Source organism: Rhodoferax sp., from assembly GCF_034520025.1.
Taxonomy (GTDB): Bacteria; Pseudomonadota; Gammaproteobacteria; order Burkholderiales; family Burkholderiaceae_C; genus Allorhodoferax.
The window spans coordinates 1,765,480-1,821,803 of record NZ_JAXHNZ010000002.1; the positions used below are offsets into that span (position 1 = coordinate 1,765,480).

Genomic DNA, 56,324 nt, shown 5'->3' on the forward strand with positions numbered 1-56,324 from the left:
ATCGATGAAGAGAACGTCGTTCTTTTCCAGGTTGGTCAGCAGCGCGGCCAAATCTTTTGGCTTTTCGAGCACCGGGCCAGAGGTCTGGCGCAGGTTCACGCCGAGCTCGTGGGCAATGATGTGGCTCAGCGTGGTTTTGCCCAAACCGGGCGGGCCGAACAGCAGCACGTGATCCAACGCTTCGTCCCGCTTTTTGGCAGCGCCGATGAAAATTTCCAGCTGCTCGCGCACCTTTGCCTGGCCCACATACTCATCGAGCAGCTTGGGGCGCAGGGCGCGTTCGATGGCCTCTTCGCTGTTAGACACAGGCGCGGCCGACACTACGCGGGGCGCAGGCGGCGGGGGAACAGCAAAATCGTCGGTCTGAATGCTCACAGCAGCGGCCTATCCAAGCAGAAAAAACAAGATACCCAAACGGGGTGCCCACTATAGCGCGCGCCATGCCGGACTTAAGAGAACCGGACCGACTGCCGATACCCATCACAACACCACTGTGTCAGCTGAGGCCAGGCGCCGCCGCCAACTCCTGCCAGTGTTTGAAAGGCCCACCGTTGATACCCCGCTCCCTTGAACTCTACCGGCCACGCTTGCGACCACTGCGCTTGGGCACACCGTGGGCTGCACTATTGGCTGTCAGCCTGTGTATAGCGCCGGTGTGGGCCAACGATGCGAAGCCTGCCAAAAAGCCCGTGGTGGGTGAGATATCGGCCACCAGCGCCTCCAACCCCAAAGAGGTCGGCGACCAGCTGCGTGAAGCCTTGGGCAAAGACGTGATGGGCAAAAAGAAACTGCTGATCAACGTCTCCAAAGTGCCCGGAGCCGGCGGTTCACCCACCGCCCCGGCGCGCAACAAAGCGCCCAGCAAAAACAGCGACGCCAGCGGCTCAGGCGGCCAAAGCAGCCGCCAGTACATCGAGGCGCGCGCCGCTGCGATGGCGGGCACCAGCATTGGGCCCGCCTTGCCGGTGCTGACCGCGCCTGCTGGCATGCCGGCTATGCCGCCCATTTGGTCTTACGAGGGGGATAGCGGTCCGCAAGCCTGGGGGCAACTCCGCCCCGACTACCAGTTGTGTGCCAACGGCCAGCGCCAATCGCCCATCAACATTGAAGAGGGCAGCACTTTGCAGGGGCCCGCAGAGCCCATCGAGTTCAGCTACCTTCCCAGCCAAGGCGTCGTCATCAACACCGGACGCACCATCCGGGTCGATGTCGATGGGGTCAACTCGATTTTTGTGCGCGGCTCGCGCTACCGCTTGGTCCATGTGGACTTCCACAGCCCGTCCGAGATGGCGATCAACTACCGCCGCTTCTCGATGGTGGCCCACTTGCACCACCAGAATGAGCAGGGCCAGCTCGCCATAGTCGCCGTCTCTTTGGACCCGGGCGAACCGAACCCCCTGATTGAAAAAGTGTGGACCTACATGCCACTCGATGTAGGCGACCGTGTGGAAATGCCGCGATCCACCTTGAATCTGAGCGAGCTGCTCCCGTCAGACACCCGGTATTTTCAGTACATGGGCTCGTTGACGACACCGCCTTGCACCGAAGGGGTGCTGTGGCTCGTTTTAAAGCAGCCCGCAGCCCTCAGCGCGCAGCAACTGCGCCTATTCACCCAGCTCTATCCGCAAAATGCCCGCCCTGTGCAGCGAACGAATGGCCGGCCTGTGCGTGAAGCGCAATAAGGCGGCACGAAGCGAATTGCTATCAAAAATATAGCTGCGGGCGCAATCAAAACCTGCGCTAGAGGCCTATTTGGCCAATGACTTCAGCGCCATCTTGATGCCTTCGCTGACACCCACATCTTTGGGCAGGGCCTTGAGTGCGGCGGCCGCTTCCTTGTCACTGTAGCCCAGAGCCAGCAGCGCCTGCAGGATGTCAGACTGCGCATCGCCCACGGCGCCCAGAGGCGCCCCAAGGTCTGCACCCAACTTGCCCTTGAGCTCCAGCAGCAAGCGCTCAGCCGTTTTCTTGCCAATGCCCGGCACCTTGATCAAGCGGCCCGCCTCCTGCAAGGTGACCGCCTGTGCCAAGTCGCCCACGTCCATGCCTGACAGCACGGACAAGGCGGTACGCGGCCCCACACCAGAGATCTTGATCAATTCCCGGAACGCCTCGCGCTCGGTGCTGGTGGCAAAACCGTACAGAATTTGTGCGTCTTCCCGCACCACAAAGTGGGTAAGCAGCGTGACCTTGTTGCCGTCGGCGGGCAGGTTGTAGAAGGTGCTCATGGGCACCTGCACCTCGTAGCCCACGCCGCCGCAGTCGATGATGACTTGCGGTGGGTTTTTGTCGCTGACGATGCCTGTGAGTTTGCCGATCATGGTGCGGAGTCCGGGGTTCTTGGAGTGGTGGATGGCCAGCGAGGCCACGGTTCGGATCAAATTGGGGACAATGCAGGGGTAGCGCTCGTGTGGCGCCCCTTCGCAGTCCCCTGCTTTGCCGGATTATCAGCTTGATTCTCAAACACATCTTCACCCCGCTGAACAACACGCGTCTCTCGCACCTGTGCGGGCCGACCGACGAACACCTGCGCACCATCGAGCGCGAGCTGGAAGTCAAAATCGCCCACCGCCACGAGCAGTTCAAGGTGGAAGGCGCTAAGGCCAAAGCTCAGCGCGCCATGGAGATGCTGCAAGCCCTGTACGAGATTGCCGGCCGGCCGATTGCCGCCTCTACCGTGCAGCTCATGCTCAGCGGCGATGGCGAGTTGGGTGCTGACGGACCGACTTTGTCCACCCGCCGTGCGGATCTCAAACCCCGCAGCCAGAACCAGGCACTGTACCTGGACAACATTGCCGAGTTCGACATTACCTTCGGCATTGGCCCCGCCGGCACCGGAAAGACCTATCTGGCAGTCGCCGCTGCAGTGGACGCGCTGCAGCGCAGCTCGGTGCAGCGGATTGTGCTGACCCGCCCCGCTGTGGAAGCGGGCGAGCGCTTGGGCTTTCTGCCCGGCGACCTGAACCAGAAGGTGGACCCGTATCTGCGTCCCCTGTACGACGCGCTCTACGACCTGATGGGCTACGACCAGGTGCACAAGGCCTTTGAGCGCCAGCAACTTGAAATTGCACCCCTGGCCTTCATGCGCGGGCGCACACTGAACAACGCCTTTGTGATTCTGGACGAGGCACAAAACACCACGCCCGAACAGATGAAGATGTTTTTGACGCGCGTGGGCTTCGGCACCAAAACGGTGATCACGGGCGACCTCACCCAGATCGACCTGCCCAAGGCGCAGATGAGCGGCTTGGTGGAAGCCGAGCGCGTGCTGCGCCGCACGCCGGGTATTGCCATCACCCGCCTTACCAGTTCTGACATCGTGCGCCATCCGCTGGTGGCCCGCATCGTGGACGCCTATGAGGCGGCGCGGCTGGAAGACCTGCCGCAAATTACGATTCCCGAGCCGGAGCCCGAACTCCCCCGCGTGGGCCTGCCCAAGACCCGCAGTGCATCACGAACCGTGCGCCGTAGCTAAACCTTTTTTGCAATGATGAAACCCATGCTCCCAGAACTCAGTCTCTCCCTGCAATTCGGCAAGATCCAAGACATAGACGAGCACCGCGAGGCGCTCAAGCGCCACAAAGTCATCCGCTGGATCCGCAACACCCTGGAGGTGGACGGCGAAATCACCGTGCGCATCGTGGACGCCGAAGAGGGCCAGACGCTGAACCGCGAATACCGCCAGAAGGACTACGCCACCAACGTGCTGACCTTCGACTACACGCAAGAGCCTGTCACCGCAGACTTGGTGCTGTGCGCGCCGGTGATTGCCAAAGAAGCCAAAGAGCAAAAGAAAACGCTGGAAGCCCATTACGCCCACATGATCGTGCACGGCACCCTGCACGCGCAGGGCTGGGACCACGAGCTGGACGAAGACGCGGAAGTGATGGAGCTGCGCGAGAGCGAGATCATGGCGCGGTTGGGGTTCAAGAACCCCTATTGATCCTTGTTGGTGGTGCGCTCCGGAGCAGCCGCCTTGGGCGCTTTGCTCTGTGTCCCCCGCGCTTCGCGCTCCTCCTTGACCTGCGCAAAGCGCCCAAGGCGGCTTTTCCTACGGATTATTCCTTGCGAGGGATGACCTGCGCCCCTCTATCAATCCGCGTAACGCGTCCTAGCGATGTTCGTACGTTTGCGCATGCGGCCGATCAGCAGCAAGCCCACCGCAGCCAGCACCACCAAGCCCACCATGCCGAAAGCCCAGATCACCCACAAGAGCGGGGCCACCCAGTCCAGCAGCGGCGTGATCCACGGCATGACAGCGGCGAGCACTTCCACGGACCACACGATGGTCGCGCGCACTGCTTCTGCGGTGCCTGCGTCTGTCCAGAGCGCAATCCATGGTGGCAGCGGCCATTGGGCGATGGTCTGAAGCCCGCCCTGCAAATCCACGCCTTGACCTGCCACCCAACTGGCCAAGGCCGCCGAGAGGCCGATAAAGCCGGTCCACAACAAGGCGAGAAATACGGTGGCAATAGCAAGTGCGATTTTCATGGCCGGATTATCGAGACGATGCGCGATGGGGTCCTTGAATCCATGCGCAAGAGCCCGCACGCGCAGGGGCCTTCGCCATGAATGAACCGGCGTGCCTGCGCCACCAAGGCGACTGCTCCCGGACCCATGAGCCATCACAATGGAGCGATGGAATTTACCGAACTCATCCAAGCACGCAAAAGCATCCGTGGCTACCTGCAAAAGCCCGTGCCGCGTCACCTCATTCGCGAAATTATTGAAGTCGCCAAGTGGGCGCCTTCGTCCATGAACACCCAGCCATGGCATGTCCATGTCGTCACCGGTGCGCCGCTAGACCGTATTCGTGAAGGAAATACGCACAACATGTTGGCGGGGGTGCCCCCCAAGCGCGATTTCCCGATGAAAGAAGCGTACGAAGGCGTTCACCGCAGGCGTCAAATCGACATTGCGGTACAGCTGTTCGACGCGATGGGCATCGAACGCGACGACAAGGCCCGACGCACTGACTGGGTGATGCGCGGCTTCCGGCAATTCGATGCACCCGTGTCCTTGGTGCTGACCTATGACAAATACCTGGAACCTGCGGCCATCAGCCAATTCGACCTGGGTGCCCTGTCTCATGCCATCGTGCTCGCCGCGTGGGAGCGCGGTTTGGGTTGCGTGATCAACGGTCAAGGCATCATGCAGTCCGCTGTAGTGCGCGAGCATGCGGGCATTCCCGACGACCAGAACATCATGATCTGCATCGCCACGGGTTACCCGGATGAAAGCTTTGTGGCAAACGACGTGAAATCAGTGCGCGAAGCCCACGACACCTTTGTGCGCTATGTCGGGTTTGAGGAGACCGGCGGCTGCTAAAGGTAGTCAAGCGAACGTGATGCGGCCTCGATAGGCGCCACCCGCATGGGAATCGTCACTGGCCCGTCATTGACAAGCTCCACCTGCATGTCCGCGGCGAATATGCCGGTCTGCACAATGGAGTGCGCGGTGCGGGCCTGGGCCACAAAGTAGTCATACAAACGCCGCCCCTCATCGGGCGCAGCAGCCGCCTTAAAGCTGGGCCGGTTGCCGCCGGAGGTATCCGCAGCCAGCGTGAACTGGCTCACAAGGAGCAAGCCACCGTGCTGGCCTGCGCCGTCCAGATCTTGCACGCTGCGGTTCATCTTGCCGTTTGCATCGCTAAAGATGCGCAGCTTGAGCAACTTGGACAAGAGCTTGTCGGCCTGCGCTTCGGTATCACCCTGCTCGGCGCAGACCAATACCAGCAGGCCTTGCACAATCTTGCCCACCGTTGCGCCGCCCACCACCACCTGTGCGCGGCGAACGCGCTGCACGACCGAGATCATGGTGTTTTTGGCCTCCAGCCCTTATAAAACATGCGCAAGCAGCTATGAAAATAGGAGCAATTACGCCAGCGTCACGCGGGCAAATTTGCGCTTGCCCACTTGAAGAACATAGGTGCCCGCGCCTAGCTTCAAGCCCTTGTCGCTGACCACATTGCTGTCTACACGCACGCCACCACCGTCAATCAAGCGGTTACCTTCGCCGCTGGAGGCGGCCAGGTTTGCAGACTTCAGCAGCGCGCCGATGCCTACCGCCGCACCCCCTTCGCCCAAAGACAAGGTGATTTCGTCGATCTGGTCCGGGATGCCACCCTTGCTGCGGTTAATGAAGTCTTGCTCTGCCGCATCGGCCGCAGCAGCGCTGTGAAAGCGGGCCGTGATCTCCTTGGCCAGCGCCACCTTGGCATCTTTGGGGTTGCGCCCGCCTTCGACTTCGGCCTTGAGCGCGGCGATTTCTGCCTCGCTCTTGAAGCTTAGCAGCGTGTACCACTTCCACATCAGCACATCAGAGATGCTCAGCACCTTGGCGAACATGGTGTTGGGCTCTTCCGAGATGCCAATGTAATTGTTTTTGCTCTTGGACATCTTCTCGACGCCGTCCAGCCCTTCGAGCAGCGGCATGGTCAAGATGCACTGGGGCTCCTGGCCGTATTCGGCCTGCAGGGTGCGGCCCATGAGCAGGTTGAACTTCTGGTCAGTACCGCCTAGCTCAAGGTCGCTTTCCAGCGCCACCGAGTCGTAGCCCTGCATCAAAGGGTAGAGGAATTCATGCACCGCAATGGGGGTACCAGCCTTGAAGCGGTCGTGGAAATCATTACGCTCCATCATGCGGGCCACGGTATAGCGGCTCGCCAGCTGGATCATGCCGCGCGCACCCAGTGGATCGCTCCACTCGCTGTTGTAGCGAATTTCGGTTTTGGCAGGGTCCAGCACCAGGCTGGCTTGGCGGTAGTAGGTCTCGGCGTTGACCTTGATCTGCTCGGCCGTCAGTGGCGGGCGCGTACTGTTGCGGCCGGACGGGTCGCCGATCATGCTGGTGAAGTCACCAATCAAAAAGATGACCGTGTGGCCCAAGTCTTGCAACTGGCGCATCTTGTTGAGCACCACGGTGTGGCCGATGTGGATGTCAGGCGCGGTCGGGTCCAGCCCCAGCTTGATGCGCAGCGGTTTGCCGGTGGCTTCTGACTTGGCGAGCTTTTTCACCCACTCGTCTTGCGGAAGCAATTCTTCTACGCCGCGCAGGGTGACCGCAAGGGCCTCACGCACACGATCGCTTACAACTAATTGGGGGCTTAAGGCTTGATTCATAAGGGTTTTTCTTGTGGCCGAAACAGGCGCGGCGGCTATACTACCCGCTCCTTTACGCAACGCTTCCGTTGCCAGCGGCTGGATTTTAGTCGGGCCGCATCCCCCACACCGGAGTCTTTGATTTGAAGCATGGACTGAACCAGGCTGTTGAGTTGTGCGTGGCGCGTGCCACGGCCTTCATCCAGCTGTACCCCAAACAAATTACTGCCGCCATTGCTGCCCTGTTGATCGGCGGCACGGGCGCCACCTTCGCGGTAGCCACATTGGCGCCTGATGCCTCGGATTTGCCGGTGCGCACCGTGGTTGAAGTGGTGCAAAGTGAATCGCTTGCAGCCTATGGAAACGACATCAGCGATCAGGCCATGCGCTTGTATCGCACCGAAACAACCCGCTCAAGCGACACTGCCGACACCCTGCTCAAGCGCTTGGGCGTAGTCGATCCGCAAGTCGCTGCATTTTTGCGGGCAGACAGCCAAAGCCAGTCTGCACTGTTGGGCCGCGGTGGCCGCAACGTCACTGCTGAAGTCAACGCGGAACAAGGCCTGGAAAAGCTCAGCGCACGCTGGAGCCCGAATGACGACGGCACGTTTAAGCGCCTGACCATCGAAAAAACTGCTGGCGGCTTCAGAGCCCGCACAGAAACACTGCCCCTGGTGGCCAACACACGGCTCGCCAGCGGCATCATTAACAGCTCCTTGTTTGCAGCGACAGACGACGCGCGCCTGCCCGATTCGGTGGCTACGCAAGTCGCTGAAATTTTCGCCGGCGACATCGACTTTCACCGGGCGCTGCGCAAGGGCGACCGCTTCTCGGTGATTTACGAAGCGCTGGAGGGCGACGGCGAACCTTTGCGCGCAGGCCGGGTGCTGAGTGCCGAGTTTGTGAACGCAGGCAAACCCTTCCAAGCCATGTGGTTCGCGGACCCCGTGGCAGCTGGAAAAGGTGCGTATTACACCTTAGGGGGCGAGAGCTTGCGCCGTGCTTTTTTGGCTTCGCCCTTGGAGTTCTCGCGGGTGACCAGTGGCTTCAAAATGCGCTTTCACCCCATTTTGCAAACATGGCGCGCGCACTTGGGTGTGGACTACGCCGCGGCAACCGGCACCCCCGTACGGACGGTGGGCGATGGCGTGGTCGATTTTGCAGGTGTGCAAGGTGGCTTTGGCAATGTAGTGATGGTCAAACACCGCAACAACCAAACCACGGTATATGCGCACCTGAGTCGCATCAACGTCAAGAAAGGCCAGGCAGTGAGCCAGGGGCAGAACATCGGTGCGGTGGGTGCGACAGGCTGGGCTACGGGCCCGCATTTGCACTTTGAATTCCGGGTCAATGGCGCCCACCAGGATCCACTGTCGATTGCACGCCAGAGTGAGTCCGTCCCGGTATCGCCTGCCGCGAAGCCGGTCTTCGAGCAAGCCGCAGCGCAGGTACGTAGCCAGCTCGCCAGCGCAGCACAGATGCTACCCGGCTCGGCTGAGTAAGCGCCTGCCCCTGTGTCGGAGTTATTCATCGGCCTGATGTCCGGCACGTCTTTGGACGGCGTGGACGGCGTTTTGGTGGATTTCGGGGGCGATGCCCCCAAAGTGTTGGCACATGAGACGCTTGGCTTCCCTGACACATTGCGAGCAAATTTTCTGGCGCTGAACACCAGCGGCCCGGATGAAATTCACCGTGGTGCACTCGCTGCCAATGGCCTCGCCCGCCTCTATGCCAAGGTGGTTGACGGCCTGCTGCACAGCACCGGACTGACAGCAAATGCAGTGCAAGCGATCGGAGCGCACGGGCAGACGGTAAGACACCGCCCCGGCGAATTTGACGGCGTGGGCTATACCACCCAGCTCAATCAGCCTGCACTTCTCGCTGAACTCTGTGGCATCAACGTAGTGGCGGATTTCCGTAGCCGTGACGTCGCCGCGGGCGGGCAAGGGGCACCGCTGGTGCCACCGTTTCACCAGGCCTTTTTCAGCCCACGCGGCGAGCGATTGGCAGTGCTGAACATCGGCGGCATCTCCAATGTCACCCTGTTAAATGCCACTCCAGAGGCCCCAGTGCTGGGCTTTGACTGTGGCCCGGGCAACGCGCTGATGGACGCGTGGTGCCATCGCCATATAGGGCAGCACTTTGACGTGGATGGCGCGTGGTCCGCATCAGGCACCGTGCTGCCGGAACTGTTGAATCGTTTGTTGCAGGAGCCCTTCCTGCAAAAGAGCCCCCCCAAGAGTACCGGACGCGATCTTTTCAACATCGCTTGGCTGGAGGGCCATTTGAGTGCGTGGCGCGCCACGGGCAAAGACTTCACCCCCGCCGATATTCAAGCAACCCTGACGGAGTTCACAGCGCGCACCTGTGCTGATGCGTTACAGCGAAATATGGCGGCGTGCCCAGTGGTCGCTGTGTGTGGCGGCGGGGCCTATAACGGCTCACTCATGCGACGTTTGCAAGCGCTGTTGCCGGGATGCGGGGTACAAAGCTCCGCGTCTCTAAGCCTGCCACCACTGCAAGTGGAGGCGACTGCTTTCGCTTGGCTGGCGCGGCAAACCTCACTTCACCGACCATCCAGTTTGCCAAAAGTAACGGGCGCCCAAGGCGCCCGCATACTCGGTGCAATCTATCCGGCCTGAAGGTCAGGTCGAGAAAGACGAACCGCAGCCACAGGTAGTCGTGGCATTGGGGTTCTTGATGACGAACTGCGCGCCCTGCAAATCTTCTTTGTAGTCGATTTCTGCGCCTACCAAGTATTGGTAGCTCATGGCATCGATCAACAAAGACACACCGTTTTTGGTCATGGTGGTGTCGTCTTCGTTCGTGATTTCGTCGAACGTGAATCCGTACTGGAAGCCGGAGCAACCGCCACCTTGCACGAATACGCGCAATTTCAAATCAGGATTGCCTTCTTCGGCAATCAAGTCAGCCACTTTCGCCGCGGCGCTGTCGGTGAACAGAATCGGGGAAGGCATGTCAGTTTGGATGTTTTCAGCAACGGCGCTCATGGCGACTCCATTCAGATACGAGAATAAGACAAATAGTACAGGAATCCGCTCGGGAATTCTCTTATTGGTTGTTTGCCGCTAGTTTCAATGTGGGTTTTTCTTCGCCATGCAACATCGGACGCAGCTGGCCAGCGATCAAGGCGCCCTGGTGCATTTCCAGCGCCGCGTATTCAATGTCACCCTCGATCCGGGCCTTGGGTTGCAGCTCCAACATGCGACGCGCATGGATGGGGCCTTTCACCGCGCCGTTGATGATGATGTGATCGGCCGTGATCGAACCGGTAACGCTCGCAGAATCCGAGATCACGAGGATGCTCATAGCCGCCTCAGCAGCATGTACGTTACCAACGACAGTGCCATCTACCCGCAGGCCATCAGAAAAGGACAGGTTCCCTTGGATCTCAGTTCCGTCCGCGATCAGGCTCTTGATGGGTGGCTGCTTATTTTTATTGAACATGGCATAGCTTTCAAAGACTTAAAGCTTGAGCGTCTGCGTTGCTCGAACCACAGACCCGTCAAGAACACGCGCTGACACGCTTTTCACCACCGCTTGCGGCGGGAGGGGAAACTCCCCCTCCATGCGCCCATATTGCTTGACCTTGAGGGCGATGGCCCCTTCGGGTAACGAAGCCGTCCAGGGCTTGCCGTTTGCCGTTCCCACCAGAGTTATTTCCAAACGACCTACAAACTCTTGGCTGTTACGGCCGGCCTGCATGACCAACGCTTGCCATTTTAAAGTGCCCGGAGCGATGAGCTCCGCTTGAAGACCCCTTATCGCAATGCCCTCAACCCCGCCCGCAGGAATCAGCTTCTCGAAAAAACCCAGATCGTCGCGCAAGGCTCGGTTGTCGGCCTCGAGTTGTTTCACTTGCGAGATGAGCTTTTCTTGAGACGCCTTTTCGGCGGTCACCAATGTATCGGCGGTATTTGCGACTGATTGCGCTTGATCCCGCTCCGCTTTCAGCGTCAGCATTTCGGCTTGTAGCGCAGCGGCGGTTGCGCGGAGCTGCACCAGTTCGTCCTTAGACCCTTTTTCGAGACCGGCAATATCCTTGCCAAACTCAAATGCCCACAGGCCAATGGCCGCACAAAAGCCCAACACAATCGCGAGTAATGCCCAGCGGAAGGGCCACGGCATGGCACTGCGCACGGCCATCCGGGGCGCACTGATGGTGAGGCGGCGTCGAAGGAGTCGAAATCTCATGAGGGGCGAAGTCTAGCAGTCCACAGAAAAACAGCCGCCAGAGCTTGCACTCGGGCGGCTGTCGATGTGCAACCAGAGGTTGCAGCGTGATTAACGCTTGGAGAACTGCTTACGACGACGAGCGCCGTGGAAGCCGACCTTCTTACGTTCCACTTCACGCGCGTCACGAGTTACGAAGCCGGCTTGGCTCAGTGCGGGCTTGAGGCTCGCGTCGTAATCGATCAATGCACGTGTGATGCCGTGACGGGTAGCACCTGCCTGGCCGGACTCACCGCCGCCAGCGACGTTGACCATGATGTCAAACGTTTCAGCGTGGTTAGTCAGCATCAGAGGTTGCTTGCAGATCATGATGGAGGTTTGACGACCGAAGAAGTTTTCGATGTCTTTACCGTTCACAGTGATCTTGCCAGTGCCTTTTTTCAGGAAAACGCGGGCGACGCTGGATTTGCGACGGCCTGTTCCATTGTTCCATTCACCAATCATGAGAGCTCCTTACAGTTCCAACACTTTGGGTTGCTGGGCAGTGTGGGGATGCTCAGCACCACCGTACACCTTGAGCTTCTTGATCATGGCGTAGCCCAGGGGACCCTTGGGCAGCATGCCCTTGACGGCTTTTTCCAAAGCGCGACCGGGATGCTTGGACTGCATGTCACGGAAGTTAGTGGCTGTGATACCGCCGGGATAACCGGAGTGGCGGTAGTACACCTTGTCCAGGGACTTGGTACCAGTCACTTTGAGTTGGGCTGCGTTGATAACGACGATGAAATCACCGGTATCGACGTGAGGCGTGTAAATGGCCTTGTGTTTGCCGCGCAAACGGAGAGCAACTTCGCTGGCTACTCGTCCGAGGACCTTATCGGTCGCGTCAACCACAAACCACTCGTGCACGACCTCAGCGGGTTTTGCGCTGAATGTAGACATGAGTTTTCTCTTTAAAAAGAAGGTTTGGGAGGGCTCTTTTCCACGGTCGGCGTTCCTCTGTTGGGAATCTCTTAGGTGGGGAGTACGCTGTGCACTGCCGTGAGACGGTACCCAGAGTTGCTTCGCCGCGGAGCCGCAAAAAGCGCTGCGAAGCCCTCGATTATACAAAGCCCCCGCAAAAATCGCAAATCCGCCCTGACGGGATCAGTTGCGGGACTTGTTCTGCTCTTCCCAGTGCTTGCGGTCTGCCACGCAAACGGCCAAGTTGTAAAACTCGGGTTTCTGGCATTCCCGGTAGACGCACATAGTCCGCGAAAAGATCGATGCAGTCGCGCAGATGGCGGTGGGATCTTTCGCAGGAGAAGCGCCAGCAGACGATGTTTCGGCACCACCCTGCCCTGTGGCGGCACCAGTCGCCGGAGGGCTCGACGGCTTCTCGGCCACTGCAGGTGACGTCGCAGCTCCCCAAGACTGCTTGGGAGCAGCGTTCGGCTTGGCGCGACCATTGGCAACCGTTCCACTCGCGGATTTCGCAGGCGCAAGCGGCACAGCGGCAGGGTTTTGCGATGGCTGAACTTGTGATGTAGCTACAACCGGCGCAGCTTCTGTCACCGGGGGGCTTGGGGGCACGATACTTTCGACTGGCGGTGTTGCCGCTGTGACTGGAGGTGTCGGCCGCATGGACCACACGAGGGCGCCAACAAGCACCACGCCCCCTGCAATCCACAGCCAGGGCGACTTTGCGCCTGCCTTTCCTTGGGCGGCCTCAGCGCGGCGCTCTTTAACCGGTGACTCTCCCTTGGGAGGCACCTTCACTGTTTTGGATTGATCGAACGTAGCAGGCTGAAACACGGTCTCCGGAAAATGCGGGGCCGGCTGCGTTGTGAGCAACTCCGTGGTGACCGGTTCCGGATCATTACCGGTCTCGACCAAAGTCACCGAATCGCCCAGAGATTTGCGCCAGTCGAATCGCGCAAGATCGGGGGGCGACTTCATGCCGATTTCTTGAGTAAAGGCCTCCACACTTGCAGTTCGGTCAGCAGGCTCAATCGCCAGCGCGTGCGAGATGGCTCGGACAAAGCCGTCAGAGTATTTCTGGTTGAAATGTGTCTCGGCCGTCTGGGCCACCTGCGAAAAAGCCGGCAAGCGGTCGCGCACTGCGCGGAACGTCGCTGGCAGAGGCGGCTCATTGCAGATGCAGCCGTGCATCACAGCCGCTACCGCATAGAGATCGGTCCACGGCCCCTCTTGCATGTCCCGGGCGTCGGCGTACTGCTCGATCGGCGCGTAATTCACCTTGAGGATGGCCGTGTGCTTTTGACTGGCATCGAGAATGGCCCGTCGCGCAGCTCCCAAATCCAGCAGGACCGGAGGGCCGATGTTCTGCAGAAAAATGTTGTCTGGCGACACATCCCGGTGCAGCGTGCTGTTGTCATGCAGTACCTTGAGTCCAGCCAATACCGACCACAACACCGACTGCAGCCACTCCTGGGGCGGGGGCCCACTCATTCTGCGACGGGCCTCCTTGAGGGTTATGCCCTCATACAAGGGCATCGCCATATAGGCGGTGTTGTTGGCCTCCCAAAAGCGATACACCTTCACCAAAGACGGGTGGTCAAAGCGGGCCAACAAGCGCGCCTCTGCAATAAAAGAACTCAAACCCGACTCAAAAGCCGCCGCGTCTGCGACCGACTTCACCGTGAGAGAGGACAGGTTATCTCGCCCTACCAGGCTGGTAGGCATGTACTCTTTGATCGCGACCGCCCGGTGCAATGAATGGTCATAACCCCGGTACACCATGCCAAAACCGCCCACGCCCAGCAAGCCCTTGATCTCAAACTCGGCGAGACGGGTGCCGTTTGCGAGGGCGTCCATATGCCCGGCCTCAGTGACCCGGGCTGAAGCAGGCGGAGTGTGAATGTCAACCATGGCGTGAGATGAACTCTGTATTTTTTATGCCCGCAAAGGCCCTGTCAGGGGCCCTTTCCAAACTCGATGCACATGGCAACGCGGGTCGATAGGTATCATAGGGGATGTTTAGTTATCGACACGCCTTCCACGCCGGCAACCACGCCGACGTGTTGAAACACACCACGTTGCTGGCAGTTTTGCGCCATATGACGCAAAAAGAGACCGCGCTCAACGTCTTTGACACCCATGCGGGAGCCGGGCTGTACAAACTCGATGGAGACTTTGCCAAGACCAGTGAAGAAGCCGCCGAAGGCTTCCTGAAACTAGTTGCCAGCAAGCCTGAGACGCCGTTTGCACCTGCCCTGCAGGACTACATCGACATGGTGGAGAGCTTCAATGCCGGTAACACCTGGTCGGTTTACCCCGGCTCGCCATTCATCATCCAGAGTCTCCTCAGCGGCCGCGACAAGCTCAAGATGTTTGAGTTGCACCCGACCGACACCAAAACACTGATTGCCAACGTCGCCCAGCTCGAAGCCGGCCGGCAAGTAACCGTGTTGCGCGAAGACGGGTTTGAGGGGCTCAAGAAATTTCTGCCCCCACCGTCGCGCCGTGCTTTGGTGCTGTGCGATCCGAGCTATGAGGTCAAAAACGACTACATGCGGGTGGCAAGTATGGTGGCGGACTCCATGCTGCGGTTTGCCACCGGAACCTATGCGGTGTGGTACCCCATCATCCCGCGGCCAGAGGCCCATGACTTGCCGAAGAAACTCAAAACCATGGCCAACAAGGCCGGCAAATCATGGTTGCACGCGACGCTCACCGTCAAGTCGAGCAAGCTGACGACCGACGAGCAAGGCGAAGTGGTCCGCCCCGGATTGCCCGCAAGCGGCATGTTTTTGATCAACCCACCGCACACACTTAAGGCAGCCCTCAAGGACGCGCTGCCCCAAATGGTGAAGCTGCTCGGGCAGGACGCCAATGCGACGTCCACCCTCGACTCCGGCGGCTAAGTCGGTAGTTACCTCAGGCGCTTAGGCCGAGGTTTTGACACAAGGCCAGAGTCGGAGCACTCTGGTTCATGGTGTAGAAATGGATGGAGGGTGCACCGCCTGCGCGCAGTTGCTCGCACAAATCGGTCACTACCTCCAAGCCAAACGCCTTGATGGATGCCACGTCATCCCCATAGCTCTGCAGGCGCAAGCGAATCCAACGCGGAATTTCGGCGCCACAGGCATCCGAGAAACGCATCAACTGGGTCGAGCTGGTAATCGGCATGATGCCCGGCACCACGGGCACTGTGACGCCCAGAGCATCCACCTCTTCCAGAAACCGGAAGTAGGCATCGGAGTTGTAGAAGTATTGGGTGATTGCGGAATTGGCACCTGCTTTGACCTTGGCAGCAAATGCCTGCAGGTCGCTGGCCGGTGATTTGGCCTGCGGGTGCACTTCGGGGTAGGCCGCCACTTCAATGTGGAAATCGTCGCCGGTTTCGGCACGGATAAAGGCCACCAAATCACTGGCGTATTGAAACTCACCGCCGGCGCCATAGCCGCTCGGCAAGTCGCCGCGCAAAGCGACCAGGCGCTTCACGCCCATTGCCTTCAAGGTGGCCAATTGCACCCGCACAGTGGCTTTGGTCGCACCCACGCACGAAAAGTGGGAAGCAGCGCTCACCCCTTCGGACAAGATGTCGCGCACGGTGTTGAACGTACCCTCTTGGGTCGAACCGCCAGCACCAAAAGTCACAGAACAAAACTCGGGGATGAGGCCATACAACTGTTGGCGCACCACGCGCAGCTTTTCGGCACCCTCAGGAGTTTTGGGCGGAAAGAATTCCAGACTCAGTGGAATCCGATGGCTTGTAAACATAGTGTTCTCCGTCTCAGCCCCGCTCTGGCGAGGGCCGGATTCAACCCGCCTTGCGGGCACAAATAAAGAATTCGCGGTTTCCGTCTCCACCTTCGATGGCGGAGTCAAACCAATGGGTCACGGTGAGCCCGAGGTCTGCACACGTCTCGCGCAAGCGCTGTTCCACGATCGGGTACATGGCTGGATCTTTGACGATCCCGCCCTTGCCCACCTGGCCGGGCTGCAGCTCGAACTGGGGTTTGACCAGAGTGAGCAACATGCCACCCTCTTTGAGCAACTCCACCGCTGCAGGCAGCACCAGGGTCTGCGAAATAAAGGACAGATCAGCCACGAGCAGATCAAAGGGCGGAGCAAACTCAGGCGGCAGTTCTACCGGTTCTGGCTCGGCAGCCTCTTGCGCCGGAGCCGCGTCTTCGTCGTCGAAGTCGTCTTCATCGCCCCAGTCATCCACGCTGTCTGATTCTTCATCAAATTGGCCGCCCGCGCCGGTGCTATCTGCGTAAGCAGCTACCAAATCCATAGCAGACAGCGTGCGCGCGTTGACAGACTCGACGCACAGCACACGCGGATCGCTGCGCAGCGAGGGATGCAACTGGGCACTGCCCACATCCACGCCCACGACCGATTGCGCACCGGCTTGCAGCAAGCAATCAGTGAAGCCACCGGTGCTTTGCCCCACATCCAGACAACGCAGTCCGGTGACAGACAAGCCGACGTGCTTCAGGGCAGCTTCGAGCTTGAGGCCACCGCGGGACACGTAACGCGCTTCGGAATCATCGAGCAAACGGATCTTGGCGCCATCGGGCACTTCATCGCCATTTTTGGCCACACGTTTCCAGACTTCGCCCGCAAGCTCCATCTTCAGCCACTCCACGCCATCCGCAATCAGGCGCTGGGCCTGCGAGCGGGTGCTGGCCAGCCCGCGCTGCACCAAAAGTTGATCAATTCGCATCGTTATCCAAAGTTATCGCACACACCCTCTAGGCCAGAGATACCGCAGGTTCGGCTCTGCCGACCTGCTGGTATTGCCCCTTGAGGGGGAGGCGCCAAAGGCGCCTCGGGGGTGCTATTAATAGCGGTAAGTGTCCGCCTTGTAGGGGCCGGCTTGACTCACACCGATGTACGCGGCCTGTTCTGCGGTCAGCTCGCTCAGCATCGCGCCAACCTTCTTCAAGTGCAAACGTGCCACCTTTTCATCCAAGTGCTTGGGCAAGACATAGACCTGACCGGCCTTGTATTCCTTGGGCTTGGTGAACAGTTCGATCTGTGCGATCGTCTGGTTTGCAAAGCTGGAAGACATCACAAAGCTGGGGTGGCCGGTGCCGCAACCCAGGTTCACCAAGCGGCCCTTCGCCAACAAGATGATGCGCTTGGAAGCCTTCTTGCCCTTGGCAGGGAAGATCACGTGGTCCACTTGGGGCTTGATCTCTTCCCACTTCAGCTTTTCCAGCGAAGCGACGTCGATTTCATTGTCAAAGTGACCGATGTTGCAGACGATGGCTTGGTCCTTCATGGCTTCCATGTGCTTGAAGGTGATGACGTTTTTGTTGCCCGTGGCGGACACAAAAATATCGGCCTTGTCGGCAGCGTATTCCATGGTCACGACCTTGTAGCCTTCCATGGCGGCTTGCAAGGCGTTGATCGGGTCAATTTCTGTCACCCATACTTGGGCGGACAAAGCACGCAGCGCCTGGGCGGAGCCCTTGCCCACGTCACCGTAACCAGCGACCACAGCGACCTTGCCGGCAATCATCACATCGGTGGCGCGCTTGATCGCGTCGACCAAAGACTCGCGGCAGCCGTACAGGTTGTCGAACTTGCTCTTGGTCACCGAGTCATTCACGTTGATGGCGCGGAATGCCAATGTGCCCTTGGCAGACATTTCGTTCAAGCGCAGCACACCGGTCGTCGTTTCTTCAGTCACGCCAATGATGTTCTTCAGGCGGCGGCTGTACCAGGTGGGGTCCACCTTCAGTTTGGCCTTGATGGCATTGAACAGGCAGATTTCTTCTTCGCTACCGGGCTTGGCCAAAACCTTGATGTCCTTCTCGGCGCGGGCGCCCAGGTGCATCAACAAGGTGGCATCGCCGCCGTCATCCAGAATCATGTTCGGGCCTTCAGCCGCAGTGCCCTTCTTGCCGCCGAATTCAAAAATGCGGTGGGTGAAGTCCCAGTACTCTTCCAGGGACTCGCCCTTGTGCGCGAACACGGGGGTGCCCTTGGCCACCAGCGCAGCAGCTGCGTGATCCTGGGTGGAGAAGATGTTGCACGAGGCCCAACGAACTTCGGCGCCCAGGGACTGCAGGGTTTCGACCAGCACGCCGGTCTGAATGGTCATGTGCAGGGAACCGGTGATGCGCGCGCCCTTCAGAGGCTGGGCCTTGGCGAACTCTTCACGGATGGCCATCAGGCCGGGCATTTCGGTTTCGGCGATGGTCAGCTCTTTGCGGCCCCAATCGGCCAGGCTCAGGTCGGCGATCTTGAAGTCTTCAAATTGGGCCACGACGGCCTTTGCGGCAGTTACCGCTTTGACGGCCTTCACAGCCTTGGGGGTCTTGGCGTTCTTAACCAGTTTCAATACAGCGCTCATGGTGTGCTCCAAACGTTGATTTGCATAGCCACTGGCACACTCGGGGAGGGAATTTGACAAGCAACTCACCGCACGCGTTTCCAGTGGGTGAGCGCCGTTGTGAAGGCACGGTGCTGATTGCACCGTGTGTTCCGAGCCTCACTCGCGGTACCTACATGGGTACATGGCGGGCTGCAACGCTCCTCGGAATGTGCGCATTTTAACCATGCGCCGATGCCACACCGCGCCGCCGGGACAATGCCCCGACAAGTCGAGTGCACTCAATCGGCCGGGCCGCTACTACTCCCCACTTGCAAAGCGGGTTGGCGGAACAGCTGGTAAGGGCCGCTTTCGGGGTCACGTAGCACTTGCATCACCATCTCGGCCAAAGCGATGCCGGTGGTTTGCGGTGTAGGCTGCGTCACGGTAGTCACGTTCAGCCCGGTCAGCAAGGTGTCTTGCGGAATGTCGCCATGCACCACCACCGAGATGTCTTGCCCGACGCGCAGCCCCGCATCCATCAGCCCACGGATCAGGCCGACGCCGCCCAAGTTGTTGTCTACCAGCACCGCCGTAGGACGCGGGGACAGGGCCAAGACCTGCGCTACCGCATTCAACCCGCTACGCCGGTCGTTCACACCCCCGATGCAACAGCCGGACGGGCACTCCACACCGGCTGCCTGCAATGTGCTGACATAGCCCCGATGCCGCTGAAAAGCAAAATTCAACTCCAGTGGCGCATGCACATACGCAATACGGGTGTGGCCCAAGGCCAGCAAATGCTCCACGGCCAGTTTGCTGCCCAAGTCATTGTCAAAGTCCAGCCACGAATAGTGCGCGCACTCTGCGGTGCGGCCGTAGCCTACAAAGGGGTAGTTGTTTTCCAGCAAAAAATCTACGCGCGGGTCGTGCACACGGGTGTTAGGCACGATGACCGCATCCACCCGCCCGCCTTTGAACAGGCGCTCGTAAATTTCCAGCTCGGTTTCGTTTTTGGCCACCGCCAGTAACAAGTCTTGGTGCTCGCGCTCCAAGCGCTCGCCCAGACCATCGGCCATGTCCAAAAACTGCGGGTTACCCAGGTTTTCGACTGCCGCGGAATACACAATGCCGATCGCATCAGTATTGCCGCGCACCAGCCGGCGCGCACCCGCGTCGGGGCGGTAGCCCATGGCGTCTGCCATCTCTTTCACACGGGTGCGGGTGAGTGCGTTGACGTCGGTGTACCCGTTCAAGGCCCTACTAACCGTGGAGGTGGACAGCCCTAGTGCCTGGGCCAACTGCTTGATGCTCACGCTTGTCTCCGCGAATGCTGTGTTTGTTGTGGGGCGAGTTTAAAGCCGACCCCGCGTGCGGCTGGCGGGGCACCTCTGTAAAATACGCCCTCTTTCCCCGCGGCCCGCCTGTGATGCGCGGCCCACCCGACCCTGGATCCCCCTGTGACCTACGCACCCGAGACCAAGCGCCGCCGCACTTTTGCGATCATTTCCCACCCGGACGCCGGCAAGACCACGCTCACTGAAAAGCTCTTGCTGTTCTCGGGCGCGATCCAGATCGCCGGCTCGGTGAAGGCCCGCAAGGCCAGCCGCCACGCTACCTCTGACTGGATGGAAATCGAAAAGCAGCGTGGCATCTCGGTGGCCTCCTCGGTCATGCAGATGTCGTACCGCGACCATGTGGTCAACCTGCTCGACACCCCCGGCCACAAAGACTTCAGTGAAGACACCTACCGCGTGCTCACCGCCGTGGACTCGGCCCTTATGGTGATTGACGCGGCCAACGGTGTGGAAGCCCAGACCCGCCGCCTGATCGAGGTGTGCCGCCAGCGAGATACGCCCATCATCACCTTCGTGAACAAGATGGACCGCGAAGTCCGCGAGCCCCTGGACATCCTGGACGAAATCGAGCGCGAATTGGGCATGCCCTGCGTGCCGATGACCTGGCCTGTGGGCCAAGGCAAGCTGTTCGGCGGCATCATCAACCTGCGCACCCAGGCCATGACCGTGTTTGAGAGTGGCAGCGAGCGCCGCCCGCAAGACTTTGACGCCATCCCCCTGAGCGACCCGGCAGCGCTCAAGGCTCGCTTTGGCCACGAATGGGACACCGCTGTTGAGAGCATGGAACTCGCCACCGGCGCCTCGCCCGCATGGGACCACGAAGCCTTTTTAGCTGGCAAACAGACGCCCGTGTTCTTCGGCTCCGGGGTCAACAACTTCGGCGTGATGGAAGTGCTGGACGCGCTGGTCGACTTGGCGCCCGCACCCCAGAAACGCATCAGCACTAAGCTGGTGAATCGCCAGCCCGTGGTCAAAGAGATTCAGCCCGAAGACAGCGCCTTCAGTGGCGTGGTCTTCAAGGTGCAGGCCAACATGGACGCCAACCACCGCGACCGCATCGCCTTTGTGCGCATGGCCAGCGGCAAGTACACCCCCGGCATGAAGCTCAAAGTCATGCGCACCGCCAAAGAGCTGCGCCCCACCTCGGTGGTGACCTTCATGAGCCAGCGCCGTGAAGCGGTGGAAGAGGCCTACGCCGGCGACATCGTGGGCTTTACCACCCACGGTGGCGTGCAGTTGGGCGACACCATTACCGACGGCAGCGTCAACCTCATGTACACCGGCCTGCCCTTCTTTGCGCCCGAAATGTTCATGACCGTGGTACTCAAGAACCCCTTGCGCACCAAGCAGCTGCAGCAAGGCCTCGCCCAGCTGGGCGAGGAAGGCGCCATCCAGGTGTTCAAGCCCGAAATGGGCGGCAACATGCTGCTGGGCGCGGTGGGTCAGCTGCAGTTTGAAGTGGTGCAGCACCGTCTCAAGGGCGAGTACGACGCCGACATCCGCCTGGAAAGCAGCCAGTACACCGGTGCGCGTTGGATCACTGCCGACACGCCGAAGGAACTGCAGGAGTTTGTGAACGCCTACCCCATGCGCATGGCCAAGGACGCGGCAGACACCTTGGCCTACCTGTGCACCAGCCCCTACGACGTGCGCTTGGCGCAAGAGCGCTTTCCGAAGATCCACTTCCACCCGCTGCGCGAGCATGCGGGCTTGGCGCTGCAGACGGCAGGCTAAACAAAAGGCATTGACTTGAAGCCCCTGGCGCAATGGCCGGTGGACAGCCGCCGCGCCATCCGCGGGGTGTTCACCGATATCGACGACACCCTCACCCATGACGGTCACATCGCCCCCGAGGCGCTGCAGGCGCTGGGCGATTTGAAAGCGGCCGGGCTCACGGTGATCCCTATCACCGGGCGGCCCATTGGGTGGTGCGAGCCCTTCATGGCGGGTACCGACGGCGCAGCGTGGCCGGTGGATGCCATGGTGGCGGAGAACGGGGCTGTTGCGTTTGTGCCCGGCGCTGCCAACTCAATTACAAGCCAAATCGGCCTTCAGCGCCCGCCCACTATGCGCAATGCGCTATCAAAAAGATATCAACAAAGTACCGAGGTGCGAACTGCCAACCGCCTGCACATGGACGCGATTGCCGCGCAGGTCTGTGCCGAAGTGCAGGGTATGGAGCTCAGCCGCGACAGCACGGGCCGCGAGACCGACCTTGCGTTTGACTATGCGGAATTCGCTCAGCACGCCCCCGAGACCGTTCAACGCGTGCTGGCCCTGCTGCAAAGCCACGGCATGCAAACCACGGTGAGCAGCATCCACATTCACGGCTGCTTCGGTGAATTCAACAAATGGACCGGCGCCTGCTGGATCGTCCGCGAACTGCTAGGCCGCGACCTGAGCGCCGATCTGGATCAGTGGGTGTTTGTGGGCGACTCGGGCAACGACCAGGCCATGTTCCAGCACTTCACCCACAGCGCGGGCGTGGCCAACATTACGCGCTTCGTGCCGCAGCTCAGCCACTTGCCCACTTATGTGACCCCTTCCGCCCGTGGCGCAGGTTTTGCCGAAGTTGCGCAGGCTATCTTGGCGGCGAAAGACCATGACTAAGGCGCTCGACACCCACCACCCCGCACCCAAGGGTTCGGGCACCGGGCTGCTGGCGGTATTCGGCTCTACGCTGTTTCAGCTCTCGGGCGTTTTCATGCTGTCGCCGCTGATGCTGGTGATGCTCAAAGAGCGCGAGGTGTCCACCACTCTGGCGGGCTTATTTGCCGCTACGACGTGGCTGGGCATCTTCATCGTCACCCCATTTGCTTCGGCCATCACCCAGCGCTGGGGGCGGCGGCGCGCGATGTGGTTTGCCTCGGGGGTCCCGTTGGCTGCAGCCATCGGGTTCATGGCGACCGACCACCTGGGCCTGTGGTTTGCCCTGGAATTGCTGGCTGGTGTTGCGGGCGGCATGCGCTGGGTGCTGGCCGAGGCCTTTATCGCCGAGTTCTCACCGCCCGAGCGCCTCGGCCGCACCATGGGCATGTACGCCACCATGGTCGGGCTGACCTTTGTAATCGGCCCCACGCTACTCGCATGGACCGGTAGCAGCGGCCACGCGGCGCTGGGCCTGGTAATTGCGCTGCTCTCTATCGGCTTGCTGTGGACAGCGCTGATTCCCCCGATTGCGCCTCCTGCCGAGCCCGATACCGCCCACGCAGGCCCGCGCGGCTTGTGGCTGGCGGTGCAGCAGCACCCTATCCTGATGTTGGCAGGCTTTGTCGGTGGCTTTTTTGAGTTGGGCCTGGCCTCCATCCTGCCTCTCTACGGCCTCACGCTGGGCATGGGTGCCAGCGCAGCGGCTTTGATGATCTCAGTCAGCGGTGCCGGCAGCACACTGGTTGCCATTCCGGTGGGCATGGTGGCTGACCGCTTTGCCAACCCGGTGCAAGGCCGCCGAACGCTCATGGTGGGCGTGGCAGCGATGGCACTCGTGTGCGCTGCCGCACTGCTGGCGGTGGTGCGTTTGCCGTGGATCGTGTGGCCGGTGGTGTTTTTACTCGGTGCAGCCGGTAGCGCGCTTTACACCTTGTGCATGACCGATATCGGCGCCCGCGAAAAAGGCAACCAGCTAGTCAACAGCACGGCAGTGCTGGTGCTCAACTACACACTTGGCGGACTGGTGGCATCAGGCATCAGCGGTGCGCTCATTGAGCGCTCCGCCACCGTCATCTTCCCTCTTGTGTTGATGCTGGTGGCCGCCCTTGGGCTAGGCACGCTGCTCAAAGAGCACCGCCGCCAAGCCTGAACGGCCGCCACCCACGTGCTGGTTTTTCGGACTGGCTTTTCGCCGCCTAGTTTTTGGCGGCTTTCTTTTTGGCCGGAACCGATTTGGCTTTGGCTGCCGGCTTGGCCGTTTTCTTCACGGCTTTTTTGGTGCTTGCCTTGGCCTTGCCTTTGGCTGACGCTTTCGCTTTGGCACCTGATTTGGCTTTGGTCTTGCTGCTGGCCTTGGCTTTGGCCGACGGCGGTTTAGCCCGCTTCACCACCACCGCCTTGCCCGGTGGGGGCAGCAGGTCTTCGGTGGTCAGGCCGTAGCGCCCAGCCATGGTGGCCCAACCCGTGCCCTGCGCTTTTTGGGGCAGCACACCGTCCATGGCCTGCTCGCCTTGCGGTGTACGCAGCACGCCGCCGTGCAGAGCGGCTTGCAGCTGCCCAGCATCCGGATTGGTAACACCCTGCTGCGCCAGGGCGCCTTGCGCCAGCTTGAGGGCCAAGCGCACCTCGCCATAGCCCAAGGGCCCGGTCGCAGGCTCCTGGCTCGCAGCGCCTGCAGTAGCCGTCGGACGACCGCTGCGCAAGGTGGTGACCACCTGGTCCGCATCTTGGGGGTTGCCAATCCAGCTGCCGAACTCAGCAATCAGGCGCTCGGTGGAGGCTGCGTTATCGAGGGTGGCCGTCACCCCTTGGGCCTGCACCATTGCGGGTGCTACTACGGCGCAGGCGATAGTCAGCACCGTGGCGCGCAGGCCACGCTGCAGCCACACAGGGCTGCATAGTTGAAAAATGTTGCTCATAAATGGAAGCTTAGCCGCTCGAAGGCGGGGTTTTCGGGGGCAAATGTTACGGGCTGGTAAAGCCTTGAAGCACATTCACCGCATTCACGCCGACTGCGTCCACCGCATAGCCGCCCTCAAACACAAACACCGTTGGCAGGCCCGCCCGCGCCAAGCGCTCGCCCAAGCGCAGGTAGTCTTGGGTGGTGAGCTTGAAGCCGGAAATCGGATCGCCCTCGAAGGTGTCCATCCCCAGCGACACCACCAGTGCATCTGCGCCGAACTTGGCAATGCCAGCCAGTGCCGTCTCTAGGGCCTGGGACCAAGTGGCGTAGTCGGTGCCGCGCGGCAAAGGCAGGTTGAGGTTAGCGCCCAGACCCGCACCAGTGCCCGTTTCATCCGCATGGCCGAGGTAGAACGGGTACTCGGTGCGCGGGTCGCCGTGGATGCTGGCAAAGAACACATCGGGCCGGTCGTAAAAAATGGCCTGGGTGCCATTGCCGTGGTGGTAGTCCACATCCAGCACCGCCACTTTTTTCACGCCCGCCCCTTTGCCTTGGTCCAGCAGGTGCTGGGCGGCCAGCGCGGCATTGTTCAGGAAGCAGTAGCCGCCAAAAAAGTCGGCCCCTGCGTGGTGGCCGGGCGGGCGGCTCAAGGCAAAAGCGGCGCGGTCGCCGGCCAGCACCGCTTGCGCAGCGCTCAAGGCGCAGTGCGCCCCGGCGCGTGCAGCCACCCAGGTACCGCTGGTGAAGGGCGTGCCTGCGTCGTACGAATACAAGCCCACTTTGGCTGCAAAGTTGTCGGGCTCGATGTCGGTGCGGAAGGTGCGCGTGGGCCACACTGAGGGCAGGATGTCCTTGTCCGCATTGGCTGCGTCCAGCGCCACCCACTGGTCCCAAGCGGTCGCCAAAAACTTCAGGTAGCGTGGGCTGTGGATTGCGGTGAGCGCGGCCTCGTCAAAGGTTTGCGGCTCCAGCACCGCGCCCAGCTGGCGGCGCTGCAACTCAGCCAGCACATGGTCGGCACGGGCCGGCACCTCAAAGCACGGCACCAGCGCGCCGCGGAACATTTCGACTTTGCCCTGGTGCTGAGCGTGGAGGTGGTTGTAAAAGTTTTTCATGATCGTTTGTGAAGCAAATAGGGCACTAGCGCTCTTGGAATAAGCGCAAACAGCTATCAAATAAATAGCAAATCAATTCCGGGGACGGATCACCAGTTCATCGTATCCGGTGAGCGAGTCCGGCTCGCGGGTGAACTGCCAGTCGGGCAGCAGGGCCAGCAGCACCTCGGCCGTGGTGAGCACGATGCAGCCCGGCGCCACATGCCCGCCCAGCACCTGCCCATTCGCGGTGGAAACTGCCATGTGCATGTGCGAGCCAGTCTTGTCGTCACCGGCAGCCACTGTGCCCGAGAGGGTGAGGATTTCCATGCTTTCGGTCAGCCGCGTGGGCTGCACCGCCCCCGCTAGGCGGATGCCCGCTGTAGACAGGCTGCCGATGCCGGACAACACGAACGCTGCGCGGCAGTTTTGGGCGAGAACCGCGGCTTCCAGCGCAGCGCGCAGGTCTTGGCCGGGGGTGAGGCGAACAGGAAATGGCTTCATCAAATCCCTCTCAAATCAGCCGCCAACGCCCATGAAATATGCGCTAGCAGCTCTTTATTTGATAGCAAGCACGCCCTCGCGTGCAGCCTTCAGTTCGACTTGTGGGTGATGCGTGCGCCCAGGGCGAGCAGCTTTTCGTCTAGCTTCTCGTAGCCGCGCTGGATCATGTTGGCGTTTTGCACCGTGGACTTGCCGCTGGCGCACAGGGCGGCGCCCAACAGGGCCATGCCGGCGCGGATGTCGGGGCTGGGCAGGGTGGTGCCGCGCAGGCGGCTCTTGCCGCTGATGACCACGCGGTGCGGGTCGCACACCACGGCGGCGGCGCCCATGCCGATGAGCTTGTCCACAAAGTACAGGCGCGACTCAAACATCTTCTCGAAGAACAGCACATTGCCTTCCACTTGCGTGGCGAGGGTAATCATGCAGCTCATCTGGTCGGTGGCGAACTGGGGCCAGGGGCCGTCGCCGATCACCGGCATGGCGCCGTCAAAGTCGCGGGTGACCGCCATGCGCTGGTTGCCGGACAGGAAGATGTGGTGGTCGTGCAAATCAATCTTCACGCCCAGAGTTTCGAACACACGGTGGCACATGCCGTAGGCGTGCTTGTCGGTGCCCTCGACCGTGATTTCGCCCCCGGTGGCGGCGGCCAGCGCTAGGTAAGACGCAGCCTCGATATGGTCGTGGCACACGGTGTAGGTGGTGCCGTGGAGCGAGTCCACGCCTTCCACGCTGAGCTGGTTGGTGCCTATGCCGCTGATCTTGGCGCCCATGGCGTTGAGCAGGTGGGCCAGGTCTTGCACGTGCGGCTCGCAGGCGGCGTTGCGGATCAGGGTGTGGCCGCGGCTCACGGCAGCGGCCATGAGGATGTGCTCGGTGCCGGTGACGGAGGGCTCGTCAAAAAACAGCTCAGCGCCCGTCAGCGGGCCGGGCATGGTGAAATCGTACACACCATTGATGCTGACCTTGGCGCCCAGCTTTTGCAGGCCGTAAAAGTGCGTATCCAAGCGGCGGCGGCCAATGACGTCGCCGCCCGGTGGGAACAAGCGTGCAGAGCCGGTGCGGTGCAAGAGGCCGGCCACACACAGGATGGAAGTGCGGACCTTGTTGCACAGGGCCTGGCCGATTTCGCTGGTGCGCACGCTGGCCACATGGATGCTGACGCGCTCGCCGCTGCGTTCGACCTTGCCGCCGATCTCGACGATGACGTCCAGCATGTGGCGCACGTCGATGATGTCGGGCACGTTGTCGAGGATGACTTCCCGGTCCGTCAGGATGCAGGCCGCAATCATGGGCAGGATGGCGTTTTTGTTGCCGGAAGCGCGAATGGTGCCTCGCAGGGGCACGCCGCCTTCAATTTCAAATGTCGACATGGTGAGATTCAGTGTTGGGAGGCCGGGGTTTTCCGGCCAAGGGGGAGATTGTTACCGCTCCGGACCCGATTCTTGTAACTTTGTGCTGTAACGGTTACAGGAACCGCGACGAAGTTGGCACTTTTCAGGCGGCCAGCCAGCGGGCGAAGGCGGCGTTGACGGCGTCCGGCTGCTCCATCGTGCTCATATGGCCGCAGTCTTCCAGCACCACCAGCTCTGCGCGCACGGCGAGCATGGCGTCCACCATGGCCTGGTGCTGTTCGGGCGGACTCCAAGCGTCTTGCCGGCCGGTGAGCACCAGCGCCGGGCAGGTGATGCCGGCCAGCACCGGCGCGGCGTCGGGCCGGGTGAGCAGCGCGTTGATTTGCGCCGCAAACTGGGCCGGGCTGCTGCGCTCCAGCATGGCCAGCACTTGCTCGAACACCGGGCCGCCCACCACGGCGGGGTGCACCATGGGGCGCGCCCACATGGCGCCCATGGCCCGCATTCCGGCGCGCTGCGCGTGCGACAGCAGGGCCATGCGGCCGGCTTTTTCTTTGGCGCCCGCTTCGCCCTCGGCCAGGGGGTGCACGCCGGTGTCCAGCAGGGCCAGGCGCTCCACCCGCTCGGGGGCCAGGCGCATCACCTCCAGGGCCACGCGCCCGCCCATGCTGTGGCCGGCCAGGGCAAAGGTAGCGGGCGCGGTGGCCAGCACCTGCTGCGCCATGGCGGTGAGCGAATCCGTCAGGCCCCAGTCCATCACTACGCAGTGGTGGCTGGCGGACAGGGCTTGCACCTGCGGCGCCCACACAGCGGCGTCGCACATCAGGCCGGGGAGCAATACGAGAGTTTTGGTAGTCAAATCAGGCTCCAGCGCTCGCAGAATATGCGCAAGCAGCTATCAAAAATATAGCGAAATCATCAGGGCGCCGGGGCAAAGCGTTGTCCACCCCGCGCTGCAGCTCACACTGTAGCGGCTGGCAGAGCAATTTCAATCGCCAAGCCTGGCTGGGCATTGCGCACGGCAAAGCTGCCGCCATGGGCCTGCGCCACCAGGCGGCACAGGTACAGGCCCAGCCCCACGCCACCGCCTTCGCGCGTGCGGGCGGCATCCGGCCTGAAGAAGGGCTGACCCAGGTGGGGCAGCTGGCTTTCCTCCACACCAGTACCGAAGTCGCGCACGGCGACCGACAACTGCCCGTTCGCCCATTGCACCGTGATTTGCGGCGCGGCAGGCGCCCCCGCGCTGTGGCGCAAGGCGTTGTCCAGCAGATTGCGCACCAGCAGGCGGATGCGGGTCGGGTCCAGCTGCAAGCGGGGCAAGGCCGGGGGTAACTGCATGGCGATGGCAGGGCCCGCTTGCCCGTCTGCCGTGGCATGGGCGGTTTGCAGCTCGCAGACCACGTCTTCCACCAAGGCGCGCACGTCTACCGCCTCGCGGTGCAGTGCGGCATGCGGGCTAGCCAGGCGCTCGCTCTCCAGCAAGTCGGTAACCAGATCGCGCATGAGCGCCAAGTCGCGCAAGAGCGCATCGCGGCTGGCTTGCACATCGGCGGTTTCGGGAAGCAGCTCGGTGTTGAGGCGGGCGCGGGTGAGCGGGCTGCGCAACTCGTGGCTGATAGCAAGCAACAAGGTGCGCTTGGCCTCCAGCATCTGGTGGATGTCGGCGCCCATGGTGTTGATGGTGGCGGCGAGTTCGCCCAGCTCGTCCGAGTGGTGCGAGCAGCGCACGGGAATGGCCTGGGCAAAGTCCCCGGCACCGAAGCGCAGGGCACCGGCGCGGATGTCGTCCAGCGGGCGCAGCATGCGGCGCACGCGCCGGTAGGCCAGCGCCGTCAGGAGCAACAACACCGCCAAGGTAGCCCAGCCGATGTAGCGCGGCCGGTCGTGCCAGGCTTGCACATTGAGCCCGAAACGTATGCGGTGGCCATCTGCCGTAGTGCGCTCAAAAAAGCGTAACTCTTCGGCTGGCGAGCCGTAGCGGGAGTCTGCGCGGGAATACAGGTCTTCGGTATGGCTGCGCCAGTTCACCACCGGCCCTGAAATACGCAGGGTGAGCGGCAAGCGCCCGGTGAGTTCTTGGGCCCGCTCAATGCTGGGCGGGCTACCCAGCCCGGTGGCCAGGGTATCGATGTAATCAGCCACCAGGGGCTTGGCGGCATCGCGCCAGCCCATGCTCAAGGCCGCCTGCATGCCAAATACAAAAATGGTGGCCATGGCCAGCGCGAGCAGCATAAACAGGGCCATCAGCCGGAAGCGCAGCGAATGCGCCAGTAAGTGCTTGGCGCTGCGTTGCGCCTGTATGCACTCTCGAACGCCGGGCCAGCTCTGGCAGGCGCGCAGCATATCGCGACTCGTCATCATGGGGTGTTAGCGCTTGTGGCACCCGACGTGGCTAGTGCCAGGGTGTAGCCGGCGTTGCGCAGCGTTTTGATGCAGTCCAGCGGCTCCAGCTTTTTGCGCAGGCGGCTAACCACGATGTCCACCGCGCGGGTGTAGAGCTCGGCCTCATGGCCGCGCAGCTGGTTGAGGATGTCGTCACGGTTAAACACCTTGCCCGGCGCGCGGGCCAGCAGGAGCAGCAAGTCAAACTCCGTGCCCGTGAGGTCCACGGCTTCGCCGTTACGCAGTACGGTGCGGGTGGCTATGTCGATGCGCAGCCCCTGAAAGCACAGCTGGTGGAGGTCGGCCGCAGCGGCCTTGGGCGCTGAAGGTGCGCGGCGGCGCAACACAGTTTGCACGCGGGCTACCAGCTCGCGCGGCTCGAAAGGTTTGGGCACATAGTCGTCGGCTCCCAGCTCCAGGCCCACCACCCGGTCCATGACTTCGCCACGTGCGGTGAGCATGACGATAGGCAGGTCGCTATCTTTGCGGATGGCGCGGCACAGGGCAAAGCCATCCATCTCGGGCAGCATCACATCCAGAATCGCCGCATCGATGCCGCCCTGCGCCAAGCGCGCCAAGCCGTCACTGGGGCGCAGGCAGTGCTCCAGTGCCATGTCGAAGCGCGCAAAGTAGGCGGCCAGGGGGCCACCAAGCTGGGTGTCGTCATCGATGAGCAGAATGCGGTGCATGGGCGTCAGTGGGTTGCTGGTCTATTGTCACATCCCGGTTCACACCCGCCATCCCCGCGCAACAAGCTGCGGTGGCGCTGGATCAGGCTACGCAGGCGGTCGCGCTCGGCATCGGCCAGGCGGTCAAACAGGTCGGCCGCCTTTTGCACATCGTGCAACACCTGGGGCACATAACCCGGGCGGCGCTCCAGCAATCGCAGGGCGTGCTCGCGGTCAAAGCGCGGGCCCCACACTAGAGCCATGACTTCGGCGTGGGGCTCGGCGTAACCCTCCAGCACTACGGCCCCGTAGGCGCGCAGCGGCGCCGCAATCGCGTTCAGGGTGACCGGCGCCATGACACTCAGCCCCGGCTGAACCAGTGGCCGCGACCATCCATGTACTCGCGCACCTTTTGTTGCTGGGCGGTGTTCAGGCTGTTGTAAAAGTTGGCCATGGCGGCGATAACTTCGGGGCTCTTGGTCTGGATGGCAGCGGTTTTGTCGTTGATCAGGGCCTGGGCGCGGGCCGCGTCAAACTTGTCGCCGGCCACAAGTGCTTTCATTTCAGCGCGTGGGTCTTGGGTCTGGCCGATCAAGGCGGCACGCTGCTCGAAAATCTTGTCGCCCACCACCGCCAACAGCTTTTTCTGGTCGGCATTCAGGTCGAGCTTGCTGGCAACCTTATCAACCATCTTGTCGCGCTTGGCGGCATATTGCTCGGCGCTCATGTTGGTGCCGTAGTCGTGTGAACGGTGGCCGCACGCGGCAAGCCCACTGACTAGCACCAGGGTGGTCACGGCACCGATGAGCGTGCGTTTGGCATGGTGGTGTAAAAAGAAGTTGGTCATAACGGTCTTTCTGAACCCTGTCGGGTAGTTGGAATATGACCGTGATGGTGCCGCCGGAAGCCTGACACAGGGTGTCAAGGCGGTTGCGGTTTGTTTCGGTTTATTTCAGCCGTACCCCTCACCTCGCCAGCACTGCCTCCAACGCCTTGCCCGTGTGGGTACCCAGCTTGACCACGTCTTCCGGCGTGGTGGCAGCCACCACGCGACCACCACCATTGCCGCCTTCGGGGCCAAGGTCCAGCACCCAGTCAGCTTCAGCGATCACATCCAAGTCATGCTCAATCACCACCACGCTATGGCCGCCGTTGACCAAGCGGTGCAGCACATGGATGAGCTTTTCGACGTCGGCCATGTGCAGGCCCACGGTGGGCTCGTCCAGCACGTAGAGCGTGTGCGGCACCTTGTTGCCGCGCTTGCCGACGTCGTCGCGAACCTTCGCCAGCTCGGTCACCAGCTTGATGCGCTGTGCCTCGCCACCGCTCAATGTGGGGGAAGGCTGGCCCAGCGTGAGATAGCCCAGGCCCACGTCTTTGAGCAGTTGCAGCGGGTAGGCGATGACGGGCATGGCAGCGAAGAAGTCGACCGCCTCGTCCACTTCCATTTGCAACACATCGCCGATGTTTTTGCCGCGCCACGTCACCGCCAGCGTCTCGGGGTTGAAGCGTGCGCCCTTGCAGGTTTCGCACACCACTTTCACATCGGGCAAGAAGCTCATGCCGATGGTGCGCATGCCCTGCCCTTCGCAGCCGGGGCAACGGCCTTCGCCGGTGTTGAAGCTGAAGCGGTTGGACGCGTAGCCACGGGCTTGGGCTTCGAGCGTGTCAGCAAATAGTTTGCGGATGGTGTCCCAAAAGCCAATATAGGTCGCCGGGCAACTACGCGGTGTTTTGCCGATAGGGGTTTGGTCCACTTCGAGCACGCGGTCTATGGATTCATAGCCGGTTACGCCTTCGCAGCCCAGCCAGTCAATCTTCTCGCCCGCGTCGAGCGCATCGCGGCCCGCTTTGGTGCCGCGCTTTTGCACGGCGGTTTGCACGTTGGCCAGCAACACGTCGCGCGCCAGGGTGGACTTACCGGAGCCACTGACGCCGGTGATAGCCACCAGGCGCTTGAGTGGCACATGGGCGGTGACGCTTTGCAGGTTGTGCATGGTGGCGTTGGTTACTGTGAGCCAGTCGATTTTTGGCTTGTACGCTGTTGTGTCTGCTGAGCTCGCCACGGGTAGCCCGGCAACGGACTCCTCATGCATTTGCTGCGCAACTGCCAAATCGTCACCCGCTGCCGGGCTACCCGCGACTGCGACAGACATTTGGGCGGTGCGGCGATCAGCCAAGGCGGCGTATTCGGCGGCTACTTTGGTGCGTTCAGCGAGTTCCGTATTGGCGGCTGCACTGTCCAGAATGCGGGCGGCCTCCACAGCGGCCTTCTGCGCTTTGGCACTGAGTTTTTTGGCCGGTTTGGCGCCAGCACTCGCGGTGGAGGTGCTCACGCCGGAAGCCGATTTCGAGCTCGCAGCGGGAGCGTATGAGGCGCCCGGCGTAAGCGCCTCCGCCGCGTCGAGCACCAATGTCTCTGCATGACTGACCATTCCACGCCGCAATGCCAAAGGATGCTTCATCGCATGCAACAAATACCGCCCTGTCTGTGACTCGAGAGCGTTCTGCACATCGGCAATAGAACCCTGTGCCACCAACCGCCCACCGCGCTTGCCCGCACTCGGCCCGATGTCGATGATGTGATCGGCATGGCGGATGGTGTCTTCGTCGTGCTCCACCACCACTAGCGTGTTGCCCTTGTCGCTCAAACTCTGCAGCGCACCCAGAAGAATCTTGTTGTCGCGTGCATGCAGGCCGATGGTGGGCTCATCCAGCACATAGCAAACACCTTGCAAGTTGCTGCCCAACTGCGCTGCCAAGCGGATACGCTGCGCCTCGCCGCCGCTGAGCGTGGGCGCACCACGGTCCAAGGTGAGGTAACCCAAGCCCACCTCTTCCAAAAACTCCAGGCGGCTGCGGATTTCGGGCACCAGGTCGCGAGCAATGTCGCCCTCACGGGTCGTCATGCCACCAGCCACTTGCAAGGTTTGCACCCACTGACGCACATCGGTCACCGAGAGGCGCGCAATGTCGGTAATGCCCACGCCCGCGAACTTGACGTTGCGCGCAGTGGCATTCAAGCGCGTGCCACTGCAGGTGGGGCAGGCCTTGTCATGCAGGTCTTCAATGTCGGCCTCGGCAAAAGTCTGCTCGCGGCCCTTGTTGTCGTCATCCTTGACCGAGTCGTCAAACACCTTGCGCTGCTCTTTGGTGAGCGCCACGCCCGTGCCCACGCAGTCGGGGCACCAGCCGTGTTTGCTGTTGTACGAAAACAAGCGCGGGTCCAGCTCGGCATAAGACGTCGCGCACACCGGGCAAGCGCGCTTGGTGGAAAACACCTGCACCTTGCCAACACCAGCCGCAGACTCGCCTGCTGCCATCACCTCACGCAAGCTGCCAATATCGCTCAGCACGTAGACCAAGCCCTTGCCGTGGGTGAGCGCGTCAGCCAGCGCAGTGCGTAGCGCGGACTCGTTGGCCGGGGTCACGTCCAGGCTGGCTACTGGCAACTCAATGTTGTGCTCCTTGAAGCGATCAATCCGGGGGAAGCCGCTGGTGGGCAAGAAGTTGCCGTCCACCCGCAAATGGGTGAAGCCCTTGGGTCGCGCCCAATCCGCCAGCTCGGTGTACACGCCCTTGCGCCCCTGCACCAGCGGCGCCAGCAGCCCGATGTGCTGACCCCGGTAGTTCTTGAGCAACTGGGCCGCAATGCTGTCCGCCGACTGCGGCTCGACCGCCGCGCCGTCTTTAAAGCAATGCTGGGTTCCCAGCTTGACGTACAGCAAGCGCAAAAAGTGCCATACCTCAGTGGTGGTACCCACCGTGGATTTGCGCCCCCCGCGCGAGAGGCGCTGCTCAATCGCCACCGTGGGCGGTATGCCATACACCGCATCCACCTCGGGGCGACCTGCAGGTTGCACGATGGAGCGCACATAAGCGTTCAAAGATTCGAGGTAACGCCGCTGGCCCTCGTTGAACAGAATGTCAAACGCCAGCGTCGATTTGCCGGACCCGGACACACCGGTCACCACGCTGAACTTGCCGCGTGGAATATCTACCGACAAGGACTTGAGGTTGTGCTCCTTGGCATTGACGATCCGTATGGAGTTCGACGTATCGCCCCCCCCAGCACCGGAGGTGGATGGGCTTGCGCCCGGGGCCGATTTGCTAATCGCGGAGCGAGTAGATGAGGCCATGGGCGCAAGCCCATCCGCCGCAGCCCCCGAGGCAGCCGCAGCTCCCACCAAGTACTTGGCGCTAGGCTCCGCCACTTCATGAATCACTCCCATCGCGGCGGCGTAGTCGCGCAAGGCCTGGCCAGTATGAGAGGTGGCATGCAGCATGACCTCTTCCGGGGTCCCCACCGCAACGACTTGCCCACCCGCATCACCACCCTCGGGCCCCAGATCGATCAGCCAGTCGGACGCACGAATCACATCGAGGTTGTGCTCAATCACCACCAGCGAATGGCCGGCGTCCAGCAGCTTGCGCAAAGCGCGCATCAGTTTGGCAATGTCTTCAAAGTGCAGCCCGGTAGTCGGCTCGTCCAGCATAAAGAGCGAGCCCTTGCGCGCCAGCAGTTGACGGCTGGAACTGGCGCTCTTGGCCGCTTCGGCCAGAAAGCCTGCCAGCTTGAGGCGCTGCGCCTCACCACCCGAGAGTGTGGGCACCGGTTGGCCCAACTTCACATACTCCAACCCCACATCCACGATGGGTTGCAGCACGCGAATGACTTCGCGGTCGGCGCTAAACAAGTCCGCCGCCTCGCTGACGGTGAGCCCGAGCACATCAGCCACATTCACTTGGCGGCCCTTGCGCTCAATCGTCACCTCCAGAATTTCGAGACGGTAACGCTTGCCATCGCAGTCCGGGCAACGCAAATACACGTCACTCAGGAACTGCATTTCCACATGCTCAAAGCCCGATCCACCGCAGGTAGGGCAACGACCATCACCGCTGTTGAAGCTGAATTTGGCCGCGGTGTAGCTGCGCTCCTTGGACAAGGCAGCGCCCGCAAACAACTCGCGAATCGCGTCCCACGCGCCCACATAGCTCACCGGGTTGGAGCGTGCGGTTTTACCGATAGGCGACTGATCCACAAACACCATGTCGCTGAGCTGCTCTGCCCCCAGCAGGCTGGTGTGGGCGCCCGGTGTTTCGGTCGCTTTGCCGAAGTGGCGCAACAAAGCGGGAGCCAGCACATCCTGAATCAGCGTGGACTTGCCGGAGCCCGAAACACCGGTCACGCACACCAAGCGCTGCAGAGGAATCTCGACCGACACATTTTTGAGGTTGTGCTCGGTGACACCTTCCAGAATCAGACGCGGGTGGTTGGGTGCGACCATGCGCTTGAAGCCCATGCCCACCTGCTTGCGGCCGCCCAGGTAGGCGCCGGTCATGGTGTCTGCGCCCTTGAGAGCCTCGGTGGTACCGTCAAATACGATCTGGCCGCCCTTCTCACCCGGGCCGGGGCCCATGTCGATCATGCGGTCGGCTGCCAGCATCACTGCCGGGTCGTGCTCCACCACCACCAGGGTGTTGCCTGCGTCGCGCAGGCGCTGCATGGCCACGATGATGCGGTTCATGTCGCGCGGGTGTAGGCCGATGCTGGGCTCGTCCAGCACAAACAAGGTGTTGACCAACGAGGTGCCCAAGGCCGTGGTGAGGTTGATACGCTGCACCTCGCCGCCACTGAGCGTGCGGCTCTGGCGGTCTAGGGTGAGGTAGCCAATGCCCACGTCGCACAGGTACTTGAGGCGGGTGCCCACCTCTTCAAACAGGAGCTTGAGCGTTTTGTGTTCGGCCTCAGACGCTGTAGGAGCGGCCTTCTCCGGCGCGACATCCTCCGAGCGCGAAGCGGAGTCTGGGGTGCCGGAAGGGGCCGATTTGCTACTCGCAAAGCGAGTTGATGAGGCCACTGCCGGTACACCTGACTCCCCCCCCCCAAAGATGCCCAAATCGGATTGCAACGCATCAAAAAACCGCTTGAGCCGGTCCAGCGGCATCAACATGAAATCGTGCAGTGACAAGCCGGGCAACGCCTCTAGTTGCTCACGCGACCATTTCACACCCTTGGGCATGAAGCGCTTGGCAGGGTCCAGCGCCATATCGGCCTGCTCTTTGGTGCCAATGCGCCACAGCAGGCTCTCGGTTTTAAGGCGGGATCCATTGCAAGTCGGGCAGGTGGTGTAGCTGCGGTATTTGGACAAGAGCACGCGGATGTGCATCTTGTAGGCCTTGGTCTCCAGATACTCAAAAAAGCGGTCCACACCGAACCAGTGCTGGCTCCACTTGCCATTCCAGTTCGGGGAGCCCTTGAGCACCCAGTTTTTTTGCTCCTGCGTCAGCTTGTACCAGGGCGTATCGCGCGGGATGCCACTGGCCTCGGCGTGGCGCATCAAGTCGTCCTGGCACTCTTGCCAGGCAGGCGTCTGCATCGGTTTGACCGCACCCGCGCGCAGCGTGAGCTTGTCGTTGGGGATGACCAGCCCATAGTCCACCCCCACCACGCGCCCGAAGCCGCGGCAGGCATCGCAAGCGCCCACGGCCGAGTTGAAGCTGAACATCGACGCAATCGGGTCGGTGTAGCGGATATCGCTTTGCGGGCAATGCAGACCGGTCGAGAAGCGCCAGATCTCAGGCGCTGTGTTTACTATGATTTCAGGAGCTACTTGCGCAGACTCTACCAAGGCTACCGCCTCTTTTAATACATAAGCATTCAAACGCCCGCTGCCGCGCTTCAAGGATGTCTCGATAGCCTCCAGCACACGCGCCTTTTCCACCCCATCGATGCGGAAGCGGTCTGCCACCACATCCAGCACTTTGCGCACGCCATTGACGGTGGACACCTCGCGCTCCGCCTGCACGCGGGTGAACCCACTGGCACTCAGCCACTGGGTCACTTCGTCGGGGGTAGCGTTGCCCGGCAACTCCACCGGGAAAGTCAGCACAAGGCGCGGGTTGCCTTCAGCCGCTGCGCGCTGCAACAGCGTGGTGTAAATGGTCTCGGGGGTGTCGTGCTGCACGGGTAGCGCCGTGTCTTTATCAAACAGGCTGCCCGCGCGGGAACACAAGAGCTTGAGGTGGTCGTTGAGCTCCGTCATCGTGCCCACGGTGGAGCGGCTCGAGCGCACCGGATTGGTCTGGTCAATCGCAATCGCAGGGGGCACGCCCTCCACCTTGTCGACGGCCGGTTTGTCCATGCGGTCCAGAAACTGGCGCGCATAGGCGCTGAAGGTTTCCACGTAGCGGCGCTGCCCTTCTGCGTACAGCGTGTCAAACACCAGGCTGGACTTGCCTGACCCGCTGGGCCCGGTGACCACGGTCAATTCACCCGTGCGGATGTCCAGATCGAGGTTCTTGAGATTGTGCTGTCGCGCTCCGCGAATGCGGATGGTGCCCTGGGTCATGGTGAATGCTCTCTAGGTGGGGAGAGACATTCTAGGGAGCTTTGCCCGCCCTACGGGGGGCCTGTGGCTTTACCCTTTCAAGGCAGGCTTTCGCACAACCGGAGCTGCCAATTCGTGTGTCAGCCCCCTCACCGCCCCACACCGAGGTCCACATCTTTGGTTTCGCGCAACAGGATCGCGCCAACGACGACCGTTGCACCCGCCACCGCGATGGGGTACCACAGACCGCTGTATGAATTACCGGTCTCAGCCACGATGGCGAACACGGTGGCGGGCAATAAGCCACCGAACCACCCGTTGCCGATGTGGTACGGCAGACTCATCGAGGTGTAGCGGATACGCGTCGGAAAAAGCTCGACGAGCATCGCAGCCATAGGTCCGTAGACCATTGTGACCAGCAAAACCAGATAGGTCAGGATCAGCACCACCTTGAATTTGCTCAAGGCCTGCATGTCGGCCTTCTCCGGATATCCGGCCTCCCGCAGGGCTTGCGCGAGTTTGATGTGAAACAGCGCTGTCGAAGCTGCGCTTTCATTGCTGAGTGCCAAAAAAGCATCGTCTTGCTTGGACTGCGCGTCGACCGGCGCTACCTTGCCCGTTCTCTGGAGTCTGGCTACCGCCTCTGCCTTTGCAATCGAAATATCCTGCGGATCATGCTTCACTTTGACAACGGTGGAGCCCACCGTCACAAGCGACGGCGCACCGCTTGAGAGCGCGATATGGCTATACGACACGGAGGCGCTGGCCAAACGCCGCTTGGCAATGTCACAACTTGACGCAAACTTTTGAGCATCTGTCAGATTGAACTGAAACGAGCACTCCGACGGATCCGCATAAATGGTGACCTTTGCGCTTCTTTGGGCGGCGTGCAGGGCGGGATTTGCGGCTTGGGTAAGCGCGTCAAACACCGGCATATACGTAAAGGTTGCGAGTAAACAGCCCGCGAGGATGATGGGTTTGCGACCTACACGGTCGGAAAGTGCGCCGAACACAACGAAAAACGGACTCCCCAGCGCCAGTGAGACCGCCATCAGCACGATGGCAGTGGCCTCATCCACACCCAGCGACTGCGTCAAAAAGAAAAGTGCGTAGAAGTGTCCGGTGTACCAGATGACAGCTTGGCCGGCGGTGAGGCCAAATAGTGCTACCAACACTTTTTTAAGATTGCTCCATCTGCCAAACGCCTCTGCCACCGGGGCCTTGGAGCCCGCGCCACGGGCCTTCATCTGTGTAAACACAGGGGATTCGCCCAAACCGATTCGTATGTATATCGTGATACCCAGCATCAGGATGGACGCAAGAAAAGGGATCCGCCACCCCCAGTCGGCAAAGAGCGCCTCCCCCATCAAAGAGCGGGTACCCCAGATCACCACAAGCGCAAGCAGCAGGCCGAGCGAGGCTGTTGTTTGGATCCAAGCGGTGAACACTCCCCGCCGGTTGCGCGGCGCATGCTCTGCCACATAAATCACTGCGCCACCATACTCCCCGCCCATGGCAAGACCTTGCATCAAGCGCAGCCCAATCAAGATAACAGGCGCCGCAACCCCAATAGACGCATAGCCGGGGAGGATGCCCACAATAAACGTGGAGAGGCCCATGATCACGATCGTGATCAAGAATGTAGATTTGCGGCCGACCAAAACGCCCAGACGTCCGAAAACCAGCGCACCAAACGGTCGGACGACAAATCCGGCAGAGAAAGCCAGCAAGGCGAAGATGAAGGCCGAGCTTTCATCCAACGCGCTGAAAAACTGCTCGCCGATGATGGCGGCAAGTGCCCCGTAGAGGTAGAAGTCGTACCACTCAAAAATCGTCCCGAGCGATGAGGCGAAGATGACTCGCCTATCTTCCCCAGACATCGGGGTAGATTTGACTGATGCCATGGTGCTTGCCGGGTCTGAACGCTGCATCTTGGGTGAGGGGTATGACCAGCCCCCGACTATCACAAGAGCTACTGACGGATATCTGACGCGCACCTGCCCGCCAACACGGTACATTGAGCGCACCACCCACGACGAAGGTCACACCATGGACGCAGGCACTCTCTTGATGCGACTCAAAAGCCACTACGCTTTTTCTCAAGCCGAGGCTTCGAGCTTGGTGCGACTGAGTCAGACCGGCGTGTTTGTGCAGACAGCTGCAGGTGACCAACTGGCTGATGCCGCTGCGCAAAGCGAGTATTTGTTTTTGCTGCTGAGCGGCAATGCCCAGTTGCAGGATGACGACCAAGAGCTCACTCTGAGGCTCCAGCCGGAAAATCTGGTCGGGTATGGCACCTGCTCCAACACCCATGGCGCAGCATGGGCAATTACCGCGCTGACCACCAGCAGCTGGATCCGATGGCCAGCCCGCGAAGTGGATGCGCTGTGCCACAACAGCCCGGCGCTAGACTTTTACCTCTCCCACCGGACCCTCGATAGCACCGGGTCGCTCGCCACTACCGCACAGCAAGGGTGGTTATCGTCCCCTTTGCACACATTGCTCCGGCAGGAAGTGCCGATCACGATTCCTCATGATGCCTCGATCCAAGAGGCTGCGCTGCGCATGGAGGCCCAGCGGGTGTCTTCGATCCTGGTCATGCATGAGGCATCCCTTTTTGGAATAGTGACGGACAAAGATCTTCGCAATCGGGTGGTCGCTACCGGCTTGGATATCCACCAGCCGGTGAGCCAGATTGCGACCCAGCATCCCAAAACCCTGCAGGGCCTTGATAGTGGTTTTGACGCACTGATGCTCATGGCAGAGCACCATATTCACCACATTCCGCTCATGGATGGTGGAATACCTATTGGCGTGTTGAGTGCCGGCGATCTGTATGCGAACCGCCAAGCGTCTGCGGAGTTACTGGTGAAGAACATCCAGGCGCAATCCAGCGTGGAGGGACTGCAAGCGGTGGTGGCTGGCGTGGGGCAACTTCAGCAGCATCTGGTCGGTCAAAGTGCCAGCGGCCTGAGTATCGGGAAAATGGTGACATCCATCACTGACGCGCTCACCCGGCGACTGTTGGAGCTTGCCCATGCCCGTTTCGGGCCGGCTCCGGTGCCGTATGTCTGGGTAGCAGCCGGATCACAGGCACGCTCAGAACAGAACACCAAAACGGACCAAGACAACTGCCTCTTGCTGGACGACAGCTACTCCGTCGAGGAACACGGAAGCTATTTCAAAGAGCTCGCAACATGGGTTTGCGATGGCCTCCATGCTTGCGGCTATGTGCACTGTCCGGGGGGCATCATGGCGATGACACCTCATTGGTGTCAGCCACTCCACCAGTGGCGCGCTTACTTTGAGCGCTGGATCTACACCCCGGAGCCACTTGCTCTCATGTGGGCCTGCGTGTTCTTTGATATTCGCGCCATTTACGGCGATCATTCGTTGCTGCAAAGTCTCCGAAGCACAGTCCTCGACTCGACCCGTAAAAACAGCCTGTTTTTGTCGCATATGGTGGGCAATGCGTTGAAGCATCAACCGCCCCTCGGTCTTTTCGGGCAGCTAGTTCTGAGCCGCAGCAACGACTTTCCACGCACGATTGACCTTAAGCACTCGGGCACGGTGCCCATCATTGATCTGGCACGGGTTTATGCCCTCGCGGGTGGCGTGCACGCAGTGAATACGGATGAGAGACTATCCCTCGCAAGCCAAGGGCTGGAAATCAGTCCGGATAAATCGCGCGACTTGCGCGACGCCCTTGAGATGATCACCAGTTTACGGGTCCATCACCAAGCACGGCTTCTGGCTGCGGGACAAGCCCCCAACAACCACCTCTCGCTGCATGAACTGTCCCACTTGGAGCGTAGCTTTCTGAAAGAGGCCTTCCATGTCGTGAAGGGACTCCAAAACGTTTTGGAGCAGCGCTACGGCGGACACGGCTGAGCTGCGGCCCCGTCCATGCTAATACTTCAGGCGAGCAAGGTAGGTCGCTTGGGACGCCTCTCGCGCCTGCCGGAGGGTATGAATCCCCTTTGCGGCCAAGAGCGGAATGAAGAGCGCAAATAACTCTGCTGTCACCATCGCATCCCCGAGTGCGCTGTGACGTTGGTGGTTCGCCAGGCCGAAGCGCTCCGCCAACGCCTCCAAACGGTTGGACTCTTGAGTCGGATACAGCACAGAGGCGAGGAGCAGGGTATCCAGCACGGGATGGTCAAACCGGATACCCAGCGCACCCGATTTGATCTCTATAAACCGCAAATCGAACGCCACGTTGTGCCCGACCAGTACGCTGTCCCGGGCGAAACTATGGAATGCAGGTAAAACTTGGGTCAGTGTGGGCTGATCGGCCACCATGTCTTGGGTGATCCCATGAATCAGGGTGCTACGAGCCGGGATCGAGCGCTGCGGGTCCACTAGCTGATCGAAACACTCTTCCGTCAACACCTTCATATTGACAATACGTGTAGCCCCGATCTGGATGATTTCGTCCCCTTCCCGGGGGTTAAGACCTGTAGTCTCCGTATCGAACACCGTGAAGGCGAGCTGCGTTAAGGGTTCATCATCGAACACATTGGTGTGGGTGCCCTGCTGAAACAAGTCAAAGTCATAAAACTCTGGTCGGTTCCCCTTGACATCTATGCCGCGCGCATCAGCCTGCTGAGGCCAGTTTTGTTGAGGAGCCAGTGGCAGATCAATGCGAAAAAAAACCTCATCACGGGGGCGGTCGCGTTGGAACCATAGTTGGCCGCCATGACGGTTCAATACATCGCGGACCGACAGAGGCAAGTCGAGCCCGTCAACCCGCATTGCATCCATTTCCCAGGTCATGACCGTTTCAGTGCTCAAGGGCAAACCCGGCCATACCAGATCCAAATAGGCTCTATCCCCCGAAGCCAGTACCCTGAGCCGCAGGTAGCGAACTTGGTAGTCTGCATGCAAGCGCTGCACCAATGACACAACCAGCTGCAAAAGACCGTAGCTGTCCACTTGCAACCAAAACGGTTCGGTAGGCAACTCGGGGGTGATGCGCAAGTAGTCGGCCTGTCCCAAGCGGTGAGCAGCAAGCCGAACCCAATCACTTGCAGAAACCACTTCCAAAGGCCAGCGGTTGGGCGTATGGATCGCCAAATCGGAATAAGCCTCGCCTAGCAGTCGATGCAGGGACTCTACCCCCGCCTGTAGCGCCGCCTTGTTGTCTGTGATGGCCTCGGAAGTAGTCAAGTGGCGCAAGTGACCGATCGCCCCCCGCGCAGACTGCAACCAATGGAGTACCTGCCGATCTCGACGCGTGTCGTACTCAAAGGTTTGGGTAATGTTGTCTAACATGAGCACATAGCCAGCAAGCTCCGCAGGCGCATCACCGGCATCACCCAGAGGATCAGAACGAAGCCACACCGGCGCGACCTGCACCCGCACCAGCTGGCCGCACTGCATAGAAGTCACGAATTGGGTGGTACCGGATTCACTGGTGCAGCGAGCACCATGCTCCAGCCGCTCGACAGCATGCGCAATCAGATGCTCATTAAAGAAGGAAAAAATGGAACGCCCGATCCCCAGCAGTTCCGACCCCCGCGTAGCTCCGGGAACCCCTGAAAAGAACATGAATTGCGCACGCGCTTTGCGGTTGTACAGAATGACCCGGCCTTCCCGATTGCACACGACCACACTTTGCGAAAGCTCGGACATCAGCGCTGCCAGCCGGCTGCGCTCTTGCTCCAACCGCCGAGCTGCAACAGCGACATTTTCATCCACGCCTCTTCGCAGGTCGTCGCGCTGCTCAGCCAGCTGCTGCAATGTGCTGACAAGCCGGGCACCCGCTGGGGTACGTACGAGAACCGCCAAATGCGATTGCCCTGCAATCAGCAGCGCCTGGGAAGCCTCCGCAATTCTCAAAGGCTCCAACAACCAACGAGACCATGCATACCGAACCCCGACGGTTAGTAGAAACATCAAGGGAGCCGCAGCCAACAACAGTAGCGGCCAACGCGCCACCACGGTGTCGAGCACGACGCGCTGAAACTGCACGGCTTCACCCGCATCTAGCGTCGAAGTGACTAAAGCCACCACTATCGCCACCCACACGGCACAGAAGCTTGCAGCCCCAAGGACAGCAAGACCGATGGCCAGGCGGCGATCCTTCATCTTACGTGGGCTCCGGGATCAATTTCCGGGTGGTGTTCCGGATAGCTTTCCCGCGGCGGTTTTCTTTTTTGCAGGGGGTAGGTGCGCATAACGCGCCAAAGCAAAGGTCAAGAAAAACTTGATCCAAATGGTGCTTCCAGCAATTGCGGACCATGCCTCGTAACTGACGCCACCAGACACGATGAAACCTATGGTGACCGCGATCACCACCCCACACACCAAATTGATGCTGAACTCATAAGGTGCAAACTTTTCCGGATGTGCCGGGGACACTCCTCTGCGAATAGCCACTTCCGAGAAATCACGTCGTACCAGAATACGCCATGCACGGCGCAGCCAGAAAAAGGCGATCGGAAAAAGCGCCAGAAACAGCACCCAAGTCATTGCAACAGACACATCAAAAGTCATCGAAACACTCCAACCAAAAGGTAAGTGAAATCCTACCCTTTCAACAAAAAGGCCCTGCAAACCGTTTGGCTTGCAGGGCCTGCTGGGAGCCTAACCGGGTCTCACGACCCGATAAGCTTCCACAGTCGCGACGATTGCGCGATTAGTGAGCTCCTGTCACCGCAGAGGAGCCACGGGGAACGCGAACCGCCTCCACCATTGCTTCGATGTGATGCGGCACTGGCGACGTGACCTTGGCCACCACAAAGGCGACGATGAAGTTCACTGCCGCACCCACTGCACCGAAGGCTTCAGGCGTAATGCCGAAGAAGCTGTTGGCGCCGCCGATCATTGGCAAGAAGTCTGTGCCCTTCACGAAGAAGATGCCCTTGTGAGCAAACACATAGAACAGAGTGATCAACAGGCCTGCCACCATGCCAGCCATTGCGCCTTCTTTGTTCATCTTCTTGGAGAAGATACCCATCATGATGGCGGGGAACAGCGAGGACGCAGCAATACCGAACGCCAAAGCCACAGTACCCGCCGCGAATCCGGGAGGATTCAAGCCCAACCAGCCCGCGACCACGATGGCAATTGCCATGGCGATCTTGCCGGTCATCAACTCACCCTTTTCACTGATATCGGGCGCGAAGATGCCCTTCACCAGGTCGTGGGATACAGCCGCAGAAATCGCCATCAGCAAGCCCGCTGCGGTAGACAGCGCCGCAGCCAAACCGCCCGCCGCCACCAACGCAATCACCCAGTTGGGCAGCAACGCGATTTCAGGGTTGGCCAACACGATGATGTCAGCGTTCACCGTCAGTTCATTGCCCTTCCAACCTGCGGCTTCAGCCTTGGCTTTTGCGTCAGGGTTCTTGGTCGCATCGTTGTAGTACTGGATACGGCCATCACCGTTTTTGTCAGTGAACTTCAGCAGACCGGTTTTTTCCCAGCGCTTCATCCAGTCAGGGCGGTCTTCTGCCTTGATGGAGGCTTCAGGTGCGTACAAGTCACCGCCGGCTTTCACCGCTGTATTCACAGTGCCGTGCAGATTCAACTTGGCCATTGCAGCTACTGCAGGCGCAGTTGTGTACAGGATCGCGATGAAAATCAGCGCCCAACCTGCGGAGGAACGTGCGTCCTTCACGGATGGGACGGTAAAGAATCGCATGATAACGTGAGGCAAGCCAGCGGTACCGATCATCAACGACAAGGTGTACATGAACATGTTCAATGTGCTACCGGCTGTCGTCGTGGTGTACTGACCGAAACCAAGATCTGTCACCACCAGGTCCAACTTTGCCAACAGGCTCATATCGGTGCCGGAAAAACCAGAACCCAAGCCCAGCTGGGGAATTGGGTTACCCGTGAGTTGCAACGAAATGAAGATCGCAGGGATGGTGTATGCGAAGATCAGCACGATGTATTGCGCCACTTGGGTGTAGGTGATGCCCTTCATGCCACCGAACACTGCGTAGGCAAACACAATCGCCATACCCACGTAGATGCCTGTGTCGCTGCTCACACCCAAGAAGCGGGAGAACGCGACGCCCACACCTGTCATTTGGCCAATGATGTAGGTGATGGACGCTGTCAGCAAGCAGATCACCGCAATCGTAGATGCGCTCTTGGAGTAAAAGCGATCGCCGATGAACTGGGGAACGGTGAACTTGCCGAACTTGCGCAGGTACGGTGCCAGCAACATCGCCAGCAACACATAGCCGCCGGTCCAGCCCATCAGGAACAGACCGCCGCCGTAACCCATGTTGGATATCAGGCCAGCCATGGAAATGAAAGAGGCTGCAGACATCCAGTCGGCTGCGGTGGCCATACCGTTCATCTTCGGGCCGACAGCGCCGCCTGCGGCATAGAACTCAGAGGTAGACCCTGCACGGGCCCAGATCGCAATGCCGATGTAGAGCGAGAAGCTCAGACCGACAAAGATGTAGATAGTGGTTTGAAGATCCATGGAATGGGCTCCTTATTCTTCGTGAACGTCAAATTCACGGTCAATGTCACCCATTTTTTTTCCGTAGTAAAAAATGAGCGCAATGAACACGTAAATGGAACCCTGCTGGGCAAAGAAGAAGCCCAGTGGATAGCCACCGAGCTTGATACCGTTAATGGCATCGGCAAACAAAATGCCCAAACCGAACGAGCACACAAACCATACGATCATGATTTTGGTGAGCAGTCCGATGGTGGCCTTCCAGTAGCCGTCTGCGCTTTTATCGCGGGACATGGCGTGTCTCCTTAGAAGAGTGAAAAGTATCAAAAAATGGGTGCAGTGCACCGGCTTCTTGAACGCCGCCCACTCGTGGCAGGAGGCATTGCGAAGCGGACTTTGTGTTCCGAAACTTACGCTTAGCTTGCCCGTAACGACTCTTGGCCCGACTCTAGGGTAAGTCCTATGAAAATTGATTCAACGCCACTCGCCCCTCGCACCTGGCCTGTAATCCCAGCGACAGCTGCAAGGGCTAACCCGAATTTACGGCGACGCAAACAGCGGAAAAGATGCGCTCCCTATTTCTATTCCCATCGTTGGCCTTGAACCATGCAACTTGAATACGACGTGACCACCACCCTCTTTGCCAAAACGGAGATTGGTCAGCGTGAAATTCAATCGAAAAGTCTTGGGCTTGATCCTTTGTCGCGTCGGGCATTGATCTTGATAGACGGTAAGCGCAATTTCCAAGAGCTCTCCAGCATGATTCTGTCGTCCAAAGACGTCGAGATCATCCAGATGTTGGTAGCAAAGGAGTGCATCAAACCTATTGCGGTGGCTAGGCCCGAGGCAGGCGCCAAGGGAGCGGCCGTAAAAGACGCCGTACCGGTATCAAAGTCTGTACAGGATGAGCTCGCGCACCTTCCGCCTGCAAGCTCGCGATCAGCCAAAGAGACCGAAATGGCGCGCAACTTTTTGATGAACACCATCAACACGGTGTTTGAACAAAACACCCGACTGACCTTGATGGAGGCCATCTTTGCTTGCAAAACATCAGAAGATGTACGGCGGGTCTATCCCAAATGGGTCGAAACCATGAAAGGCAGTGGGATCGGAACCAAAAGGCTCCCCGAGTTTCGAGAAAAGCTATTTAAAGTACTCTGATCTCTTGCACCTTGGGCGTCACGCCTGTTGCTGCAGGCACCGGGGATGTCAGCATGGCCGAGAAGCTGGTTAGGTCTGTTGGCGTCGTGTCAACATGCCGCGCATACAATCCGCCGCGCTCTGGGCAAACCGGAGGCAAACAACACCGAGGAGACCAATAACTATGAACCCGACTGCCATTCAGGCCGTGGCCGCAGGCCTGTTCGCGCTGGCATTGATCCACACGTTCTCAACCAAGTTTTTCGAGCATTTGGCGCATACCCGCCCGGCACATGCCGGCGTATGGCACCTGCTGGCAGAGGTAGAAATTGTGTTTGGCGTCTGGGCCATGATTTTCATGACACTCATGGGCATCATGGAGGGGTTTGCTAGTGCCATGGCCTACCTTGATGGCCGCAACTTCACAGAGCCGCTTTTTGTATTTGCCATCATGGTGGTGGCCGCCAGCAAGCCGGTTTTGCAAGTGTCTTCTGCTGCGGTCCAGCTCATTGTTCGCCTGATTCCCATGCACAGGACCATGGCGTTTTTCTTCACTGCGCTGGGTATCGTGCCCTTGCTGGGCTCCTTCATCACCGAACCCGCCGCCATGACTTTGGCAGCACTCCTGATGAAAGACACTGTCTTTGCCAAAGCCTCACGCCGTCTGCAATACGCCGCCCTCGGGGTGCTGTTTGTCAACATCTCCATCGGCGGCACCTTGACCCATTTCGCGGCTCCACCTGTTTTGATGGTGGCCGCCAAATGGAACCTCGACATCGTTTACATGCTCACCCACATCGGCTGGAAAGCGGCGATTGCGGTGTTTATCAACGCCAGTGTGCTCACCTTCTTATCCTCCAAAGAGTTGCGCACCATGACGTATTCCACCCAGTCGCCGTACACCGGCGTGCCCGGCTGGGCTGTAGCCATGCACCTGGCGTTTTTGGTTGCGATTGTGGTGTTTGCCCACCACCCAGCCGCCTTCATCGCCGTCTTTTTGTTGTTTATGGGGGTGGCCACTGCTTACCCTGCGTTTCAGGAGCGCTTGATTTTGCGCGAGGGCTTGCTGGTTGCATTTTTCTTGGGCGGCTTGGTTGTCCTGGGGGGTATGCAGCAATGGTGGCTGCAACCGTTGCTGTTGAGCATGGACTCGACCTCGGTGTACTTTGGTGCGACCGCCCTGACCGCGATCACTGACAACGCCGCGTTGACGTATTTGGGCTCTTTGGTTGAAGGGCTCACCCCTGAATTCAAATACGCCTTACTCACCGGCGCTGTCACCGGTGGGGGTCTCACCATCATCGCCAACGCCCCCAACCCCGCTGGAGCATCTATCTTGAAGTCCACGTTCCACGAGGGTGCAATTTCGCCACTCAGCCTGCTGCTTGGCGCGATTCCCCCCACCTTGGTGGCCATTTTGTGCTTCCGGCTGTTTCCTTACTGAGCCGGCGGATGCGGACTTAGCTCCGCAGCGCAATACCCGAGGGGATGGCGTTCACGCCATCCCATTCAGGACCGTCGAACCAGGCATCACCGTCCAGATAGGCTCGCAACATCGGGAGCGCATCGAGGCCCCAAAACACACGGCCATCCACCTCAAAACTCGGCACACCGAAGACCCGCGCGGCAATTGCCTCATCGCTGTGCTGTTTGAGTTGGGCCTTCACACTGTCGTCCGCAGGCGCGCGGGCGGGCACCAAGGCCTCGGTCAGCACCTGCAAGCGCGCGGGGTCTGCAGCATCCGCTCCGCCCTGCCACACGTGTTTGAACAAAGTCTCACAGACATACCGGTTGGGCAAGCCTCCGGGGTGGGCGGCAATCGCCAAACGCAGTAGACCCAAGGGGTTGAACGGGTGCATGGCCGGAAAGTCGAGCGCCACCCCCTGCTGGCGGGCCAACCACTGCACATGCCGGTAAATCCACTCTCGCTTGGGCGGCACCTCGGCAGGCCCCAAAACAGCGTTGTGCTTTAGCAAACCACCCAAAAACACCGGCTTGTGGTGCACGCTATAGCTGAGCCCCATCAGGGCACGCGGCACTTCTTCAAACGCCAAATAGGCGTAAGGGGAAATGAAGTCCAGGTAAAACGTGATTTGCTTCATGGGGTGCCTCAGGCAAAAGCGGTGGGGTGGGTTTGCTGTAAGCGCTCGGTGATCTGCACCCACATGGCTTTTTTGGCAGCGTCGTCGCTCTTACCCCATTCGCGGATGTCTTCGATGGTGCGAAAACACCCTTCGCACAAGCCGCTACCGGTATCCATGCGGCATACATTCACACAGGGACTTGGAATGTTTTCGGTCATAGCCCTCACTGATATTGCGCGAGCAGCTAGCATTTTCATAGCATTTTCACGCGCCAGGGTATCGAGCACATTCTCGTCTTCGGGCACCTCCACCACATCGGCCACGGGCGCACCGGTCAGCGCCACCAGATCTTGCGGCTGCAACTGAAACACCCCGTGCGGGTGCCCCGCTGCCGCCCACACCTGCTCGAAGCGGAACAGCTCGCGGTCGATCAGAGTGACGCCTGGCATCGCGTGCGCCACGGGGCTCACGCCGCCGATCGAAAAGCCTGTGCGCTCTTTCACAAATGCGGCATTCGCACGCGCCAGCGGGCCCACCAGGGCTGCCACTTTGGCCTCGTCCACCCGGCGGTCGCCGGAAGTCACCACCAACACAGCGGCATCGTCCTCCACCCGCTTGAAGATGATGCTCTTGGCAATTTGCCCTACGGCAACGCCCAACGCATCGGCCGCCTGCTGCGCGGTGCGGGCCGCACCATCGAGCATGACCGGTGCATGGGGGTGGTTCTTGTCTTGCAATGCCGCCGCTACGCGCTGCACGCCTTCGGGTAATTCTGTCAATTCAGCTCCACACATGTTGTTGTTCAGCCCAGGCGCTTGGCCAGCAGGGCGTTGGCGGCGCGCGAATGCGGTTTGCGCCCCAAAAAGTCGCTGATGAACTGGCCCGCGTCGATCAGCTTGTCCAGGTCGATACCGGTTTCAATGCCCATGCCGTGCAGCATGTACACCACGTCCTCAGAAGCCACATTGCCGGTCGCACCTTTGGCATAGGGGCAGCCCCCTAAGCCGGCGACCGAGGTGTCAAAGTGCCAGATGCCCATTTCCAGCGAAGCCAGCGTGTTGGCCAAAGCCATGCCATAGGTATCGTGAAAATGGCCGGACACCTCATCCACGCTGTAGTACTGCAAAGTGGCATCCAGGGCACGCTGCACTTGGACCGGAGTGCCCACGCCGATGGTGTCTGCCACGCCCACGTGCTCCACCCCGATATCGCGCATCAGCCGGGCGACGAGCGCCACCCGCTCCGGAGCAATATCGCCCTCATAAGGGCAGCCCACGGCGCAAGAAATAGCGCCGCGCACCGCAATGCCTGCCGCTTTAGCGGCCTGGGCCACCGGGCGGAAGCGCTCGATGCTCTCCTCGATCGAACAGTTGATGTTCTTTTGGCTGAACGCCTCGCTGGCAGCACCAAAAACCACGATCTCATCCGGGCGGCTAGAGACGGCCGCTTCATAGCCCTTCATGTTCGGTGTGAGTACCGAATAGCGCACACCGGCCTGGCGCTGCACGCCCGCCATGACCTCCGCGTTGTCGCCCATTTGTGGCACCCACTTCGGGCTCACAAAACTGGTGACCTCAATCTCTTTCAGCCCGGCCGCCTGCAGGCGGTGCACCAGCTCCACCTTGATGGCCGCCGGTACCGGTTGCTTTTCGTTTTGCAGGCCGTCACGCGGGCCTACATCAATGATCTTGACGCGGGAGGGTGTGTTCATAACTCGTATTAAACCGCGAACCGCATGGCCCTCGGCGGGTGCATTGGTATATTCACGGGCTCCCCCAAACCACCCCACCAGACTCCCAAGGCGCACCATTTGCTAAGCATCATCCAAGCCGGCCTGAAACGGGGCAACACCCTGGTTTTTGACGACCTGACCCTGAACCTGCACGAACCGCGCATCGGCCTCATCGGCGACAACGGTGCGGGCAAAAGCAGCTTGTTCCGCTTGGCCTGCGGCTTGGAGGCACCGTACACCGGCAGCGTCTCGGTGCAAGGGCTGCCGGCCTACCGCATCAATGCGCAGCGCCCCAACCTGGTGGGCATGATGTTTCAGAACCCGGACGACCAGATCGTTTTCCCCACTGTTCAAGAAGAGCTCGCGCTCGGCCTGACAGCTACCGGCTTGCCCCGGCGCGAAGCCATCGGCCAAGCCCGCGCTTTTCTAGCGACACGCGGCTTGCCGGACTGGGCCGAGCGCGCCATCAGCAGCCTCAGCCAAGGGCAGCGGCAGCATGTGTGCTGGCTGGCCATTTTGCTGACCCAGCCCTCGCTCATCTTGCTGGACGAGCCATTTGCCAGCCTGGACCTGCCCAGCCAGGCCTTGCTGCACCGCGATCTGGCCCGGGTCGGACAACAGGTCATTGTGTCCACCCATGTGCTGGAACACCTGCAAGACTTTGACCGAGTGATCTGGCTCGAGCAAGGCCGGGTCCGGGCAGACGGCCACCCGGTGACGGTGTGCGCTGACTACCGCGCCGATGTCGCCGCCCGCATGGCGGCCCGCACCGCCACGGTCACCTGAGCCATGGGCAGCCTGTACAGCGAACATCGCACCTGGCTGCACGCCGTGCCCGCCGGCTGGAAGCTCGCGCTGCTGGTGCTACTCAGTACCGGGGTGTTTTGGCTGAGCACACCGGTCGCCCTCAGTCTGGCGTGCGCCGCATCGGTCACTCTGTTTGTGTCGCTCGGAGCCGCCATGCGCCCCGCCGGGCGTCTGCTCAAAGCCTTGGGGATTGCGGCTGCGCTGGTGCTGCTGTTTCACGCCGTTCTGCAACAGCCGCTAGTGGGTCTAGTGAGCGTGTTGCGCATGGTGGCCGCCTCTTTGCTCAGTATTGCGCTCACGCTCACCACCCGCAGCGGCGATTTGCAGGCCGTGCTGGAGCGCCTGCTCACGCCCCTGGCACCATTGGGCGTGCGGGCCGACCGCTTCGCCCTGCAGCTCGCGCTGATGCTGCGGTTTGTGGAGCATTTTTTCGTGGTGTGGAAGCGGCTGGACGATGCGTACCGCCTGCGCACTGGCAAAGGCGGAGGCATCAAGCTGCTGGCTCCGCTGACGATTCAGATGCTGCAAACCGCGCGCCGCGTAGCCGATACACTCGACGTCCGGCTGGGTGAGTAGCCCGGCTTTTTTTAGGAGTAATACACAATGCAACGCAACCAATCATTCGTACTCGTCGCCTTTTTTGCCGCCCTGATGGCGGTCCTGGGCTTGATACCCAAAGTTGATCTACCACTCGGTGTTCCGATCACCCTGCAAACCTTGGGCGTGATGCTGGCAGGCTGCCTGCTCGGCCCACGGCGCGCCTTTCAGGCACTGTTTTTGTTTTTGGTGGCGGTGGCGATCGGTCTGCCCTTGCTGTCCGGCGGGCGCGGTGGTTTTGGCGTGTTTTTCACCCCGAGTGCCGGTTATTTACTGGCATGGCCTGTAGGTGCGTTGGTCACTGGACTGCTTATGCAAACTCTGCCCACCAACACACCACGCCAGATCGCGCTGAGCGCTTTTGTAGCGTCGGCATTGGGGGGCTTGCTCGTGATCCACGCCAGCGGCGTAGTGGGCTTGATGGGCATTGCCGACATGAGCCTGACTCAAGCCCTGATCGGCACCAGCGCCTTTGTGCCGGGTGACCTGATCAAGTGCGTCCTGACCGCCGTGGTGTGCCATACCGTGGCACGCGGGCTGCCTGACTGGCAATTCGGTAAACGTAATATTTAATGTCCACTACCGCCCCCGAGCTGGTGCACAGCCGGCTGGCCCGCTGGGCCACTGAGCGGGGCGCGTACCCGGCCATCCGCAGCGAGGCGGGTGACATCAGTTTTGCGGAATTTGCAGCCCGGGTGGATGCCCACGCGATAGCCCTGCACACCGCAGGCGCTCCGGCCACGGTGCTGCAAGACGCCAGCCCTCCTTTGTTAGAGCGCTTGGTGGCTTTCATGGGCACGGTCGCCAGTGGCCGCTGCGCCGCGGTCAGCGACCCTGCGTGGCCTCCGGCTGTGTTGCAGGCGGTGCGCGAGCGCTTGCCTGTCGCACCGCACGACAACAGTGCACCCACCCCTTGGAGCCCTTTCTACACCGGCTTTACGTCCGGCAGCACCGGCCTGCCCAAAGGATTCCGGCGCCACCACCAGTCGTGGACTGAGAGTTTTGACGTCTGCCTGCGCACCTTCGGCCCGGCCGCGAGCGGCTGCATTCTGGCGCCGGGGCGCGACTCCCATTCACTGTTTTTGTTCGGCATGCTGCTGGGACTGTGGACCGGTGGCGGTGTGGTGGTGCAAGAGCAGTTTTCTGCCGCCGCAGCACTGGCTACCTTGCGCTCGGGGCAGACACCGTGCCTCGTGGCCGTGCCCAGCCAGTTGCTACTGATGCTGGAGTGGGCACAGCGCCGCCAACTCACGCCCATCCACGACGTTCAGCTGATTTTGATTAGTGGTGCGCGCTGGCCCCGCGGACACACGCCGGCCCTGCAAGCCCTGTTTCCGCGGGCCCGGATTATCGAGTTTTACGGGGCATCGGAAACCAGTTTCATTGCGTGGACCGAATCCCACGCCGACCTGCCCGACAACCTGGTGGGCCAGCCTTTTGACACGGTTGAGCTGGACGTGCGCGGTGCCACTCCAGACAGCCCCGACGGCTTGATTTACGTGCGTAGCCCTATGCTGTTCATGGACTACGTGGCCACCGACGTCGATCACACCGCCGCTCTGCGCGATGGCGATTGGGTGTGTGTGCGCGATCTCGGCCACCTAGACCCCCAAGGCCGCCTCCGGGTGGCAGGCCGCGAGAGCCGCATGCTGGTCACCATGGCCAAAAAGCTATTCCCCGAAGAGCTGGAGATGGTGCTCGAATCACACCCCGGCATTGCCCGCGCCTCGGTGCATGGCCTGCCGGATGCACAGAGGGGCGCCCAAGTGGTCGCCATCGTGAAATTTGCAGCACCTACCGCAGGCATGGCGCACCCCAGCCTGCAAGAAGTGCAGGCCTGGTGCCGGGCGCGACTGGAATCCTTCAAGGTCCCCCGCCGCTTGTGGGCGCACACCGATTGGGCCTTTACCGCGAGCGGCAAAACCGACCACCTCGCCCTCGGGCGTTTGCTGGAGACGGCTCTCCACCACCCTGACAGCTCACCATGTCTGACCACCATCCTCTGATCGCCGGTTGGGCGCGCAGCGCCGTCGCGCCGCATGGCGGTGCGTTCGGGGGTCTCGCTGCCCATGACATCGGCGCCCCGGTGCTGCAAGCGCTGCTGCAGCGCGCAGGCCTGGCGGCGGCCGATGTGGATGCAGTCATCCTCGGCAACGCCTTGGGCGCGGGCGGCAACCCTGCCCGCATGGTGGCACTGGCAGCCGGCCTGCCGGACCGGTGTGCCGCACTCACCATCGACACCCAGTGCTGCGCCGGGCTAGATGCCATCGCCGTGGCCGCGGGCATGCTGGCCAGCGGGCAGGCCGAGGTCGTGGTCGCTGGTGGCGTGGAGGCCTGGAGCCGCGCGCCCATCCGCCAGCACCGCCCGCTTGCAGCCGGTGAGATAGCCCAACCCTACGAGCGCCCCGCCTTTGCCCCGGACCCGGCCCGCGATCCCGATCTGCTGCAAGCAGCCGCGGACTATGCCGAGGCCCACCGCATCGCCCGCAACACCCAAGACGGCTACGCGGTGCAGAGCCACACCCGCGCAGTGCACCACCAGGCGGCCTTGGCAGCAGAAATTGTTCCGGTCGCCGGATTGACTCACGACGCCTACCCCCGCCTGTTCAGTGCCCGCGCAGCACAACGCCTGCCGGTGCAGGCGCGTGGCGCAGGCGACCTTGCGGAACCCGACTGTGCGGTGAGCACCCTGGCGATCTCCACCCGCGCCGATGGTGCGGCCATGGTGCTTTTGATGACGGCGGCGGCGGCCGACCGTTTGCAAGTGACGGCACCCGTGCAGTGGCGCGCCTCTGCGTCTGTGGGCCTGGACCCGGCCATGCCTTTGCTGGCCGCAGAAGCTGCCACCCGGACTGTGCTGCAACGTGCGGATCTGCATGATGTCCGCACCTGCGCGGTGAACGAGCTGCATGATGCGTTTGCGGTGCAAGGCTTGGCCTATTGCAGCGCACTGGGCTTGGAGCCAGACGCCATCAACCACTTGGGCGGAGGCATTGCACGAGGCCACCCCATCGGTGCATCCGGCGCCATCGCCCTCGTTCGCGTGCTGGCGGATTTAGAGCGCCTTGGGCAGGCAGGCGCCTACGGGCTGGCCTCCGTGGCGGGCGCCGGCGGCATAGGAGCAGCAACGCTGGTGCAATGGCGGATTTGAACCCGGCCGCCTGAGGCAGCCACTTCCGCCCAGCGCGCTAGCCGACTACCTTGAAATAGCTGTCCAACTCCGCACGCGCGGTGCGGGTGCTATTGACCGCTTGGGCAGGATCGGCATAGCCCAGGGCCACGCCACACACCACTAGGCTCTCGGCGCCCAGCCCCAAGTGGCTGCGCACCAGGGTGGGGTAGGAGGCCAGTGCTCCGATGGCGCAACTGGCAAGGCCGCGGGATTGGGCTGCCAGCAACAAGCCGTAAAGCGCCATACCCAAGTCCATAAAGCAGCCACTGCCCATGCCCCGCTCGATGGTGACGACCAGCGCCACCGGCGCATCAAAAAAACGGAAGTTGCGCTCAAACTGCTGGTCGCGCCCGGCCCGGTCCTCGCGGGCAATGCCGATGCTGTCGTACAGCGCACGGGCGGCTGCCACTTGCCGGCGGCGCAAATGGCCGGGCATGGGGTCGGGGAAGTAGCTGTAGTCCTCGGGCTCGGCTACGCCTTCGCGGTAGGCCGCTGACATCGCCAGGGACAAGCTCTCGCGGACTGCGCCGCGCACCTGGATAAAGCTGCCCGGTTGCAA

General features: G+C 60.9%; 51 protein-coding genes, 1 pseudogene and 1 riboswitch (2 of these 53 only partly in view). Of the genes and pseudogenes, 18 read left to right on the forward strand and 34 right to left on the reverse strand.

Annotation, left to right across the window (positions count from 1 at the left end; all coding sequences use genetic code 11):
* Window positions 1-375: the 5' end (the start) of a Holliday junction branch migration DNA helicase RuvB gene (gene ruvB / locus U5L73_RS16715; protein WP_313867611.1), read on the reverse strand. Its footprint begins 693 nt before the window's first position; the window shows 375 of its 1,068 coding nt (coding positions 1-375); its start codon is at window positions 373-375; its stop codon lies beyond the left edge, outside the window.
* A gap of 212 nt (window positions 376-587) precedes the next feature.
* On the opposite strand from ruvB, the gene U5L73_RS16720 reads away from it, so the two are divergent.
* Window positions 588-1,682 carry a carbonic anhydrase family protein gene (locus U5L73_RS16720; protein ID WP_322563392.1) on the forward strand — a complete coding sequence of 365 codons (1,095 nt, stop codon included), beginning with the start codon at window positions 588-590 and terminating at the stop codon, window positions 1,680-1,682.
* Between the two features lie 66 nt (window positions 1,683-1,748).
* On the opposite strand, the gene ruvA is transcribed toward U5L73_RS16720, so the two are convergent.
* Window positions 1,749-2,321, reverse strand: a complete 573-nt coding sequence (gene ruvA / locus U5L73_RS16725) for a Holliday junction branch migration protein RuvA (protein WP_322563543.1) — start codon at window positions 2,319-2,321, stop codon at window positions 1,749-1,751.
* A 131-nt stretch (window positions 2,322-2,452) separates the two neighbouring features.
* On the opposite strand from ruvA, the gene U5L73_RS16730 reads away from it, so the two are divergent.
* Both U5L73_RS16730 and ybeY read left to right on the forward strand, forming a co-directional pair.
* Complete coding sequence (locus U5L73_RS16730) at window positions 2,453-3,475, forward strand: PhoH family protein (RefSeq protein WP_322563393.1); 1,023 nt, start codon at window positions 2,453-2,455, stop codon at window positions 3,473-3,475.
* A gap of 24 nt (window positions 3,476-3,499) precedes the next feature.
* Window positions 3,500-3,943 carry an rRNA maturation RNase YbeY gene (gene ybeY, locus U5L73_RS16735; RefSeq protein ID WP_322563394.1) on the forward strand — a complete coding sequence of 148 codons (444 nt, stop codon included), beginning with the start codon at window positions 3,500-3,502 and terminating at the stop codon, window positions 3,941-3,943.
* A gap of 149 nt (window positions 3,944-4,092) precedes the next feature.
* Here ybeY and U5L73_RS16740 read toward each other — a convergent pair whose 3' ends face one another.
* Window positions 4,093-4,491: a hypothetical protein gene (locus U5L73_RS16740; protein ID WP_322563395.1), complete on the reverse strand. Its 399-nt coding sequence runs from the start codon at window positions 4,489-4,491 to the stop codon at window positions 4,093-4,095.
* 147 nt (window positions 4,492-4,638) lie between these two features.
* Between U5L73_RS16740 and U5L73_RS16745 the strand changes: the two genes are divergently transcribed.
* Window positions 4,639-5,328 carry a nitroreductase gene (locus U5L73_RS16745; RefSeq protein WP_322563396.1) on the forward strand — a complete coding sequence of 230 codons (690 nt, stop codon included), beginning with the start codon at window positions 4,639-4,641 and terminating at the stop codon, window positions 5,326-5,328.
* On the opposite strand, the gene dtd is transcribed toward U5L73_RS16745, so the two are convergent.
* Together dtd and tyrS are read right to left on the reverse strand one after the other, a co-directional pair.
* The gene (gene dtd, locus U5L73_RS16750; protein ID WP_322563397.1) at window positions 5,325-5,816 is read right to left on the reverse strand and encodes a D-aminoacyl-tRNA deacylase; all 492 of its coding nucleotides are present in this window, start codon (window positions 5,814-5,816) and stop codon (window positions 5,325-5,327) included. The two genes, U5L73_RS16745 and dtd, sit on opposite strands and share 4 nt — an antisense overlap.
* Before the next feature lie 60 nt (window positions 5,817-5,876).
* Window positions 5,877-7,121 (reverse strand): tyrosine--tRNA ligase, encoded by a 1,245-nt coding sequence (tyrS, locus tag U5L73_RS16755; RefSeq protein WP_322563398.1) that lies wholly within the window; start codon window positions 7,119-7,121, stop codon window positions 5,877-5,879.
* 122 nt (window positions 7,122-7,243) lie between these two features.
* Between tyrS and U5L73_RS16760 the strand changes: the two genes are divergently transcribed.
* Together U5L73_RS16760 and U5L73_RS16765 are read left to right on the forward strand one after the other, a co-directional pair.
* Window positions 7,244-8,602: a M23 family metallopeptidase gene (locus U5L73_RS16760; RefSeq protein ID WP_322563399.1), complete on the forward strand. Its 1,359-nt coding sequence runs from the start codon at window positions 7,244-7,246 to the stop codon at window positions 8,600-8,602.
* A gap of 12 nt (window positions 8,603-8,614) precedes the next feature.
* Complete coding sequence (locus tag U5L73_RS16765) at window positions 8,615-9,742, forward strand: anhydro-N-acetylmuramic acid kinase (RefSeq protein WP_322563400.1); 1,128 nt, start codon at window positions 8,615-8,617, stop codon at window positions 9,740-9,742.
* A gap of 3 nt (window positions 9,743-9,745) precedes the next feature.
* On the opposite strand, the gene erpA is transcribed toward U5L73_RS16765, so the two are convergent.
* The 6 genes from erpA to U5L73_RS16795 all read right to left on the reverse strand — a co-directional run bounded on the left by erpA (window position 9,746) and on the right by U5L73_RS16795 (window position 14,111).
* A complete protein-coding gene (erpA, locus tag U5L73_RS16770; protein WP_313874075.1) occupies window positions 9,746-10,111 on the reverse strand; it encodes an iron-sulfur cluster insertion protein ErpA in 366 nt (121 codons plus the stop codon).
* 61 nt (window positions 10,112-10,172) lie between these two features.
* Window positions 10,173-10,568, reverse strand: a complete 396-nt coding sequence (locus tag U5L73_RS16775; RefSeq protein WP_322563401.1) for a polymer-forming cytoskeletal protein — start codon at window positions 10,566-10,568, stop codon at window positions 10,173-10,175.
* An 18-nt stretch (window positions 10,569-10,586) separates the two neighbouring features.
* Window positions 10,587-11,315, reverse strand: coding sequence for a DUF6776 family protein (locus U5L73_RS16780; protein WP_322563402.1), 729 nt, complete (start codon window positions 11,313-11,315; stop codon window positions 10,587-10,589).
* 90 nt (window positions 11,316-11,405) lie between these two features.
* Window positions 11,406-11,798 (reverse strand): 30S ribosomal protein S9, encoded by a 393-nt coding sequence (gene rpsI, locus U5L73_RS16785; RefSeq protein ID WP_313874078.1) that lies wholly within the window; start codon window positions 11,796-11,798, stop codon window positions 11,406-11,408.
* Between the two features lie 9 nt (window positions 11,799-11,807).
* On the reverse strand, window positions 11,808-12,236 hold the full coding sequence (gene rplM / locus U5L73_RS16790) for a 50S ribosomal protein L13 (RefSeq protein ID WP_087495115.1): 429 nt from the start codon (window positions 12,234-12,236) through the stop codon (window positions 11,808-11,810).
* A gap of 204 nt (window positions 12,237-12,440) precedes the next feature.
* Entirely contained in the window at window positions 12,441-14,111 is a 1,671-nt protein-coding gene (locus U5L73_RS16795; protein ID WP_322563403.1) for a serine/threonine protein kinase, read from the reverse strand.
* Window positions 14,112-14,269: 158 nt separating this feature from the next.
* Here U5L73_RS16795 and U5L73_RS16800 point away from each other — a divergent pair, with 158 nt between their 5' ends.
* Window positions 14,270-15,160 carry a 23S rRNA (adenine(2030)-N(6))-methyltransferase RlmJ gene (locus U5L73_RS16800; RefSeq protein ID WP_322563404.1) on the forward strand — a complete coding sequence of 297 codons (891 nt, stop codon included), beginning with the start codon at window positions 14,270-14,272 and terminating at the stop codon, window positions 15,158-15,160.
* A 13-nt stretch (window positions 15,161-15,173) separates the two neighbouring features.
* On the opposite strand, the gene metF is transcribed toward U5L73_RS16800, so the two are convergent.
* From metF to U5L73_RS16820, 4 genes are all read right to left on the reverse strand, one after another.
* On the reverse strand, window positions 15,174-16,019 hold the full coding sequence (gene metF / locus U5L73_RS16805) for a methylenetetrahydrofolate reductase [NAD(P)H] (protein ID WP_322563405.1): 846 nt from the start codon (window positions 16,017-16,019) through the stop codon (window positions 15,174-15,176).
* A gap of 40 nt (window positions 16,020-16,059) precedes the next feature.
* Window positions 16,060-16,971, reverse strand: coding sequence for a TlyA family RNA methyltransferase (locus U5L73_RS16810; protein ID WP_322563406.1), 912 nt, complete (start codon window positions 16,969-16,971; stop codon window positions 16,060-16,062).
* Window positions 16,972-17,088: 117 nt separating this feature from the next.
* Complete coding sequence (ahcY, locus tag U5L73_RS16815) at window positions 17,089-18,609, reverse strand: adenosylhomocysteinase (protein ID WP_322563407.1); 1,521 nt, start codon at window positions 18,607-18,609, stop codon at window positions 17,089-17,091.
* Window positions 18,610-18,691: 82 nt separating this feature from the next.
* Window positions 18,692-18,800: riboswitch (S-adenosyl-L-homocysteine riboswitch) on the reverse strand.
* 69 nt (window positions 18,801-18,869) lie between these two features.
* On the reverse strand, window positions 18,870-19,883 hold the full coding sequence (locus tag U5L73_RS16820) for a substrate-binding domain-containing protein (protein ID WP_322563408.1): 1,014 nt from the start codon (window positions 19,881-19,883) through the stop codon (window positions 18,870-18,872).
* A 144-nt stretch (window positions 19,884-20,027) separates the two neighbouring features.
* Here U5L73_RS16820 and U5L73_RS16825 point away from each other — a divergent pair, with 144 nt between their 5' ends.
* Genes U5L73_RS16825 through U5L73_RS16835 form a run of 3 tightly spaced genes read left to right on the forward strand, consistent with a single transcriptional unit; the run spans window position 20,028 to window position 23,724 of the window.
* A complete protein-coding gene (locus U5L73_RS16825) occupies window positions 20,028-21,659 on the forward strand; it encodes a peptide chain release factor 3 (protein WP_322563409.1) in 1,632 nt (543 codons plus the stop codon).
* 15 nt (window positions 21,660-21,674) lie between these two features.
* Entirely contained in the window at window positions 21,675-22,535 is an 861-nt protein-coding gene (locus tag U5L73_RS16830; RefSeq protein ID WP_322563410.1) for an HAD family hydrolase, read from the forward strand.
* Window positions 22,528-23,724: an MFS transporter gene (locus tag U5L73_RS16835; protein WP_322563411.1), complete on the forward strand. Its 1,197-nt coding sequence runs from the start codon at window positions 22,528-22,530 to the stop codon at window positions 23,722-23,724. The genes U5L73_RS16830 and U5L73_RS16835 overlap by 8 nt, the downstream gene beginning before the upstream one ends.
* Window positions 23,725-23,770: 46 nt before the next feature.
* Here U5L73_RS16835 and U5L73_RS16840 read toward each other — a convergent pair whose 3' ends face one another.
* From U5L73_RS16840 to U5L73_RS17325, 11 genes and pseudogenes are all read right to left on the reverse strand, one after another.
* A complete protein-coding gene (locus U5L73_RS16840) occupies window positions 23,771-24,493 on the reverse strand; it encodes a hypothetical protein (RefSeq protein ID WP_322563412.1) in 723 nt (240 codons plus the stop codon).
* 46 nt (window positions 24,494-24,539) lie between these two features.
* Window positions 24,540-25,592, reverse strand: a complete 1,053-nt coding sequence (locus tag U5L73_RS16845; RefSeq protein ID WP_322563413.1) for a histone deacetylase family protein — start codon at window positions 25,590-25,592, stop codon at window positions 24,540-24,542.
* A 72-nt stretch (window positions 25,593-25,664) separates the two neighbouring features.
* Window positions 25,665-26,075 (reverse strand): PPC domain-containing DNA-binding protein, encoded by a 411-nt coding sequence (locus U5L73_RS16850; RefSeq protein ID WP_322563414.1) that lies wholly within the window; start codon window positions 26,073-26,075, stop codon window positions 25,665-25,667.
* Between the two features lie 89 nt (window positions 26,076-26,164).
* Complete coding sequence (gene murA, locus U5L73_RS16855; protein ID WP_322563415.1) at window positions 26,165-27,445, reverse strand: UDP-N-acetylglucosamine 1-carboxyvinyltransferase; 1,281 nt, start codon at window positions 27,443-27,445, stop codon at window positions 26,165-26,167.
* Between the two features lie 124 nt (window positions 27,446-27,569).
* Window positions 27,570-28,286 carry an alpha/beta hydrolase gene (locus U5L73_RS16860; RefSeq protein ID WP_322563416.1) on the reverse strand — a complete coding sequence of 239 codons (717 nt, stop codon included), beginning with the start codon at window positions 28,284-28,286 and terminating at the stop codon, window positions 27,570-27,572.
* A 101-nt stretch (window positions 28,287-28,387) separates the two neighbouring features.
* Complete coding sequence (locus U5L73_RS16865) at window positions 28,388-29,788, reverse strand: HAMP domain-containing sensor histidine kinase (protein ID WP_322563417.1); 1,401 nt, start codon at window positions 29,786-29,788, stop codon at window positions 28,388-28,390.
* Window positions 29,785-30,498, reverse strand: coding sequence for a response regulator transcription factor (locus tag U5L73_RS16870; RefSeq protein ID WP_322563418.1), 714 nt, complete (start codon window positions 30,496-30,498; stop codon window positions 29,785-29,787). The genes U5L73_RS16865 and U5L73_RS16870 overlap by 4 nt, the downstream gene beginning before the upstream one ends.
* A 5-nt stretch (window positions 30,499-30,503) precedes the next feature.
* A complete protein-coding gene (locus U5L73_RS16875) occupies window positions 30,504-30,833 on the reverse strand; it encodes a hypothetical protein (protein ID WP_322563419.1) in 330 nt (109 codons plus the stop codon).
* A 5-nt stretch (window positions 30,834-30,838) separates the two neighbouring features.
* Window positions 30,839-31,324: a Spy/CpxP family protein refolding chaperone gene (locus U5L73_RS16880; RefSeq protein ID WP_322563420.1), complete on the reverse strand. Its 486-nt coding sequence runs from the start codon at window positions 31,322-31,324 to the stop codon at window positions 30,839-30,841.
* Window positions 31,325-31,442: 118 nt separating this feature from the next.
* The gene (gene uvrA / locus U5L73_RS16885) at window positions 31,443-37,829 is read right to left on the reverse strand and encodes an excinuclease ABC subunit UvrA (RefSeq protein WP_322563421.1); all 6,387 of its coding nucleotides are present in this window, start codon (window positions 37,827-37,829) and stop codon (window positions 31,443-31,445) included.
* 938 nt (window positions 37,830-38,767) lie between these two features.
* A pseudogene (locus U5L73_RS17325) lies at window positions 38,768-39,826 on the reverse strand (MFS transporter); the annotation flags it as partial.
* Window positions 39,827-39,857: 31 nt separating this feature from the next.
* Between U5L73_RS17325 and U5L73_RS16895 the strand changes: the two are divergent.
* Window positions 39,858-41,699 (forward strand): DUF294 nucleotidyltransferase-like domain-containing protein, encoded by a 1,842-nt coding sequence (locus U5L73_RS16895; protein WP_322563423.1) that lies wholly within the window; start codon window positions 39,858-39,860, stop codon window positions 41,697-41,699.
* Window positions 41,700-41,717: 18 nt separating this feature from the next.
* Here U5L73_RS16895 and U5L73_RS16900 read toward each other — a convergent pair whose 3' ends face one another.
* From U5L73_RS16900 to U5L73_RS16915, 4 genes are all read right to left on the reverse strand, one after another.
* Window positions 41,718-43,898 carry an exonuclease domain-containing protein gene (locus U5L73_RS16900; protein ID WP_322563424.1) on the reverse strand — a complete coding sequence of 727 codons (2,181 nt, stop codon included), beginning with the start codon at window positions 43,896-43,898 and terminating at the stop codon, window positions 41,718-41,720.
* 18 nt (window positions 43,899-43,916) lie between these two features.
* On the reverse strand, window positions 43,917-44,306 hold the full coding sequence (locus U5L73_RS16905) for a hypothetical protein (RefSeq protein WP_322563425.1): 390 nt from the start codon (window positions 44,304-44,306) through the stop codon (window positions 43,917-43,919).
* A 142-nt stretch (window positions 44,307-44,448) separates the two neighbouring features.
* Entirely contained in the window at window positions 44,449-46,254 is a 1,806-nt protein-coding gene (locus tag U5L73_RS16910) for a sodium:solute symporter family protein (protein ID WP_322563426.1), read from the reverse strand.
* A 12-nt stretch (window positions 46,255-46,266) separates the two neighbouring features.
* Window positions 46,267-46,527: a DUF4212 domain-containing protein gene (locus U5L73_RS16915; protein WP_322563427.1), complete on the reverse strand. Its 261-nt coding sequence runs from the start codon at window positions 46,525-46,527 to the stop codon at window positions 46,267-46,269.
* A gap of 312 nt (window positions 46,528-46,839) precedes the next feature.
* Between U5L73_RS16915 and U5L73_RS16920 the strand changes: the two genes are divergently transcribed.
* Both U5L73_RS16920 and U5L73_RS16925 read left to right on the forward strand, forming a co-directional pair.
* Window positions 46,840-47,394, forward strand: coding sequence for a hypothetical protein (locus U5L73_RS16920; protein WP_322563428.1), 555 nt, complete (start codon window positions 46,840-46,842; stop codon window positions 47,392-47,394).
* Window positions 47,395-47,557: 163 nt separating this feature from the next.
* The gene (locus tag U5L73_RS16925) at window positions 47,558-48,817 is read left to right on the forward strand and encodes a putative Na+/H+ antiporter (protein ID WP_322563429.1); all 1,260 of its coding nucleotides are present in this window, start codon (window positions 47,558-47,560) and stop codon (window positions 48,815-48,817) included.
* A gap of 16 nt (window positions 48,818-48,833) precedes the next feature.
* Here U5L73_RS16925 and U5L73_RS16930 read toward each other — a convergent pair whose 3' ends face one another.
* The 3 genes from U5L73_RS16930 to U5L73_RS16940 are packed head-to-tail and all read right to left on the reverse strand — an operon-like array spanning window position 48,834 to window position 51,168.
* A complete protein-coding gene (locus tag U5L73_RS16930) occupies window positions 48,834-49,475 on the reverse strand; it encodes a 2-hydroxychromene-2-carboxylate isomerase (protein ID WP_322563430.1) in 642 nt (213 codons plus the stop codon).
* A gap of 8 nt (window positions 49,476-49,483) precedes the next feature.
* Window positions 49,484-50,236 carry a YbaK/EbsC family protein gene (locus U5L73_RS16935; RefSeq protein ID WP_322563431.1) on the reverse strand — a complete coding sequence of 251 codons (753 nt, stop codon included), beginning with the start codon at window positions 50,234-50,236 and terminating at the stop codon, window positions 49,484-49,486.
* 23 nt (window positions 50,237-50,259) lie between these two features.
* Complete coding sequence (locus U5L73_RS16940) at window positions 50,260-51,168, reverse strand: hydroxymethylglutaryl-CoA lyase (RefSeq protein ID WP_322563432.1); 909 nt, start codon at window positions 51,166-51,168, stop codon at window positions 50,260-50,262.
* 24 nt (window positions 51,169-51,192) lie between these two features.
* Here U5L73_RS16940 and U5L73_RS16945 point away from each other — a divergent pair, with 24 nt between their 5' ends.
* Genes U5L73_RS16945 through U5L73_RS16965 form a run of 5 tightly spaced genes read left to right on the forward strand, consistent with a single transcriptional unit; the run spans window position 51,193 to window position 55,744 of the window.
* Window positions 51,193-51,975 (forward strand): energy-coupling factor ABC transporter ATP-binding protein, encoded by a 783-nt coding sequence (locus U5L73_RS16945; RefSeq protein ID WP_416221325.1) that lies wholly within the window; start codon window positions 51,193-51,195, stop codon window positions 51,973-51,975.
* Window positions 51,976-51,978: 3 nt separating this feature from the next.
* Window positions 51,979-52,572 carry an energy-coupling factor transporter transmembrane protein EcfT gene (locus U5L73_RS16950; RefSeq protein WP_322563434.1) on the forward strand — a complete coding sequence of 198 codons (594 nt, stop codon included), beginning with the start codon at window positions 51,979-51,981 and terminating at the stop codon, window positions 52,570-52,572.
* 27 nt (window positions 52,573-52,599) lie between these two features.
* Window positions 52,600-53,166 (forward strand): biotin transporter BioY, encoded by a 567-nt coding sequence (locus tag U5L73_RS16955; RefSeq protein WP_322563435.1) that lies wholly within the window; start codon window positions 52,600-52,602, stop codon window positions 53,164-53,166.
* Window positions 53,166-54,599: an AMP-binding protein gene (locus tag U5L73_RS16960; RefSeq protein WP_322563436.1), complete on the forward strand. Its 1,434-nt coding sequence runs from the start codon at window positions 53,166-53,168 to the stop codon at window positions 54,597-54,599. The genes U5L73_RS16955 and U5L73_RS16960 overlap by 1 nt, the downstream gene beginning before the upstream one ends.
* Window positions 54,578-55,744 carry a thiolase family protein gene (locus U5L73_RS16965; protein ID WP_322563437.1) on the forward strand — a complete coding sequence of 389 codons (1,167 nt, stop codon included), beginning with the start codon at window positions 54,578-54,580 and terminating at the stop codon, window positions 55,742-55,744. Before U5L73_RS16960 ends, U5L73_RS16965 begins: the two co-directional genes overlap by 22 nt.
* A 37-nt stretch (window positions 55,745-55,781) precedes the next feature.
* Here the strand turns inward: U5L73_RS16965 and U5L73_RS16970 are convergent, their stop codons facing one another.
* On the reverse strand, window positions 55,782-56,324 hold the 3' portion of the coding sequence (locus U5L73_RS16970) for a nitroreductase (RefSeq protein ID WP_322563438.1). The gene runs 135 nt beyond the window's last position; 543 of the gene's 678 nt are visible here — the last part of the coding sequence; the start codon falls outside the window, past its right edge; the stop codon is at window positions 55,782-55,784.

Bases quoted from the DNA above. Each gene is read 5' to 3' on its own strand.
- ruvA (WP_322563543.1), bottom strand. From the start codon at position 2,321: ATGATCGGCAAACTCACAGGCATCGTCAGCGACAAAAACCCACCGCAA.
- ybeY (WP_322563394.1), top strand. From the start codon at position 3,500: ATGCTCCCAGAACTCAGTCTCTCCCTGCAATTCGGCAAGATCCAAGAC.
- U5L73_RS16740 (WP_322563395.1), bottom strand. From the start codon at position 4,491: ATGAAAATCGCACTTGCTATTGCCACCGTATTTCTCGCCTTGTTGTGG.
- U5L73_RS16745 (WP_322563396.1), top strand. From the start codon at position 4,639: ATGGAATTTACCGAACTCATCCAAGCACGCAAAAGCATCCGTGGCTAC.
- dtd (WP_322563397.1), bottom strand. From the start codon at position 5,816: ATGATCTCGGTCGTGCAGCGCGTTCGCCGCGCACAGGTGGTGGTGGGC.
- tyrS (WP_322563398.1), bottom strand. From the start codon at position 7,121: ATGAATCAAGCCTTAAGCCCCCAATTAGTTGTAAGCGATCGTGTGCGT.
- erpA (WP_313874075.1), bottom strand. From the start codon at position 10,111: ATGAGCGCCGTTGCTGAAAACATCCAAACTGACATGCCTTCCCCGATT.
- U5L73_RS16775 (WP_322563401.1), bottom strand. From the start codon at position 10,568: ATGTTCAATAAAAATAAGCAGCCACCCATCAAGAGCCTGATCGCGGAC.
- U5L73_RS16780 (WP_322563402.1), bottom strand. From the start codon at position 11,315: ATGAGATTTCGACTCCTTCGACGCCGCCTCACCATCAGTGCGCCCCGG.
- rpsI (WP_313874078.1), bottom strand. From the start codon at position 11,798: ATGATTGGTGAATGGAACAATGGAACAGGCCGTCGCAAATCCAGCGTC.
- rplM (WP_087495115.1), bottom strand. From the start codon at position 12,236: ATGTCTACATTCAGCGCAAAACCCGCTGAGGTCGTGCACGAGTGGTTT.
- U5L73_RS16795 (WP_322563403.1), bottom strand. From the start codon at position 14,111: ATGGACGCCCTCGCAAACGGCACCCGTCTCGCCGAGTTTGAGATCAAG.
- U5L73_RS16800 (WP_322563404.1), top strand. From the start codon at position 14,270: ATGTTTAGTTATCGACACGCCTTCCACGCCGGCAACCACGCCGACGTG.
- metF (WP_322563405.1), bottom strand. From the start codon at position 16,019: ATGTTTACAAGCCATCGGATTCCACTGAGTCTGGAATTCTTTCCGCCC.
- U5L73_RS16810 (WP_322563406.1), bottom strand. From the start codon at position 16,971: ATGCGAATTGATCAACTTTTGGTGCAGCGCGGGCTGGCCAGCACCCGC.
- ahcY (WP_322563407.1), bottom strand. From the start codon at position 18,609: ATGAGCGCTGTATTGAAACTGGTTAAGAACGCCAAGACCCCCAAGGCT.
- U5L73_RS16835 (WP_322563411.1), top strand. From the start codon at position 22,528: ATGACTAAGGCGCTCGACACCCACCACCCCGCACCCAAGGGTTCGGGC.
- U5L73_RS16840 (WP_322563412.1), bottom strand. From the start codon at position 24,493: ATGAGCAACATTTTTCAACTATGCAGCCCTGTGTGGCTGCAGCGTGGC.
- U5L73_RS16845 (WP_322563413.1), bottom strand. From the start codon at position 25,592: ATGAAAAACTTTTACAACCACCTCCACGCTCAGCACCAGGGCAAAGTC.
- U5L73_RS16850 (WP_322563414.1), bottom strand. From the start codon at position 26,075: ATGAAGCCATTTCCTGTTCGCCTCACCCCCGGCCAAGACCTGCGCGCT.
- murA (WP_322563415.1), bottom strand. From the start codon at position 27,445: ATGTCGACATTTGAAATTGAAGGCGGCGTGCCCCTGCGAGGCACCATT.
- U5L73_RS16865 (WP_322563417.1), bottom strand. From the start codon at position 29,788: ATGATGACGAGTCGCGATATGCTGCGCGCCTGCCAGAGCTGGCCCGGC.
- U5L73_RS16870 (WP_322563418.1), bottom strand. From the start codon at position 30,498: ATGCACCGCATTCTGCTCATCGATGACGACACCCAGCTTGGTGGCCCC.
- U5L73_RS16875 (WP_322563419.1), bottom strand. From the start codon at position 30,833: ATGGCGCCGGTCACCCTGAACGCGATTGCGGCGCCGCTGCGCGCCTAC.
- U5L73_RS16880 (WP_322563420.1), bottom strand. From the start codon at position 31,324: ATGACCAACTTCTTTTTACACCACCATGCCAAACGCACGCTCATCGGT.
- uvrA (WP_322563421.1), bottom strand. From the start codon at position 37,829: ATGACCCAGGGCACCATCCGCATTCGCGGAGCGCGACAGCACAATCTC.
- U5L73_RS16895 (WP_322563423.1), top strand. From the start codon at position 39,858: ATGGACGCAGGCACTCTCTTGATGCGACTCAAAAGCCACTACGCTTTT.
- U5L73_RS16900 (WP_322563424.1), bottom strand. From the start codon at position 43,898: ATGAAGGATCGCCGCCTGGCCATCGGTCTTGCTGTCCTTGGGGCTGCA.
- U5L73_RS16905 (WP_322563425.1), bottom strand. From the start codon at position 44,306: ATGACTTTTGATGTGTCTGTTGCAATGACTTGGGTGCTGTTTCTGGCG.
- U5L73_RS16910 (WP_322563426.1), bottom strand. From the start codon at position 46,254: ATGGATCTTCAAACCACTATCTACATCTTTGTCGGTCTGAGCTTCTCG.
- U5L73_RS16915 (WP_322563427.1), bottom strand. From the start codon at position 46,527: ATGTCCCGCGATAAAAGCGCAGACGGCTACTGGAAGGCCACCATCGGA.
- U5L73_RS16920 (WP_322563428.1), top strand. From the start codon at position 46,840: ATGCAACTTGAATACGACGTGACCACCACCCTCTTTGCCAAAACGGAG.
- U5L73_RS16925 (WP_322563429.1), top strand. From the start codon at position 47,558: ATGAACCCGACTGCCATTCAGGCCGTGGCCGCAGGCCTGTTCGCGCTG.
- U5L73_RS16930 (WP_322563430.1), bottom strand. From the start codon at position 49,475: ATGAAGCAAATCACGTTTTACCTGGACTTCATTTCCCCTTACGCCTAT.
- U5L73_RS16940 (WP_322563432.1), bottom strand. From the start codon at position 51,168: ATGAACACACCCTCCCGCGTCAAGATCATTGATGTAGGCCCGCGTGAC.
- U5L73_RS16945 (WP_416221325.1), top strand. From the start codon at position 51,193: ATGGCCCTCGGCGGGTGCATTGGTATATTCACGGGCTCCCCCAAACCA.
- U5L73_RS16950 (WP_322563434.1), top strand. From the start codon at position 51,979: ATGGGCAGCCTGTACAGCGAACATCGCACCTGGCTGCACGCCGTGCCC.
- U5L73_RS16955 (WP_322563435.1), top strand. From the start codon at position 52,600: ATGCAACGCAACCAATCATTCGTACTCGTCGCCTTTTTTGCCGCCCTG.
- U5L73_RS16960 (WP_322563436.1), top strand. From the start codon at position 53,166: ATGTCCACTACCGCCCCCGAGCTGGTGCACAGCCGGCTGGCCCGCTGG.
- U5L73_RS16965 (WP_322563437.1), top strand. From the start codon at position 54,578: ATGTCTGACCACCATCCTCTGATCGCCGGTTGGGCGCGCAGCGCCGTC.